65 protein-coding genes, 1 pseudogene and 1 riboswitch (1 of these 67 cut by a window edge) are annotated in these 57,671 nt (G+C 40.8%); of the genes and pseudogenes, 15 read left to right on the top strand and 51 right to left on the bottom strand.

The window, feature by feature from the left end; all coding sequences use genetic code 11:
* On the top strand, positions 1–1,793 hold the 3' portion of the coding sequence (locus tag A8F94_RS01230) for a dihydroorotate dehydrogenase (protein WP_066194320.1). Its footprint begins 34 nt before the window's first position; the window shows 1,793 of its 1,827 coding nt (coding positions 35–1,827); its start codon lies off the left edge, out of view; the stop codon is at positions 1,791–1,793.
* Positions 1,794–2,019: 226 nt separating this feature from the next.
* Here A8F94_RS01230 and A8F94_RS25540 read toward each other — a convergent pair whose 3' ends face one another.
* From A8F94_RS25540 to A8F94_RS01215, 4 genes are all read right to left on the bottom strand, one after another.
* The gene (locus tag A8F94_RS25540) at positions 2,020–2,181 is read right to left on the bottom strand and encodes a hypothetical protein (protein ID WP_175384329.1); all 162 of its coding nucleotides are present in this window, start codon (positions 2,179–2,181) and stop codon (positions 2,020–2,022) included.
* Complete coding sequence (locus A8F94_RS01225) at positions 2,165–2,884, bottom strand: NAD-dependent deacylase (protein WP_066194317.1); 720 nt, start codon at positions 2,882–2,884, stop codon at positions 2,165–2,167. The genes A8F94_RS25540 and A8F94_RS01225 overlap by 17 nt, the downstream gene beginning before the upstream one ends.
* A 117-nt stretch (positions 2,885–3,001) precedes the next feature.
* The gene (locus tag A8F94_RS01220) at positions 3,002–3,388 is read right to left on the bottom strand and encodes a YidH family protein (protein WP_066194315.1); all 387 of its coding nucleotides are present in this window, start codon (positions 3,386–3,388) and stop codon (positions 3,002–3,004) included.
* 67 nt (positions 3,389–3,455) lie between these two features.
* A complete protein-coding gene (locus tag A8F94_RS01215) occupies positions 3,456–3,950 on the bottom strand; it encodes a GNAT family N-acetyltransferase (RefSeq protein ID WP_066194310.1) in 495 nt (164 codons plus the stop codon).
* Between the two features lie 970 nt (positions 3,951–4,920).
* Between A8F94_RS01215 and A8F94_RS25295 the strand changes: the two genes are divergently transcribed.
* The 3 genes from A8F94_RS25295 to A8F94_RS01200 all read left to right on the top strand — a co-directional run bounded on the left by A8F94_RS25295 (position 4,921) and on the right by A8F94_RS01200 (position 6,335).
* A complete protein-coding gene (locus tag A8F94_RS25295; protein WP_139070000.1) occupies positions 4,921–5,049 on the top strand; it encodes a small, acid-soluble spore protein, alpha/beta type in 129 nt (42 codons plus the stop codon).
* A 158-nt stretch (positions 5,050–5,207) separates the two neighbouring features.
* On the top strand, positions 5,208–5,807 hold the full coding sequence (locus A8F94_RS01205) for a CBS domain-containing protein (protein ID WP_066194304.1): 600 nt from the start codon (positions 5,208–5,210) through the stop codon (positions 5,805–5,807).
* 177 nt (positions 5,808–5,984) lie between these two features.
* Positions 5,985–6,335, top strand: a complete 351-nt coding sequence (locus tag A8F94_RS01200) for a hypothetical protein (protein ID WP_066194301.1) — start codon at positions 5,985–5,987, stop codon at positions 6,333–6,335.
* A 30-nt stretch (positions 6,336–6,365) separates the two neighbouring features.
* Here A8F94_RS01200 and A8F94_RS01195 read toward each other — a convergent pair whose 3' ends face one another.
* The 14 genes from A8F94_RS01195 to modA all read right to left on the bottom strand — a co-directional run bounded on the left by A8F94_RS01195 (position 6,366) and on the right by modA (position 16,748).
* Positions 6,366–6,911: a hypothetical protein gene (locus tag A8F94_RS01195; RefSeq protein WP_139069999.1), complete on the bottom strand. Its 546-nt coding sequence runs from the start codon at positions 6,909–6,911 to the stop codon at positions 6,366–6,368.
* 37 nt (positions 6,912–6,948) lie between these two features.
* Positions 6,949–7,218: a hypothetical protein gene (locus tag A8F94_RS01190; RefSeq protein WP_066194297.1), complete on the bottom strand. Its 270-nt coding sequence runs from the start codon at positions 7,216–7,218 to the stop codon at positions 6,949–6,951.
* Complete coding sequence (locus A8F94_RS01185; RefSeq protein ID WP_066194294.1) at positions 7,211–8,140, bottom strand: WD40/YVTN/BNR-like repeat-containing protein; 930 nt, start codon at positions 8,138–8,140, stop codon at positions 7,211–7,213. The genes A8F94_RS01190 and A8F94_RS01185 overlap by 8 nt, the downstream gene beginning before the upstream one ends.
* Positions 8,141–8,170: 30 nt before the next feature.
* Positions 8,171–8,932 (bottom strand): alpha/beta hydrolase, encoded by a 762-nt coding sequence (locus tag A8F94_RS01180; RefSeq protein ID WP_066194291.1) that lies wholly within the window; start codon positions 8,930–8,932, stop codon positions 8,171–8,173.
* A 75-nt stretch (positions 8,933–9,007) separates the two neighbouring features.
* The gene (locus A8F94_RS01175) at positions 9,008–9,346 is read right to left on the bottom strand and encodes a YolD-like family protein (RefSeq protein ID WP_066194288.1); all 339 of its coding nucleotides are present in this window, start codon (positions 9,344–9,346) and stop codon (positions 9,008–9,010) included.
* Between the two features lie 224 nt (positions 9,347–9,570).
* Positions 9,571–10,134, bottom strand: a complete 564-nt coding sequence (locus A8F94_RS01170; RefSeq protein WP_066194285.1) for a sugar O-acetyltransferase — start codon at positions 10,132–10,134, stop codon at positions 9,571–9,573.
* Positions 10,135–10,154: 20 nt separating this feature from the next.
* The gene (locus A8F94_RS01165) at positions 10,155–11,357 is read right to left on the bottom strand and encodes an MFS transporter (RefSeq protein WP_066194282.1); all 1,203 of its coding nucleotides are present in this window, start codon (positions 11,355–11,357) and stop codon (positions 10,155–10,157) included.
* 27 nt (positions 11,358–11,384) lie between these two features.
* On the bottom strand, positions 11,385–12,368 hold the full coding sequence (locus A8F94_RS01160; RefSeq protein WP_066197144.1) for an ROK family transcriptional regulator: 984 nt from the start codon (positions 12,366–12,368) through the stop codon (positions 11,385–11,387).
* Between the two features lie 511 nt (positions 12,369–12,879).
* Complete coding sequence (locus A8F94_RS01155) at positions 12,880–13,224, bottom strand: DUF4181 domain-containing protein (protein WP_066194276.1); 345 nt, start codon at positions 13,222–13,224, stop codon at positions 12,880–12,882.
* A 355-nt stretch (positions 13,225–13,579) separates the two neighbouring features.
* A complete protein-coding gene (locus A8F94_RS01150; protein ID WP_066194273.1) occupies positions 13,580–14,557 on the bottom strand; it encodes a hypothetical protein in 978 nt (325 codons plus the stop codon).
* Complete coding sequence (locus tag A8F94_RS01145; RefSeq protein ID WP_254660785.1) at positions 14,526–14,954, bottom strand: RNA polymerase sigma factor; 429 nt, start codon at positions 14,952–14,954, stop codon at positions 14,526–14,528. Before A8F94_RS01145 ends, A8F94_RS01150 begins: the two co-directional genes overlap by 32 nt.
* Positions 14,923–15,063 carry a sigma factor gene (locus tag A8F94_RS26075; protein ID WP_254660760.1) on the bottom strand — a complete coding sequence of 47 codons (141 nt, stop codon included), beginning with the start codon at positions 15,061–15,063 and terminating at the stop codon, positions 14,923–14,925. Before A8F94_RS26075 ends, A8F94_RS01145 begins: the two co-directional genes overlap by 32 nt.
* Before the next feature lie 248 nt (positions 15,064–15,311).
* Positions 15,312–15,971: a molybdate ABC transporter permease subunit gene (modB, locus tag A8F94_RS01140; protein WP_066194270.1), complete on the bottom strand. Its 660-nt coding sequence runs from the start codon at positions 15,969–15,971 to the stop codon at positions 15,312–15,314.
* Positions 15,972–16,748 (bottom strand): molybdate ABC transporter substrate-binding protein, encoded by a 777-nt coding sequence (gene modA / locus A8F94_RS01135; protein ID WP_066194268.1) that lies wholly within the window; start codon positions 16,746–16,748, stop codon positions 15,972–15,974. It abuts the gene before it with no gap.
* A gap of 217 nt (positions 16,749–16,965) precedes the next feature.
* Between modA and A8F94_RS01130 the strand changes: the two genes are divergently transcribed.
* Entirely contained in the window at positions 16,966–17,751 is a 786-nt protein-coding gene (locus A8F94_RS01130; RefSeq protein ID WP_066194265.1) for an STAS domain-containing protein, read from the top strand.
* Between the two features lie 44 nt (positions 17,752–17,795).
* On the opposite strand, the gene A8F94_RS01125 is transcribed toward A8F94_RS01130, so the two are convergent.
* The 7 genes from A8F94_RS01125 to A8F94_RS01095 form a co-directional block, all read right to left on the bottom strand.
* Positions 17,796–18,401 carry an SCO family protein gene (locus A8F94_RS01125; protein WP_066194262.1) on the bottom strand — a complete coding sequence of 202 codons (606 nt, stop codon included), beginning with the start codon at positions 18,399–18,401 and terminating at the stop codon, positions 17,796–17,798.
* Between the two features lie 574 nt (positions 18,402–18,975).
* Complete coding sequence (locus A8F94_RS01120; protein WP_066194259.1) at positions 18,976–19,353, bottom strand: hypothetical protein; 378 nt, start codon at positions 19,351–19,353, stop codon at positions 18,976–18,978.
* A gap of 52 nt (positions 19,354–19,405) precedes the next feature.
* Positions 19,406–20,248, bottom strand: coding sequence for a hypothetical protein (locus A8F94_RS01115; protein WP_066194256.1), 843 nt, complete (start codon positions 20,246–20,248; stop codon positions 19,406–19,408).
* Positions 20,249–20,290: 42 nt separating this feature from the next.
* Positions 20,291–23,944, bottom strand: a complete 3,654-nt coding sequence (locus A8F94_RS01110; protein ID WP_066194253.1) for a multicopper oxidase domain-containing protein — start codon at positions 23,942–23,944, stop codon at positions 20,291–20,293.
* Positions 23,945–23,964: 20 nt separating this feature from the next.
* Positions 23,965–24,258 (bottom strand): hypothetical protein, encoded by a 294-nt coding sequence (locus tag A8F94_RS01105; protein WP_066194250.1) that lies wholly within the window; start codon positions 24,256–24,258, stop codon positions 23,965–23,967.
* Between the two features lie 35 nt (positions 24,259–24,293).
* Positions 24,294–24,689: a hypothetical protein gene (locus tag A8F94_RS01100; protein WP_254660759.1), complete on the bottom strand. Its 396-nt coding sequence runs from the start codon at positions 24,687–24,689 to the stop codon at positions 24,294–24,296.
* 27 nt (positions 24,690–24,716) lie between these two features.
* Entirely contained in the window at positions 24,717–25,517 is an 801-nt protein-coding gene (locus A8F94_RS01095; protein ID WP_066194248.1) for a hypothetical protein, read from the bottom strand.
* Positions 25,518–25,654: 137 nt separating this feature from the next.
* Between A8F94_RS01095 and A8F94_RS01090 the strand changes: the two genes are divergently transcribed.
* From A8F94_RS01090 to A8F94_RS01080, 3 genes are all read left to right on the top strand, one after another.
* Positions 25,655–26,071 (top strand): hypothetical protein, encoded by a 417-nt coding sequence (locus A8F94_RS01090; protein WP_066194246.1) that lies wholly within the window; start codon positions 25,655–25,657, stop codon positions 26,069–26,071.
* A gap of 24 nt (positions 26,072–26,095) precedes the next feature.
* The gene (locus A8F94_RS01085; RefSeq protein ID WP_066194243.1) at positions 26,096–26,554 is read left to right on the top strand and encodes a hypothetical protein; all 459 of its coding nucleotides are present in this window, start codon (positions 26,096–26,098) and stop codon (positions 26,552–26,554) included.
* 171 nt (positions 26,555–26,725) lie between these two features.
* Positions 26,726–26,827: riboswitch (purine riboswitch) on the top strand.
* A gap of 138 nt (positions 26,828–26,965) precedes the next feature.
* Positions 26,966–28,159: a NupC/NupG family nucleoside CNT transporter gene (locus tag A8F94_RS01080; RefSeq protein ID WP_066194241.1), complete on the top strand. Its 1,194-nt coding sequence runs from the start codon at positions 26,966–26,968 to the stop codon at positions 28,157–28,159.
* Between the two features lie 96 nt (positions 28,160–28,255).
* On the opposite strand, the gene A8F94_RS01075 is transcribed toward A8F94_RS01080, so the two are convergent.
* Both A8F94_RS01075 and A8F94_RS01070 read right to left on the bottom strand, forming a co-directional pair.
* Entirely contained in the window at positions 28,256–29,134 is an 879-nt protein-coding gene (locus A8F94_RS01075) for a hypothetical protein (protein ID WP_066194236.1), read from the bottom strand.
* 178 nt (positions 29,135–29,312) lie between these two features.
* On the bottom strand, positions 29,313–30,020 hold the full coding sequence (locus tag A8F94_RS01070) for a DNA alkylation repair protein (RefSeq protein WP_066194233.1): 708 nt from the start codon (positions 30,018–30,020) through the stop codon (positions 29,313–29,315).
* Between the two features lie 358 nt (positions 30,021–30,378).
* On the opposite strand from A8F94_RS01070, the gene A8F94_RS01065 reads away from it, so the two are divergent.
* A complete protein-coding gene (locus tag A8F94_RS01065; protein WP_066194231.1) occupies positions 30,379–31,314 on the top strand; it encodes a nucleoside hydrolase in 936 nt (311 codons plus the stop codon).
* 243 nt (positions 31,315–31,557) lie between these two features.
* On the opposite strand, the gene A8F94_RS01060 is transcribed toward A8F94_RS01065, so the two are convergent.
* The 6 genes from A8F94_RS01060 to A8F94_RS01040 form a co-directional block, all read right to left on the bottom strand.
* A complete protein-coding gene (locus A8F94_RS01060; RefSeq protein ID WP_066194228.1) occupies positions 31,558–32,052 on the bottom strand; it encodes a VOC family protein in 495 nt (164 codons plus the stop codon).
* A 284-nt stretch (positions 32,053–32,336) separates the two neighbouring features.
* Entirely contained in the window at positions 32,337–32,522 is a 186-nt protein-coding gene (locus tag A8F94_RS25285; RefSeq protein WP_139069998.1) for a hypothetical protein, read from the bottom strand.
* 161 nt (positions 32,523–32,683) lie between these two features.
* Entirely contained in the window at positions 32,684–33,064 is a 381-nt protein-coding gene (locus tag A8F94_RS01055) for a VOC family protein (RefSeq protein WP_066194225.1), read from the bottom strand.
* Positions 33,065–33,078: 14 nt separating this feature from the next.
* Positions 33,079–33,423, bottom strand: a complete 345-nt coding sequence (locus tag A8F94_RS01050; RefSeq protein WP_254660758.1) for a hypothetical protein — start codon at positions 33,421–33,423, stop codon at positions 33,079–33,081.
* A 305-nt stretch (positions 33,424–33,728) separates the two neighbouring features.
* Positions 33,729–35,378 carry a catalase gene (locus tag A8F94_RS01045; RefSeq protein ID WP_066194224.1) on the bottom strand — a complete coding sequence of 550 codons (1,650 nt, stop codon included), beginning with the start codon at positions 35,376–35,378 and terminating at the stop codon, positions 33,729–33,731.
* Positions 35,379–35,661: 283 nt separating this feature from the next.
* Positions 35,662–37,263: a glucose PTS transporter subunit IIA gene (locus tag A8F94_RS01040; RefSeq protein WP_066194221.1), complete on the bottom strand. Its 1,602-nt coding sequence runs from the start codon at positions 37,261–37,263 to the stop codon at positions 35,662–35,664.
* 292 nt (positions 37,264–37,555) lie between these two features.
* Here A8F94_RS01040 and A8F94_RS01035 point away from each other — a divergent pair, with 292 nt between their 5' ends.
* Together A8F94_RS01035 and map are read left to right on the top strand one after the other, a co-directional pair.
* The gene (locus tag A8F94_RS01035) at positions 37,556–38,314 is read left to right on the top strand and encodes a hypothetical protein (protein ID WP_066194215.1); all 759 of its coding nucleotides are present in this window, start codon (positions 37,556–37,558) and stop codon (positions 38,312–38,314) included.
* A 268-nt stretch (positions 38,315–38,582) separates the two neighbouring features.
* Positions 38,583–39,326, top strand: a complete 744-nt coding sequence (gene map, locus A8F94_RS01030; protein ID WP_066194213.1) for a type I methionyl aminopeptidase — start codon at positions 38,583–38,585, stop codon at positions 39,324–39,326.
* A 38-nt stretch (positions 39,327–39,364) separates the two neighbouring features.
* Here map and A8F94_RS01025 read toward each other — a convergent pair whose 3' ends face one another.
* Positions 39,365–39,757, bottom strand: coding sequence for a VOC family protein (locus A8F94_RS01025; RefSeq protein ID WP_066194210.1), 393 nt, complete (start codon positions 39,755–39,757; stop codon positions 39,365–39,367).
* Between the two features lie 431 nt (positions 39,758–40,188).
* Between A8F94_RS01025 and A8F94_RS01020 the strand changes: the two genes are divergently transcribed.
* Both A8F94_RS01020 and A8F94_RS01015 read left to right on the top strand, forming a co-directional pair.
* Positions 40,189–40,926 (top strand): TraX family protein, encoded by a 738-nt coding sequence (locus A8F94_RS01020; protein WP_066194207.1) that lies wholly within the window; start codon positions 40,189–40,191, stop codon positions 40,924–40,926.
* Between the two features lie 25 nt (positions 40,927–40,951).
* Positions 40,952–42,115 carry a M15 family metallopeptidase gene (locus A8F94_RS01015; protein ID WP_139069997.1) on the top strand — a complete coding sequence of 388 codons (1,164 nt, stop codon included), beginning with the start codon at positions 40,952–40,954 and terminating at the stop codon, positions 42,113–42,115.
* A 208-nt stretch (positions 42,116–42,323) separates the two neighbouring features.
* Here the strand turns inward: A8F94_RS01015 and A8F94_RS01010 are convergent, their stop codons facing one another.
* The 16 genes and pseudogenes from A8F94_RS01010 to A8F94_RS00935 all read right to left on the bottom strand — a co-directional run bounded on the left by A8F94_RS01010 (position 42,324) and on the right by A8F94_RS00935 (position 54,713).
* A complete protein-coding gene (locus A8F94_RS01010) occupies positions 42,324–42,896 on the bottom strand; it encodes a DUF4878 domain-containing protein (protein WP_175384328.1) in 573 nt (190 codons plus the stop codon).
* A gap of 31 nt (positions 42,897–42,927) precedes the next feature.
* On the bottom strand, positions 42,928–43,458 hold the full coding sequence (locus A8F94_RS01005; protein WP_254660757.1) for an RNA polymerase sigma factor: 531 nt from the start codon (positions 43,456–43,458) through the stop codon (positions 42,928–42,930).
* A gap of 232 nt (positions 43,459–43,690) precedes the next feature.
* Positions 43,691–44,065, bottom strand: coding sequence for a nuclear transport factor 2 family protein (locus A8F94_RS01000; protein ID WP_066194199.1), 375 nt, complete (start codon positions 44,063–44,065; stop codon positions 43,691–43,693).
* Positions 44,066–44,458: 393 nt separating this feature from the next.
* A complete protein-coding gene (locus tag A8F94_RS00995) occupies positions 44,459–45,589 on the bottom strand; it encodes a hypothetical protein (RefSeq protein ID WP_139069996.1) in 1,131 nt (376 codons plus the stop codon).
* Positions 45,590–45,769: 180 nt separating this feature from the next.
* Positions 45,770–46,162 carry a flavoprotein gene (locus tag A8F94_RS00990; protein ID WP_066194196.1) on the bottom strand — a complete coding sequence of 131 codons (393 nt, stop codon included), beginning with the start codon at positions 46,160–46,162 and terminating at the stop codon, positions 45,770–45,772.
* 18 nt (positions 46,163–46,180) lie between these two features.
* Positions 46,181–46,714, bottom strand: coding sequence for a dihydrofolate reductase family protein (locus A8F94_RS00985; protein ID WP_066194191.1), 534 nt, complete (start codon positions 46,712–46,714; stop codon positions 46,181–46,183).
* A gap of 91 nt (positions 46,715–46,805) precedes the next feature.
* Positions 46,806–47,750, bottom strand: a complete 945-nt coding sequence (locus tag A8F94_RS00980; RefSeq protein ID WP_066194189.1) for an ABC transporter permease — start codon at positions 47,748–47,750, stop codon at positions 46,806–46,808.
* Positions 47,734–48,687 carry an ABC transporter ATP-binding protein gene (locus A8F94_RS00975; RefSeq protein ID WP_066194182.1) on the bottom strand — a complete coding sequence of 318 codons (954 nt, stop codon included), beginning with the start codon at positions 48,685–48,687 and terminating at the stop codon, positions 47,734–47,736. The genes A8F94_RS00980 and A8F94_RS00975 overlap by 17 nt, the downstream gene beginning before the upstream one ends.
* A 319-nt stretch (positions 48,688–49,006) precedes the next feature.
* A complete protein-coding gene (locus A8F94_RS00970) occupies positions 49,007–49,756 on the bottom strand; it encodes a hypothetical protein (RefSeq protein ID WP_066194178.1) in 750 nt (249 codons plus the stop codon).
* 11 nt (positions 49,757–49,767) lie between these two features.
* Positions 49,768–50,147, bottom strand: a pseudogene (locus A8F94_RS00965) (enoyl-CoA hydratase).
* A 277-nt stretch (positions 50,148–50,424) separates the two neighbouring features.
* On the bottom strand, positions 50,425–51,144 hold the full coding sequence (locus A8F94_RS00960) for a DUF4362 domain-containing protein (protein ID WP_066194175.1): 720 nt from the start codon (positions 51,142–51,144) through the stop codon (positions 50,425–50,427).
* A gap of 164 nt (positions 51,145–51,308) precedes the next feature.
* Complete coding sequence (locus tag A8F94_RS00955; protein ID WP_066194172.1) at positions 51,309–52,796, bottom strand: GerMN domain-containing protein; 1,488 nt, start codon at positions 52,794–52,796, stop codon at positions 51,309–51,311.
* Positions 52,762–53,319: an RNA polymerase sigma factor gene (locus tag A8F94_RS00950; protein ID WP_175384327.1), complete on the bottom strand. Its 558-nt coding sequence runs from the start codon at positions 53,317–53,319 to the stop codon at positions 52,762–52,764. Before A8F94_RS00950 ends, A8F94_RS00955 begins: the two co-directional genes overlap by 35 nt.
* A gap of 155 nt (positions 53,320–53,474) precedes the next feature.
* The gene (locus tag A8F94_RS00945; protein WP_066194165.1) at positions 53,475–53,780 is read right to left on the bottom strand and encodes a hypothetical protein; all 306 of its coding nucleotides are present in this window, start codon (positions 53,778–53,780) and stop codon (positions 53,475–53,477) included.
* A 31-nt stretch (positions 53,781–53,811) separates the two neighbouring features.
* A complete protein-coding gene (locus tag A8F94_RS00940) occupies positions 53,812–54,375 on the bottom strand; it encodes a hypothetical protein (protein ID WP_066194161.1) in 564 nt (187 codons plus the stop codon).
* A 44-nt stretch (positions 54,376–54,419) separates the two neighbouring features.
* Positions 54,420–54,713 (bottom strand): hypothetical protein, encoded by a 294-nt coding sequence (locus tag A8F94_RS00935; RefSeq protein ID WP_066194158.1) that lies wholly within the window; start codon positions 54,711–54,713, stop codon positions 54,420–54,422.
* A 248-nt stretch (positions 54,714–54,961) separates the two neighbouring features.
* On the opposite strand from A8F94_RS00935, the gene A8F94_RS00930 reads away from it, so the two are divergent.
* Together A8F94_RS00930 and A8F94_RS00925 are read left to right on the top strand one after the other, a co-directional pair.
* Positions 54,962–56,086, top strand: coding sequence for a histidine kinase N-terminal domain-containing protein (locus A8F94_RS00930; RefSeq protein ID WP_066194155.1), 1,125 nt, complete (start codon positions 54,962–54,964; stop codon positions 56,084–56,086).
* A 164-nt stretch (positions 56,087–56,250) separates the two neighbouring features.
* Positions 56,251–56,769, top strand: coding sequence for an acyl-CoA thioesterase (locus A8F94_RS00925; RefSeq protein ID WP_066194152.1), 519 nt, complete (start codon positions 56,251–56,253; stop codon positions 56,767–56,769).
* Positions 56,770–57,134: 365 nt separating this feature from the next.
* Here the strand turns inward: A8F94_RS00925 and A8F94_RS00920 are convergent, their stop codons facing one another.
* On the bottom strand, positions 57,135–57,608 hold the full coding sequence (locus A8F94_RS00920) for a hypothetical protein (RefSeq protein WP_077247575.1): 474 nt from the start codon (positions 57,606–57,608) through the stop codon (positions 57,135–57,137).
* Positions 57,609–57,671 lie beyond the last annotated feature (63 nt).

Genomic DNA, 57,671 nt, shown 5'->3' with positions numbered 1-57,671 from the left:
CGATTTTAATGAGGCTCCAACCAAGGATTGGCCGGGAGTTTATTCATCGTGGAATGAGCATAATATCTTCGACCTCCGTTGGTGAAAGATTTATAGAGTTCCTAGGGCATATGGCTCCATCAAAGACATTGGAAAAACAATTATTTGCTGCTAATTTCGCAACGCCAATTGGCTTGTCTTGCCATATTGACCCAGAATTATCAGGACTAAAAGCGTTCCAAAACCTTGGCTTCGGTTTTCTCGAAATTGGCCCTGTTTCGCTTCAGGGTGCTACTTCCGAAAAACCCCTTGTTTTTGATATAAAAAGCAAACAAATTAACGGACTCAAAGAGAACGCCATCGATTTGGAGAGTGCGATCACCAAATTAAAATCGTTAAAGAGAAAGAAAGTTCCCCTTTTTATTCGAGTCCGGGGCACTTATTCCGAACTATTCAAGATTTGTAACAGCCTTCTCCCTTATAGTGATGCGTTCATCCTCGATAGCATTGAATTGGATTCGAAGGACAGTTTTTTAAAACTAAAAGAAAATATAAACAAACCATTTATTTTGTCGGCTGCATCGGAAAGGGTTAATGGTTTGGCAAACTATTTGCCAGATGGAATTCTGGTTGAAGGAGATTCTCCTGAAGAACTTTGCGAAGCGATGGGCAATAGTCATGGCATCCCTATCATCACCTCAGGCGGAATAAAAGAACCAGCTGACGCCATCACCCTGCTTGAAAACGGGGCTTCCCTTGTGCTGCTGGGCCAGGAGTACGTTTTTACCGGCCCCGGCCTGCCAAAACGGATAAATGAAGCGTACAGTTTTAGAAGCCATGCGGTACCTTCAATACTTACAGGCTGGATATGGTATTGGCTGTTTGGGCTTGCGATCCTGATTGGCGGCTTTATTGCACTGTATTTTAGCATGACAGATGTGATTCTTCCATATGACGAGTCTTTTCTAGGCATAGTAAGGCAGGATATTCTAGGCTTTAACTCTTCCATTCTTTACTTTATGGCTCATGACAGGATGACTTTGGCAGGAACGATGATATCAGGCGGGATCCTTTATATGCAGCTTGCCAGGCATGGGATCAGGTACGGACTCCATTGGGCTCGGAAAGCAGTCAATATCGCTGCCATAATCGGCTTTCTGGGAATCTTGTTATTCATTGGCTATGGCTATTTTGACTGGCTGCACGGATTGTTTTGGCTTATTTTATTGCCTTTGTTCATTACCGGTTTTTTAAAAACAAAAACCGCTACTGAAGCTCCTTCAGGCACAAATCTTTATAACACAAAAGCTTGGAAGCTTAGCCACGTTGGTCAGCTATGTTTTGTCCTATTGGGTGGCGCTTTGGCCATCGGAGGAATAGTCATTTCGTTCATCGGCGCCTCCACTGTCTTTGTTCCATCTGACATATCGTATTTATGTATTTCTCCAGAGATTTTGAATGACTTTAATGAAAAGTTAATTCCGGTGATTGCGCATGACCGTGCCGGGTTTGGGAGCGCCCTATTAAGCGTGGGCCTTCTTGTTTTGATGCTTGCCTTATGGGGAATCCGCGAGGGCGAACGCTGGGTGTGGTGGACTTTTACAATTGGCGCTATTCCAGCTTTTATTGCGGGGATTGCAACTCATTTTATTATCGGGTACACGGATTTCCTCCATCTCCTGCCCGCTTACTTTGCCATTCTTCTTTATGGTATTGGAGTTGTTTGTACTAGGCCGTTTTTAATGCAAAGCACAAGCAATAATCAAACGATGAAAACTGGGGTTCATTTTCGGGATGAGAAACTGGACAGCTAGTATTATGGCGGAAAAAGAGGGAAATCGAAATTCATCGGAAGACCCAAATTACATGTGTGAAAAGCGCTCACAAAATCTGAGCGCTTCTTCTCGGTTGATGCCGCGGTTTCTCAAGTTAATTTGGCGGGATTTACGATTTTAATAGATTGTACTTCTCCGCAGCTAACACAAAAGGTATAAATTTTCTCGGAACCAATTGATATTTTTTTATCCAAAGGCCTAACGTTTATGTAATCAGTTCCCTGGGCAAAAGAGGAACCTCCGCATTCCCTGCACGTCTTCTTTTCCAATCCTTCACTTCCTTTTTCCTAAATAAAATGGCTATCCCAGTATCTCTGCCAAGTGCAAGTGGACTGGTTTTATTAAATAGCTCACCTTTGGCGATCATGATCTAACGCCTGAAGGAGCTCGCCTATTTCCATATTTAGTACCAGGTCGGCCCTATTATCAAGCTCTGTGTTTTCCAAATTGACAATCACAAGCTTTGCGCCGGCCATTTTGGCGATTTCCGGGAACACATTGGCAGGATACACACTGAGTGATGAACCCATTACAATGAACAAATCTGCCCGCCGTGATTCCAGTTCTGCCTGCTGGACGGCCTTTTCCGGAAGCATTTCCCCAAACAGGACTACAGATGGACGAAGAAAACCGCTGCAATTTTCGCAAGAAACATTGTCCTCCATGAACATTTCAATCGGATAAATGCTGCCACAGTCATTGCAGTGGCAAGTCCTTAACGTACCATGCAGCTCCGTAACCTGTTTATTGCCGGCCCGATGGTGATAGCCATCGACATTTTGGGTAATAATCGATTGAATGCGCCCTTCACGCTCCCATTTGGCGAGGATTTTGTGGCCTCTATGAGGTTCATGCCCGTGAAGATTTTCAACCCTTTGCCTGTAAAATTGAATAAATTCTTCTGTATTCTCATTCATTGCCCGTGTACTTGCGAGCATCATCGGATCGGCGCCATGCCAAATTCCGCCGCTTCCGCGGAAATCCGGGAGACCCGCCTCAGTACTCATTCCAGCCCCTGTGAACACTACCGTATAAGACGCTTTCTCCAGATACTTCTTCAATTCCTCCATTTTATAACACCTCAAATAGTTGGTTTTTCTGCTATTCAGGATATAGGGTGAACTGCACTAATGTGCCCAGCCAGCGTTTTATGAAAGGACCTGACAATTGTCAAACTTCCATTGTGCTCAAAAGTTAACCATTGTAAAATAAACGCCAAAAAACACCGCAATCAGGATAACAAAAATCCCCAACCCTATAATTGACCATTTGGAAGTCCGGAATGTTTGATTATTGATACTATCGATTTTTCGAATATAAGCAGAAGTTGCCATCACAACAACAATAATGCCTAGCAGGACAGACGCGATTCCAATTAGATTCGCAAAAAAATCCCCGGCGGGTGTAAGGCTTGTTTTCATTGTAAAATGCAGGTTCGTAACGAGAAAGCCGACCCCAATAATCGCAATCGCCGTCCGGATCCAGGCAAGGTATGTCCGTTCATTGGCAAGGTGCTGCTGGATATATTTCGATTCAATTGTTTCTGTTTTGGCATTATGTTTAGCGTCATTCATTTTTTAAATCACTCGCAATCGGGTAGTTTATTTTATTATTGTATACCCGACATTCCTGCAAAAACCCCTATAACAGTTTGTACATATAGTACTCGTTCACATATTCTCCGTTTATTTTAAGAGAATGGACCTTTTCTCCCTCAATCACAAAACCCATTTTCCTGTACAAGTTGAATGCATGAATGTTTGTTTTGATTACAGTAAGTTCCAATCTGGTAATCTCTTTTTCATTTGCCCAATCAAAAACCCGATGGAATAATTGGGTTGCAACGCCCTGTCCGCGGAACTTCTCGTCAACGCCAAGAACAAGGTAAGCAGAATGGCTCTTCCGTCTAACAGTTCCGCCAAATGCCGCGATAAAACCGGCAAGTTCCCCTTCCCTTTCAGCAACAAAGAAAATCGTGCGTTCCTCTGCCGACACTCTTTCAATCATTTTTCTTTGCTGTTCAACTGTTGTTTGCTTCTCGCCAGGCTCATAAAGCATAAACCCGGATTCTTCCACTCTTTTGTTTAACGCAAGGAATTTTTCTGCATCTGAGATTTCTAGTGAACGGATGATCAATTTTATTCCCCCTTTTCCTTTGGAAGGACAACATCCCCGCTACGGAGAATTAGTCCTGAATACCGGCCTGACAATTTTATCGCGGTGACCCTTCTGCCTTCTTGGTTATCTATTGTCCTGGTCTCAATTAAATCTTCCCAGAATGTCAATCTTCGTGATAACCTGCTGATTGTCTGGCGAATGCAGTCGTAGCTAATCGCAAAAGACCAGGAAGAAACTCGTTCCTGTAAATCCCGGTATGTTAAGAACCCTGGTGCAGTGAATTAGGCATACATATTGCCGAATCAATCAACTGTTTATCCCTTTTCGTTCTCGCGATTGCCCATATTTTCTAACCGGTTTGATTCGGTCGACGGATGCAACTCTTTCCTTCCACAGTTTTTTTATTCACCTTACAATTACAATTCCATACTGCATTGCACTTTTCCTGCCTGGGATAGCCGTTCATCCGTATCTGTACTTCCCTCGCCAGTGCTAGAAAAGGAAATGGCACTTGCCAGGGTGAAGGGCTATAAACTTGCGTTTGATTTGTGAAGCATCAAGGATCCAAACCGCCAAGCTGAAATTATTATTTCAACGAGCAGGAGATAGATTGAAAGCAACAGTCCATCCTATTGGTTACATTTTGCCCGTTTTTAGAACCCGAAACGTCATCAATAAAGCCTATTGGATACGTTTTGCCTGTTTTAAAATCCAAAACGTTATCAATAAGCCTCGACGGGTTGCTTACTACGCCACGAATAGTGGAAAGCGTTAATGTTCCCCATTTACGACTCGGCTTACCTCTTCCATTCGGATAGAAGCAGCCTGGTTGCAGGGCGTATGCTCTTGGCTTAGGTACAAAGCCCCTTATTCAAAAATTAGGGGCTTTCCCTATTTTTTCCGATAACTGAATCAGGAATTTTGAATAGGATAGAATAAGCCTGAGCAATCCATTAGTGCTTAATCCTTCGTAAGGAGTGATAAGTGAATGGCGGATAAAAAACCAACTATTCCTGGATCCAAGGGTATTAATCGCCTTAAGGAAGAGATCGCCAGGGAACTGGGTGTCCATCTGAATATTACCACCAAACCCAGACGCAGCAATAAATCGAAGTGAATGGCTCACTGGCGCACCAGGCGAATACGTCCAAAGGAATTTTGTAAAAAGCTGTCTTATATGACGGCTTTTTACTTTTTAAAAAAGGGTAATATCCGTTCATGGCGAATATATATAAACGGGTATGCAACCTATAGGGAGATGGAGGAGATAAAGAGATGAAGATTCAACAATTTATGGTAAGCAGGGAGGAAGTCAGGTACCTGACAGAGAATGCGACCATTAAAGAAGCGCTGGCGTTTCTTGATGAGTCGGGGTTCCGCCGCGTCCCGGTGCTGGATACTGCAGGGAAACGGTTCCTCGGAAATGTGGAGAAGATTGACATTTATGAATACAGTGGGGATCATCAGGACAGTATCATGAAGATTGTAAAAGAATCGGATGGCTTAGCTCCTGCTGGCGGTTCATTCAGGCAAATTTTTAAAAGTATCAAGCGGCTCCCCTACCTTGCAATTGTTAACCAAGCTGGTGAATTTGTCGGTATCCTGACCCATGCGCAAATTATGAATCTCCTCGAGGATACATACAGTGACGGTGTCTCGCTTACGATTGGCCTTTTTGAACAAAGCCATGCCATCGAACGGATTTCTTCAATTGTTGGGCGGCATACAAGCATTTTGTCGATGTTCACTCTCGGCAGCAACAAAGCGGTTCGCCAAATTCATCTCTCTATTCCGAAAGATACAGCAAGAGAAACCGTGAATATAATTGTCAATGAACTAAATGATTCAGGTGTGCGCGTTACCAATATCGAATAACATTCCAAGGATGGGACCCAAACATGTGGTTCCATTCTTTTTTATTCGGAAATAGCGTTCCCTTCCTATAATGAAACAACACAGGTGATTCTTACCGTGAAATACTTCAGGCCTTCTGCGCAAACTAACAGAGGTACCACGTACCACATCCCACATCCATCCTAAGGGGGCATCCGAATGCATACACCACAACATGGTCTTCAGCAGGCACGCCAACTTGTACAGCAGCTAATTACTGAAACGCAGCAAAGCAATCATCAATATAGGATGATGCTGCAGCAGGAACAGCAAAATGTCAACATGCTTGAACAAATGCTTCAACGTGAAAAACAAGCTGTTCAAGTCATTCAGCAAAGCCTGCAAAAGCATGATGTTGCCATTCAGCAATGCCAGCAGCTCATGAATGCTATGAACCAGATGCAACAGGAAGTTTCATTCATGCAGCAAAACATGAATACAGTTGGACAACCGTACCAACAAAATCAATACCAGTCCCCTTATCGATTCGGTACCCAATACCAGCAATAACAGCAAAAGGGAAAGGATTCGTCCTTTCCCTTACTTTGACATTTTTTTATAGTTTAAAATGACTGAATCTTGCATATCGATACTCACTTTAGACAAAATGATTTCCCCAGGCTGGGGGACAGTGGGGTTTGACTGGACCTTAAAGTTTTCATTCAGTCCGATCGTCCAGACCGCTTCATGTCCTCTTGTTAAGACAACCGCCAATGTTCCAAACTGCTCGATGTTTTTCCAATCGAAGGTTTCGGTCTGCCCGTTATAGGTCACTGAAATTCCATCCGTATTGCTAATAACCTCAATTCCTTTGCCTTCCCAGACTCCAAATATTTCGGCACCCACATAGTAATACGAGATTCCTCCTCCCCGATCCCCGTAAGTGGCAACGAACTGCTGCAGAATTCCATCTACGTTCAGATACGTAACTGCAGCAATATCATCCGCGAGCCATTCGGCTTTGACACCTTTTGAAGGATCAAGCTGGAAGCTGTCTTTTGGCCTTGCAAAAATACCATACAACGGCCTGTAGTATATAGCTTCCCCTCTCTGTGCGTTCACTTTAAGTGAAAGAACGTTGTCCATATCAGGGGAAATGGCGGTAATATTTTTAACTTCTTTGTTATTTGATAAGCAGGACTGCGTTTACGATGGTAAAAAGGATCACAATCCCTCCACCGATCCACATCCATTTTTTTGCGGGAGAAAGGGTAAGCCACAATGACAGGGCAAGGAAAAATGCGCAAGAAACATTAATTACATAAAACAACCGGTTGTCGATAAATTCAATCCCCAAGCGCTTATTGGCATAAAAATATACCAGCTGCAAAATGAAGATGCCAAGTGAAACGAGGAACAGCATAACGCCACTAATGGTTCTCCCCTTATTCATCCGGTTCAGCCTCTTCCGCGAATTCCCATGTGAGACCGTTATCGTTTGAGATGAATTTCCCCTTTACCCGTCCGCCAAGGTAATCGCCATTTGGCCCCTGATTGACAAGCATCACTAATTCATAGCCATCTTTAACTGGAATTTCAGCTGACACAAAGATTTCTTTGTATTTCGCCGGAACATGGACATCGGCTTTTTGCCAGGAAGCACCGTCATCCTGAGTCACATGAAAATCCGGCTCGGTAGGATTGATGGTTCCATATGATAAAAATCCGGTCTTTTCATCAATAAACCCGCCATCGTACAGGAGCCTCGTCTGGCCAGAACTTTCTGTTTCGTTCCATGTCTTCCCACCGTCATCTGACAAAAAGACACTAGAGCCTTCCTGTGACATTGTCCGCCCACCGGATAGAATGATATACCCGAAATTTTCGTTCAGGAAGTTGACTTTCCGGAAACGAACCCCCTGAAACAACTCGGTTACAACTGAATGCTGCCAGGTTTCGCCCAAGTCATTCGAGTACACAAGCATGACACCTTCCGATTCCCAATTACCGCCTTCGGTATGGATGAACGCAGCCTTGTCATCCGTTAAAATAAAGCTATTCGGAATCAGCTCATGCTGATTTCCGTTGTATTCTCCTCCAAAGAGCAATTTTTTTTCAACAGGAACCGTCACCCATGTCTTGCCGCTATCAAACGTTATGTTCAGCTCGTTGTTTTGGAGCGTATAACTGATTTGCTGGTTAGCGACTACCGGACGGAGCTCTTCAACCCCTGGATCCTGTTTGCCAGTTGGGGGTTTTGGCAGCTTTTCGCCAAGCTGTGGCTGCATGTTTTTAAATGAAAGCTGATACCAAATAATTGAGGCAAACAGGCCAATCATTATAATCGCAGCCCCGCCAATCATGATTTTTTTCAAAAAACCACCTGACTTTAAAAATGAATTACATTATTCTCTTCCGGTATGTTCCGTAATGAACTTTATGCATTCCTCAGCAATCCGCTCTTTATCATTGTCCAGCGTTGCCACATGATAGCTGTTCTCGAGATAAACGATATCCTTATCTTTTGAAGAAACCTTTTCATAGATCTCTTTGGAATTTTCCGGCGGCACTACATGGTCTACAGTAGAGGAGAGAACGAGAACCGGCACATTCACTTTATGTAAATTCGATTTGACAATCTTCATCAATGCGATAATGTCTCCCATTGATTTTACTGGAGTCTGCGGATAAGCAAGTTCTTTAACCCCATCCTGCTTGATGTCTGAGCCAATGCCATCGACGAAGCGAACGTCTTTCGCTTTTAACTGTTCATAGTTGCCTGCCAACTCTGGCATGTCGATTGCTGCATTGATTGGCATAATCCCCGCAAGCTCTGGGTGGTTTTCTGCCAAGTACAACGTTAAAGTACCACCCATGGACAAACCGGCGACAAACACAGTTGAACACGTTTCTTTTACTTTTTCCAGTCCAGCCTCCACATCGCGGATCCAATCCTCAAAAGAGGCTTGCTCCATATCCTCCGGGTGAGTCCCGTGTCCAGTAAGCCTTGGCCCAAAAACGGTAAAGCCCTGCTCGGCAATTTTTTCGCCCAAAAACCGCATACTTTGAGTAGACCCTGTAAATCCGTGGCTAATGAGGACACCGACTTCGCTGCCTGGAAAAAAGAATTCTTCTGCTTCCTTCATAACAGGATACTTTTCTTGCATATTTAACCCCTCCCGAAAGATTATTCAGACAACTTTATTGTCCACCAGGAGGAAAATAATTGCAATTATGAACTCTTATTCGGCCATTGATACTTCGGTTATGTCCAAAAAACCAATCCTATTCATCCTTAAATCGTCCGTTTGCAAATACACTATTTTCCTGAGTTCATCAATTCGGTGCAGCATGCCTTGGTACTCTTTAAAAAATCCGTCTTGCCAAGTCTTGATCTTAACCTTATTTGAAAATTCCATTGCAAGCAGGATAGTCTGCTCAATTTCCTCCCACTCCTGTTCATCAAGAATAGGCTTTACTACTTTCGAATCTTCAAGCCTGGCCTCCTTCATCAGTTTTGATTGTTCAGGCATAAAGAAAGCGGATCGCCATTTCATCTTGCCGCGGTCTCGAATTCCCATTTGATCACTCCCCCTTTCAGCCTCATTTCTATTATAGAACATTTGTTCGTAAAAAATGCAAAAAAAGAAGCCTTTCATAAAAATTATTCATTCCAATCTACGGGTGATTTCTTCCGGAAAATGTCTGAAAGCTCAAATCGCCTCAAATGAGGCTCATAAGTATGGTGAAATGGCTCATAAAAACGTTAATTAAAAAAGGCTGCCACAACGGCAACCTAAAAGTTTTATAGCTCTATATGCTTAATTACTCTGGCAGGATTGCCGCCAGCCACGACGTTTGCGGGTACATCTTTCGTTACAACGGCACCTGACGCAATGACGGCATTGTCTCCAATGGTTACGCCTGGATTTATAATCGCACTGCCGCCAATCCATACATTGTTTCCAATCGTAATCGGCTTTGCATATTCTCTGCCTGAATTCCGCTCATCTGGATGAAGTGGGTGTGTTGCTGTATAGATTTGGACGCTGGGAGCAATCATACAATTATCGCCAATCCGTACCTCACAAACATCGAGGATGGTACAGTCGAAGTTTGCGTAAAAGTTTTCCCCGACGTATGTATTATAGCCGTAATCAAACCGGATATTTGGTTCCATACAAATGTTCTCGCCGGTTGAACCGAGCAGCTCTTTTAGCAATTTTGTTCTTAGTTCTCCATCTGTTTCTGTCGTTTGATTATAAACTCTTACTTTCCGTCTTGCTTCTTCACGATCCTTAAGTAATTCAGGGTCAGCAGGATTGTACATTTCTCCTGCCAGCATTTTTTCTTTTTCAGTGCTGCTCATGATAAGACCTGCTTTCCAACTTAATTAAAATATGCATTTCGAATAACTCTCTTTTTCCTAAGTACGTTATTTAAAGTCTCGGAGCTTAGGAACATCGCGCCTATGAGTGAAACAACAAAAAAAGGGAAAATTCCAATCGTCGATTGGGAGGCGGCGAAACCTACTAAAGGCGGCATAAAAGTTGTCCCGGTATAGGCGACTGCCATCTGATAGCCCATAATCGTCTGGGAATGCTTCTTCCCAAACCGTGCAGGCGTTTCGTGTAGCATACAAGGAAAGATTGGCGCCAATCCCAATCCAACCATAATAAAGCCTGCAAGGGAGAATGCGGGCGGGAATGGCAGCAAAAGAAGTGCGGCCCCTGTCAATGCGATCATCTGCCCCATCCGAATCAAAGTCCGGTTATTCATTTTAAACGTAATAAATCCTGTAATGAACCTTCCAATTGTGATTCCGAGGTAATAGAAGGAAACCCATTTTGCAGCAACATCCACTGGCAGCTCCTTACTATTCACCAAAAAGCTGCTTCCCCAAAGGCCCATTGTGGCTTCAACGCTGCAATAGAACAAGAACGATGCCAACGCTAGCTTAACTCCTTTAATTTGTAAAGGTTTTGGATGTTCGGCATCCCCTTCAATCAATTCGTCGGGTGTATCGCTTATTCCTTTTTTGTTGTTTTTTACCCGGTTCCATAACGGCAATGACAACAAGAGAACGAACGCTAACAAGAATTGAATGCCCGAAATGGTTAAATACCCATTATCCCACCCATGCCCGGTGATATACTGGGCCATAATTACGGGGCCAAGAGTCGCCCCAACTCCCCAAAAACTATGCAGCCAACTCATATGATGCGCTTTATAGTGGGTTGCGACGTAATCATTTAATCCTGAATCTATAGCTCCTGCACCTAATCCAAGGGGGATGGCACATAAAAACAGCCAAGTAACCGATGGAGAAAAAGTAAACCCAAGTAAAGCACCAGCAGTGAGCAAGGTGCTGACAACTGTTACCTTCCAAGTTCCAAATCGTTTCAGAAGTCTGCCGCTAAACAGACTGGAGACAATTGTCCCGCCGGCAATCGTCATAAATAGCAATCCGGCAGTTTCAAACGGTGCACCAAAGTCTGTTTGCATGACCGGCCACGCTACACCGAGCAATGAGTCTGGTAATCCAAGGCTTATAAATGCCAAAAAAATGATGACTAGAAGGAAAGTTGCCATAATGAAACCCCGCCTGTTTTAATTTTTTCATTTTGCCGTTTCCAGCATAAGATGAAGCCCCAGACTTTGCAATCCATATAAATAATCCTGTTTCCAATCACTAATGGTTAGGTGTGGAAGATGTTCTGCCGGAATATAGGCAGCACTTGACCTGGCGATTCTTTCTATCATTGCTTCATCAACATCCTCCTTGGAAAAAACAACCGTATGAGGATTGATAATTGCCGCAAACGAGACTAGCAAACGGCTGATGGCATCGCCCTGATCAACCGGGAAGAGCGGTCCCGCTTTCTGTCCATCTCTGTTTTCGGTTGCGTCCCGGAAGTTGCGGTCACTATAAAGCGGGACAAATGAGATCTCTCCGGCGAAGAATGTATTTCCACGTACAACATCTCCATTGACGATAAATCCTGCGCCGGGGCCATTTTGCCCGGAATACAAATAAACCAGTGATTGATGGTTTTTAAACTTATTCATTTGGTGATATCCAAGAACAGCCGCATTCATATCATTTTCAACGACAACGGGTATAGAAAAATGGGTTTCATAGTAGCTTTTCATATTAAAATTTTGATAGGCTTCATAACCTGGTATGTAAAAAACCGTGCCATTTTTAACAGAACCGGGAACTCCGACTGCGATTGAGCTGATTTTTGGATGGTTAGCAATTAATTGTTCAATGCTGGCTGTTAGAGCATCTAAACCGTCGTCAACTAATACACTGGGGACTTGCCCCTGTTTCTTTACTTCTCCAGCACAATTGAAAATGACATAATTCGTCTCTGTTTTTTCCAAAAAAATAGCGAGGCCAAGCATATATTCACGATTATATTTATACCTATTCGCTCTTCTTCCTCCGCTGGATTCGTCCAAACCGATTGAGAAAATCTCCCCTTCCTTCTCCATTTGTGCCAGGAACTTGCTGATAGTCGGAAAACTAATTTTGAGTTTCTCACTCAATTCAACTTTTGTGGCACTTTCCAGCTCTAAAAGAGTTGTCCGAATTCCCATCAGAATTTCGTTCCCGCCCGTTTTTACCTTTGCCTGCACACCTTTCACCACCTTTTATGAAAACTTATTAAAGTCATTAAATAAGTTAGGTTTAAAAAACTTATTAAATCTCTTTAATAAGTATGGTTCCACTGTAGCATATAGGATTCGGGAAGACAATCGGCAAACTTATAATGATTTTAAAAAGAAAAGAAGCAGCCATTTTGTGATTTAACGGGTTCGTTTTGAAGTACAAAATTTGAATTAGCAGTGCTTTTCGCAGTGTAATTAGCAGTTGAATTAACATACACTTTAGCAGTGAAATTAGCACAAAAAAAGCTCGGAGCCAGTATGCTTCGAGCTTTTTTTACGGTAGCACGTTGTTTAAAATAAGCACCCGTATCTTTAAGTACACTTTTTCACAAATTACAGGAATGTCGCCTCTTTGCTTAATAAGAAGTTCAACAAAAAGGACAAGGTATTCTTACTGGTTCAATACACCAGGAAGAGATAATGCCTTCTTCCTATTTCATCATAAAATAAAAACGAAGAAGTAAATTATAACAAAAAGCCATAATAAAAGTGTTATGATAAATTCTTTCGTATTCTTTAAGTATTTCCACTCGATAATAAATTGAAAGGCAGCAAATATTGTATAAAAAATAATTAAAAACCATTTAATAGTTGTTTCGTCTGATGAATCTTTGACAAAAAAGAGACTTATAAAAAATGCAATTGCTAGTACTATTCTTCCCCAAAAATCGATACGCCTTCCTTCAGTTTCAGTAATAAATCTATCATATTCAACAATCCACTTCCTTAATAATGGGGCTAAAACAACAACTAGAACAACCAATATTGAAACTGAAATACCCATATAATCCTCCCCTGTATGATAAGAATATCCTTCTAACTCGCATATTTACTATTTTGTTAGGGGTTCTTATTCAACAAACCTCCCTTATGTTGAATAAGCTCTTCTTTAATTTTACATAAATAACTAAAAAACTGCTTTCTATTTTTAACAAATCAATTCACATAGCAATTAGCATACGAATTTTTACGTTGACAATAACTTTAGTCACTCTGCCAAAAGGGGTGCGAATTCGAGTGCTAAAACGCCATAAAACGCACAGAAATCCCTGATATATCAATAAAAAGATGCAGTCCAATTCAGTTGCGAATTGGACTGCTTAAAGATTGTTGTGAATTGGTTGCGAAACCTTAAAACCTCATTCTACTTTTCCTTGATCACTTGGTATCCTTACTTCAAACTCACCCGAATTGCCAAGCGCCTCAATTGTATACGATCCACTTTTTAAAAAGGTCATGCTTCCGGAGTAGCTTGTTATTACTTTACCGTCTGTCGCCCGAATGGATTCGGCTTTATTGCCAAAACTGAACTCCTGACTAAAATTTTCCTTAATATTATGGATTTTAACGACTATCTCGGATGGCAAACCTTCACCTTCCACTTCGAGTGCCAAATCATTGTATTCACCTGCAAAAATATATGTTTGGGATAATAGGAGTGTTGCCTTTTCGAATTCAATATATGGTTCGTTCACAAGTATGGAATAGGAAGCAAAAGGTTTATCAGCGACTTCATAATTCAACTCCCATAATCCATGAGTCGGGAACTCAGGAAAGCTAGTAAGAATGTGTGCATCTGCATCAAAATGCTTGCCAGCTAATGGCATATCAGCGAGGACTAATTCTTTCCCGGACTTCTTGTGGATCGCTGTTAATTTCAGCTGTTTCCCAACCAGTTCCCTGGAATCTCCCCATGCAAAAACCATCACTTTGCCGCCTCCCCTGTAATCCTTTGCCACCCATTCCGTCGGCCCCATAATACTTGCCTTTCCAGGAAGACCGTAATTCGTATCAAGGCCATATACATCTATTTTTCCATCCCTTAGGGAAAAATAATCTGGTTCACCACTGGCTCCAACTTGTTCATTTGGTCTAGCAGCCCCATGCTGTCCTTGTTCCGGGACAACTTCATTCATATACAAGATAGGCAAAATGAGCAAAACGGCTGCGAGTGCTGCGCCAATACCTGCCTTTTGTAAAAACATCCCCCATTTTGGCTTGGCTGGCTGTGCAGTTCTCAATTTTCGAATCGTCTCCTGCCTGTTGCTTTCATTCATTTCAAATGCCGGTAATTCTCTCATTTTTTCAAGAAGATCTTTGCCCGTTAAGTGTTCCATTTGGCTTCTCCTCCTTCATCAGTTCATTGAGTTTCTTTACCGCCCTGCTGAATGTCACATTTACTTTGTTTTCATTCCAGCCAAGCACACTTGCCGCTTCCTTCGTGGAAAGCTCTGCAATCCCTTTTAAAAGCACGACTTCTTTGTAGCTTTGTTTCAGTTTGGAAATCGATTCGTATAAAAAGGCATGCTCCTCTTTGCGAAGATATAAATGATCGGTCAGATTCGTTTTAGTTTCTTCCTGGGCAGAAAGAAATGTTCCTTTGACTTTGTCCCAGAGTCTTTTTCTGCGGAATGTATCGATTGCCGTATTTCTGGCAATCGAGATGAGCCATGTTCTTGGATTTGCATCGCTTCTGAACGATTTAAATGCAGATGAAAGCCCGTAAAAAGGTATCCTGAACCAAGTCCTCTACATCCCTGGTCCCTGTATAGTAAACAAGATAATTGAAAATATCTTTTTCATATTGATAAAACCATTGTTCAATTTGCTGGCCAGCGTCCATTCTTTCCCCTCCCCCTTTCGACAATATGACGAACTGCTTTGTTTAATCTTACAGTTTTTTTAAAAAAATGGATGTAAATTTTAAAAAGAAAAGCTGTCCTAAGAATAGGACAGCAAAATGGATATAACCTTTAGCTAGGCTTGGTTTTCCCTAGTTATCATTTGATACGATTATTCTGCCTCATTGTTCCAATTGAAAAGAGGGACGGTTCCAGTTTACTGAAGTAAACTGGAACCGCCCCTTTTGCTCTATTTTGACCGGATTAGCTGGACAATTGCGAGCATCATGAATGATATTACCATCATGCTGATTACCCATAACCAGGCCAGATCCATCCGGCCTCCATCGATGGCCATATAGATGGCCGTTGGGACTGTTTGTGTTTTTCCCGGGATATTCCCGGCAAACATCAAGGTAGCGCCAAATTCCCCTAAAGCTCTTGCAAAACTCAAAATCGCCCCCGCTACAATCGCTTTGTAGGCGAGTGGAATCGTAACAAACAAAAAAAGCTTCCATTCACTTGCGCCGTCGACGCGTGCGGCATGTTCAATATCCTCATCTATCGACTCGAAACCTGTTTTTGCAGATTGATACATGAGAGGAAATGCTACAACGGTTGCAGCTATGACAGCTGCCCACCAGGTAAACATAATTGGCTGGTGAAAGATCCATTCTACAAATTTCCCAATGCCGCTATTCCTGCCAAATAAAACTATGAGCAAAAAGCCAACCACGGAAGGCGGCAAGACTAAAGGCAGTAAAAAGAACGTCTCGACTAAGGCTATCCCTTTGAATTTCCTATTTGCCATTAACCTTCCAAAAAACAACCCAAACAAAACCACCAACACACCCGAAATGGATGCAACTTGTAAGGAAAGTTTGATTGGCGACCAAAACTCCGCCGACATTTAATCACCTAAATCTAGAAATCCATATTTTTGAAAAATCTTCTTGGATGCATCCGTTTGGATAAAATCAAAGAATAACTTGGCCTCTTTCAGTTGGGGGCTATCTTTTATTATCCCCATTGGGTAAACAATTGGCTGATGGGTACTTCTATCGGCTATAGCGGCAATACTCACCTTGTCCGAGCCGAGCGCATCTGTCTTGTAAACAATTCCCGCCTCTACATTATTCGTCTCAACATACGTCAGGACTTGCCGAACATCCTTAGCCGGTACCACTTTCTCCTCAACTTTATTCCAGATTCCCATGTATTCAAGTGCTTCCTTTGCATATTGCCCTGCAGGCACTGATTCCGGTGTTCCGATAGAAATCAGGTCTGCATTGCTTAATGTCTCAAACGAATCAATTATTTTGTTTGAATTTTTGGGGACGATTAACGCAAGTTCATTCCCAACTAAATCGACCCGGTGCATTTCTGCGATCCGCCCTTCTTTCTCGAGTTTAGCGAATTTGTCTTCTGCAGCCGAGAAAAACAGGTCGACTGGTGCACCGTGCGAAATTTGCTGCTGAAGGGACCCCGAAGCCCCAAAATTGTAGTTAATCTTTATATTCGGATGTTCTTTTTCAAAGCTAGCTTTTATATCATTTAAAGCATTTTGGAGACTTGCGGCAGCTGATACTGTTAATTCTACTTCATGATCAGCATCATTTTGTTTGGTGGTTGAGCACCCTGTTAAAGCCAAAACTAAAATAAACAATAGAAAAGGTTGAATTTTCATAGATAACTTCCTCCAGCTAGTTATAACCAATTATACAAGATTATGAGTAGTTATCACTTATTTTACTATTAGTTTTTAGAGCAGAATCAGTAAACATTGTCACAAAGCGGACCCTATTTCTGCCTGGACATGACCAAATCAATTGGTTTTTCCAATAAAATTAAGGGTAAATAACTCACGATATACGCTATACGATAAGGTCAGGGGTAGATGATTAATGCGGACAAAGATTATTAACATTTTAAACGAGAATCGTAACGAGTTGTTTTCTGATTGGAAGAAAGAATTACATGATAGCATTCCAGAATCTCAGTATACAGAGGAAGTATTTGCGAGTGAGTTATTTAAGATGATTTTTGACAGCATTAAAAGAGTAGATACGGAATCATCAACTGAACTCAGCCAGTTTTATTCAAAGCTTATGAATTCGAATGGTTCACTGAATTTTATTACCTATGGCTGTCAGGCCTTCCGAAGGATTGCTTTAAAGACATTGCTCCATAATGACTTGACAAAGGATGACGTTCTTGAGGTTTACAATGAGATTGACCGATGGTTTGATCCGATATTTTTACAGGTCGTCAACGACTGCACAAACAATTGGGAAGAAGCCTTGGCGAAGCAGCGGGAAGAAATTAATGAGGTGTCTGCACCCGTTATCCAGCTTTTCGATAGAATTGTCATTATGCCTTTAGTTGGGACGATTGATGAGAAGCGAGCGATGACGATTATGGAAAACCTTTTGCAGGGCATTGAAAAACAAAAAGCTGAAATTGTTTTTTTGGACATAAGCGGTGTTCCAACAATTGATACCTTTGTGGCTCAAACGCTTATTAGTACGACAAGGGCAGCCAAACTGTTAGGAACGGAATCAATCATTGTCGGGATGAGGCCAGAAATCGCCCAAACCATCATTGGCCTTGGAATCAATTTGAATGAAATACGGACATTCGGTTCCCTTAACACCGGGCTGTCCTATGCTTTAAATAGAAAGAAAAAATAACTAAGGGACGGTACTCATCTGCTTTTGGCAGACGAGAACCGTCCCTATTGGCTTTCCTCTGTTAGTTGGGTGATGGCTGCCATGATGTCGTCTATGGCGATTGCTTTTTTGGGGTTTGCCATGCCATACAAGCCCCTGATTTGGTTTTGTCCATCGACAAGAACCATCGTTGTTGTATGGGCGATAAATCCTCCGCTCACTTTTTGAAAGGTCATATGAAACGAGTTTGCGATGGTTTGAATGTCATCGTTTGTGCCAGTAAGGAACTTCCATCCTTCTTGATTAGCATTGAATCCCTCGGCATATGCTTTTAGAACCTCTTGGGTATCCACTTCAGGATCGAGTGTAATGGCAATCAGTTCAACTTTTTCCCCAAAAAAGCCTCTTTCAGTTAATTGTCCTTGAAGCTTGGCAAAATCCATCAACGTTAGCGGGCATATATCGGGGCAATTCGTGTAGAAAAATGTGACCAGCTTTATTTTTCCATTATCGGACTGATAGGCCTCTCCACTGGCGGTTTCCAAAGTAAAGCCGGAGGTTTTTTCTAAAATGGGAAGTTCAGGATTTGATATATACTGTGCAAACAAATACATACCTGCAATCAAAAGGATTACCATCATACAAATTGCTGCGAAAAACGTTTTTGTCATATCCATCTACTCCGCTAGGGCATCCAAAGAACCCGTATTTTACTATAGTATTCTGGCGTTCCCAACCATGTGAAAAAAGAAGCAGCTTTTGGGACAGCTGTTTAATCCATTTTTCCAAAAAGACATACTCTATTAAAAAGGAAGTGGAAATGCAGACGTACGATTGCAGTACAAAGAAAGTTTTATACAAACCTTATTAATGATGACGACACCTGAGGAGAAATGCTACTCATTAAGAAAGAGGTGTGCGTTGTTGAATAAAAAACGTTGTAGCTGCGGCCAACATCGGGACCACCAGTATAATCAGTTAAACAGAGATTTCCATAGCGAGTATAAGAATCAGCACCATTACCTTCCGTTTCCGATTCTTTACGGTTTTGGCTCTCTGGGAGGTTCGTTTTCTTCGTTATACCCACCGTTCAGTTATTTCGCCCATTTTCAGGATTTTTTAACGAAATGGTATGGCGTCCATCACCATTGCAGCTGTTCCAGCCACAGCTGCGAACATTGCCATCACCATTGCCCCTGCCACCACCGGCACGAACATCATCATTGCTGCTGCGGCCAACACGACTTATGCGGCAGACATTTCCGAATTAAGCTTGGAGGGCTTCATAGGGGCATGGCATTCAGGTTTCACCAACTCCTCGATTGCCGTGTGAAAATCGGCATTTCCGGAAGCGGTGGTAAAATCAAAGGAAAAGTATTCTTTGTAGGATCCGATTTTGTAGAAATCAAAGAAAAGGATAAAGAGAATAAATTTCGAATCGTCCCGTTTAATACCATTGATTGGATTAAAGTATATGACAATGACTGTGAATGCCATAAAGGGTCCGGTCATAGCAATCATCATGGTCACAAGCATTGCGGCGGCCATAGCCATCACCATAGTCATCAGCATTGTTGCTGCGACAGAGAGTTCCATGAAAAAGAATAATGGTTTCTGGTCCATGAATCCTCCTCTTTGATAAAATCAGCCCCCTCTTTCACTGGAGGGGGTATTGCTATGTTTTAATGTAACAAATGTCGTTTATATTCAAGAACAATTCCTTCTCTTCAGTTTGTTTAAGCACAAGCATTCCATCCTCAATCCCACAAACAACTCCGCTTAATAATTCTCCGTTACTGTGAACGGTTATCATTTCTCCCTCAAATAACAACAAGTATAGTTTCAAGGGCAAGCGATAAAAGATTTGGATTAGCTCCGGTGAGGCTGAGACAACCTCACCGAAATGAAAGGTCAATTCCCTTTTGAAGCATGGGTCACTGTCGATAAACGCAGGCTCCCGGCTTACGTGGGCTGTCTGGTTAGTTGCTGTAATGGATGATATAGCTAAAAGGCGGATAATCGTTTCCTTTCCATCATGAAGAAGGGACACGAAATTGAATCCAACTAGATTAACCTTGCCTTCAAGCATTACTGTTCCCTGCTTCTCGTTGAGACGTTCCCCATTCAATTCGTTCTCAGCCTGATTCGTACTGCTTGAAGTCCCGTTCCCGTCCAACAATATATCTTCATTAATCGCTTCGGATTCTGCTTCATCGCAATTGACTGTTATTCGGACATAGTGGCCTTCAAGGCCATCCAAAGCTCTTCTCCTACCTTCCTCGTCAAGTTTTCCTGATAATCCAAGGTCCAGCAAGAGCCGATTAGCTAGACGGATTGATTCTTCAAGCTCTTCTGTCTCTTCGGATGTCAGGCACGATGTTGGCGAAGGGTACAAGGTAGTAGGAATTCTTTCTGGACAACAGCAATCCGGTATGCAAAAACCATCATCTTCTTCCAGAGTCATTACATCCGGGTCATCAAAATGGTCCGGATTTTCGATGTCTGAATTTCGGTGCATGTGTGCACGTCCTTTTCTGAAAACTGGGGCATACCTCTCTCTTTAGGAGTCATTTAATTTTGGCAAATGCGGTTGAAGACGGTCATGGACCCTCATAATTCCCCACATACCCAGCTCAATATCCCATTTAACATTGCCAGATCGATACAGATAATCACCAGGAAAGCTGAACGTACCGCCTGCCCCGCCAATCAACCGCAAGTTGTGGGTATGGCCGGCTATAATCGGGCCATCGAAGGACTGGGTCCTGGAATTTAGGTCCTTTTCGTCACTCTTCCAATAATGTCCGTGAAGATGGAACGAGTGCGCTCTCCTTCGCTCCGATGGATTCGTTAACCGGATAATAACAGGTTCCCCGGGATATGCCTCAAACACAGGCGTTGCCGGATCGCCGAACACTTCTGAATTGAATAATTTCTCGAGCTTCGGGTGCTCCCGATATCGGTTGATGAGCCGTTCACTTCGATAATTAAATCCTCTTGACCCATAATCATACGTATCAACCTCATCCTCATCCTCAGGGTTCCGGAGCAGGATTCCATCGACCGGATCAATAATTAAGCGTCCATGTTGATCTTCAAGGCGGACTCCATCGTGCATAATCAAGACAAACTCCCTGATATCAGGCAATAAAGGATTTCTTACAACTACACTGGTACCGGTTTTCACCGGTTCAAGAGTATGAGGGTCGTGGTAGGTTGAGAAGCGTGGTTCTGCGATAAAAGCACCAAATGCTCCAAATGACCGGTGGTTTCTTAAATCCGCCATATCCCACAATGCGCATGTACCATGCTGGGCATCTATATACCAGCGATACGTTATGGTGTCTCCCGGTCCAACAGTCTGATCAAGGTTGTAGCCTACGGTATCGCCGCTCGAGGTTTTTACATCATACGAAAGGATGCTTGGATGAAGTGATATCCTAAGTGATGGCGGATAAAATGCCGGTTCTTTCACCGGAGGATATGGATGGATTCCGTCATTGTACGGAAATAATTCCCGTTTCAGCAAACTTGTCAAGGAGACTTCAATCAATTCACCCATATTGCCCCTAAGGACAAGCGGTTCCGGGTTCTTTTTTCCACAAACGATATCGTCCATATCTTCTGCCAGCGCGAAAATGATACCATAAGGATCGTTGTCACCATATTTGTTATAAACTATAGGTGTTTGAAAACAGACCACATCATATCTGCGGACCGGTAAAGTTTCATCGGCTTCCGGCGGAAAACTTGTAAGCGGATCGGCAAGAGGCGGCGGCTCACCTGTTGGGCATGGCAAGGGCCCGATGAGCGGAAGCAGGGGCTCACGGTCATTAAGCGGAATCAAATCCGGCACCAATCCGGGGTATGCCCTGATTAACCCCCATGTTCCAAGCCAGATATCTTCTTCATCCTCAAAGGCCCACAAATAATCCCCCGAGACCGGGATTTCCATTTCCAGTGTAAATGATTCAGATATCCCAATATGCTGCTGGGATCTGAAGGCAGAATCGAGGTCAGGCCGTTCCTGTTTCCATTTCAATCCGTGGATATTGAAGCTGTGCGATTCTTCATGCGCCCCCTGAATTATACGAATGCGGATTGGATCTCCTTCATACGTACGGAGGATTGGCGTTACTGGGTCACCATGGACAAAGGAACTAAAGCTGTAAGCAGGGTCGCAGTCTTTTCTAAGCCTGAATTGCAAAGGTTCATTCTTATAGTTGACCCCGAAAACACCTGGGTCATCTTCTGAGCCTGGAAAACTTGGCGGTTCAATCGGACAGCCGTCTTTATCAAAAAGCATCGTAAAATCATGGACGAATAAGGATTGATCTCTGTAATTAGGTATTAAAGGATGGGCAACTGTAATTTGGGTTCCATGATCGACTTCCTCTCCTGTCTTTGAATCATGGAAAGTGGAGAATCTTGGCTGAATGACACCGCAGCCAAACACTCCGTGCTGCTGATGCGAATTCGCAAAAAGGTGGTCGTGCAGGAAGAAGGCTTTCAACTCTGTATCAGCGAACCATTCATACCGGATCGTCTCACCTGGCAAAATCGAACTGTCATAATTCCAGCCAACATTCGATCCGTCCGTAACAAGGACATCGAATTTGACAAAGTGGATATGGAAACCATTTTCATAGGTCCTCGTGACAAGCTGGAAGGCATCCCCATCAAGAATATGAGGCAATCGATTTGTATAATTGATTCGGATTGCTGTACCCGCCGGAACATGGAAGACAAGCGGCTCAGGCTCCTTTTTTCCTGATAAAATATCATCAAGGTCTTCATCAAACACATAAAACCTGCCCTTTGGGTCATGCCAGCCCTGCCTGTTATAGACGAGGTTCCGTTCAATAAGTGAGATATTAAATTCGACGACATGAGGATTATGAAGAGTTGGATCGACAAAAACTGCACCCGGGCGGGCATTTGGTATGGCTGCGTTTCTCTCCAGCTCGGTCATATCCCGGCCCCCGACAATGCCAAGCGGCGGCCTTGGTGCTTTATGTCCGACTTTACCTGGTATAAAGTTTGGAAAGCCTGGCCTCTCAGTAGTCGGTGCAGGCGGGCGAGGACGGTCTGGAAGCGGCTGCAGCGCGGCAATGGGCACCCCGTTCGGATAGCATTGGCTGCCATCCTGAAGTGTATCGAATATCCTGTTAATCCCCCACATTCCTGCTCCAAAATGCGGATAAAGATGACAGTGAATGATTGCATCCCCGATTGCCCCGTGAAGACTGCCCAATCCATATAAAGGCTGGATATCATAATGAGTTTGCGGGCTGATTGACTGTGTGTCAACGATTTCGGACAATGTATTGGTCGGATCATTTAGCCACTGGTGTACATGGTAATGGAATACATGTGTTTCTTTTACACCGGCATGGATAAGTCTGATTATTGCGGGATCTCCGACGTATCCTCGAAGGATTGGGGTTGCAGGGTCACCAAAAACCCACGAATCGTGATGGACTTCTTCCCCATCCGCATCAGGGGCGACGACTCCCTCTTCAATTAATCTCTTTCGGTTTGTCATAGGTTCATAGCGGAGATTCACACCATGAAATGATTCTGCTTCCTGATTTGTCATAGGATTTAAAGGGCGATTCCCTGTCAGGTCATTGATTTCCATTTGATCACTGAAATACCAGGCATATTCACGGAACGATGGCAGAAATGGATGATGAATGTCTGCATATCCCCCACACTTTAAGGGTTCCCCGGTAACAGGGTCCGTCCAGCTTGACCCCCTTCTTTCAACAATCAATGCCCCAAACAATCCCTGTACACTTGATCCTTCCTCCGTGCTCGAAACATTTCCGAGATCTGTAAAAAAATACGTTCCTTCCCTGGTCGCAAAAATTCGGTACATAATCTTTCCGCCAGGTGCAACTGTTGTATCCCGGTTATATCCGGCTTCGGCGCCATCAGAGTCATAGACATTGTAATCTGCTTCTTGAAAATGCATTCCTGCGTCAAAGTTCAGCTTGTTTTCAAACAGAATCTCAATCGTGTCCTCCGCGTTGGCACGGATTGTCAGCGGCTGAACAAGCTCCACTGGTGTGAAAGGCTTTTTCCTGACTAACTCCTTAACACGCTCCTCGTTTTCTTTTAACACATAGATTTTTCCGTCTGGATTATGGTCACCAAAGTTATTCACTACAATTCGGATCGGAATGGCAACTATATGGTATTTCCGCAGCATTTGTTTCCCACCTTCTCCATTCAGCTCATATCATTTAGTTTCGGTATCTCAATTTCTCCGGGATACTCGATATAGAATACTTCGATATTATGGATATGAATAAACCAGGACCGGTTTTCCAGCTGCGCAAAATGGGTCGTCTCGACAAAGACTTCGACTGTATCCTCCACTACATCTTTAATTTCTCCGATGAACATAAAAGGATAAGAAGGAGTAAGTATAAATACCCTTCTGTCGATAGACCGTTCAAATACAGCAGTAAGCGCTGCATCATGAGTTACATTGTGGTCAATTCTGCCTACCATTCGTTTCATAGTCCAGCCTCCCCTTTACTCAATTGGATTTTGTATTAAACAAGCGGAAAACGCATATTACAATCGAATTCGGGTGTGAAGTGAGCTATTTTTTCAAAGGGAATCATCAAAGGAAGAGGACATCTGTGAAAAGGTGCATTTAGTAATTTAATAGTCGCCGGGTATAAAGTGAGATAACCCTGATCAACCTCTACTACTTTTCCGCAAAAAATCGGCCGGAAGGTTTGCCCGAGCAGGTTAAGCTGTTGGGATTCGGTAACAATCAAAATTTGTTCTCCAATCAACCCCCTGAATCGATCATATTCTGTTTCTTCATCCTCAAAGCTTTCGTCCATCCCGTTTTCGAATGGGCCAATTAGATCTTCCAAATGTTTTTTTAATTGATTTAACAAGTGCTTTTTCTGGGCCTTCTTTCTTCTCCTTCTAGACATACCGATCACCCTTTCTTTTCACCAGTATTACAAATTATTCCTTTTTTGATTTTTTGGTCCCCATAAATAACAGCTGTTTAGGAATTTTTTGAATTGTAATAACAATCCACGGAATAACCGGATTGAAGAAATATAAAGAATTTGATCCTGAGTCACGTGAAGTTGCTTGAAAAAAACCTTTAATACCACAAGATGAGTTGTTGCCGACTCTAGTCTTCCAACCGAATTCCCGCCTTCTTTCAAGTGTACATTCACCATTGATCCCTTCCAGGACAAAAGGTTCGTACGTAATGTTTCTTCAAAGAATTGCTGTTTGAGCGCTTCCCTAGAGGAAATTGTCTCACCGAAGTTTTCAAGTAACTTTTTCCGCAAATTGTTGTCGTATATAAAATATTGATGCGAGTCGGAATAGTTTGGGACGCCTTCCGGAATTTTTGCGGCTTCGATGGAGTGATACGGAATCCATAGCCTGTTTGTCAAAGTGCTCAGAACAACAAAATCCCGCCCTATAGCGATCACCTTTCCCGCCTTTTTTGACGCAGCCTCCCCATCAAGCACGTAAACATCAACCTGCTGGTTCCGTTTCATTTTAAAAAATTTCTTTAAAAATAATGGTTTTTTCTGTTCAGGCCGTGCTTCTGCCAATTTACGCAGGTTTACCTGTTCAATATAGTCCATAAGAATCCTGTTTTCCTCAAGAGATGTAGCACTCGGAGGCGATGTAAACTGGTCGCCTGCCTCATGGATTGGATGGCGTTTCTTTACTTCGTTTTTGGTTTTTTCAAGAAGTGACTGAACGTATTCAGTATGACGCTTGCCAGTTTTCACGTGTATCCATCTCCCTAAAAGAACTCCAATCCCTTCATCTTATGCTGCAGCTCACAAATGAGCGAATCAAAGTTTGTACGATAAGGGGAATCACCCATTCCTCAAGAAAGCATAGGCTGTCATGGGGAGTGATTTTAATGGCACTATGGATACCCTGGCTGCTGCCAGTCCAAATTGTGGCGGCGGTTGCATGTTTTATCTTTATCTATCCAAAAAGGAAATTAATTGGTTTTCATTTGGGGATGAATATTTCGATGGTTACGGGTGGAGGAATGGCACTTGGGGCTGGAATAATTATGATTAATTTATTCCCTCTTCACTATAAAGAAGTAACAATCATGGCGATTCTTGTGGGGATGGCTGCTGGGACATTGTTCGGTGCGCTTTTTGATTATCAGACTGTCCTCTCTGGTTTTTTTAATGGACTAATGATGGGAGTAATGGCTCCCATGGTAGGAACAGCTGCAGCTGAAGGACCGTTATTCATCCTGTTCATACAAATTTTTCTAATAGGCAGCTTTGTCCTGCTAATCCTATCTGTCAACAGTTCATAAAAAACAATTATTCGGAGGTCTCCTGTGCAACCTGTTCTGATTTCCGCAACAATACTTAATTTTTTTATTGGTTCCGCCATCTTTCGGATTTTTTTCAAAAGAAGATATTTGTTCAGTGACCGCTTTGGATACACACTCACCTCTATAGCGAGTGCCATAACCTCTCTCTCACTTGGTGTGAGTATTTATCTATTAAACCCGGAAAATATCGTGATTCAAGGAATTGTTCTTATTTGCTCTGTAGGAATCGGAATCCTTTTCGGTTTGATGGTAAACACACAAACTGTTATTGCGGGTGTTTTTAATGGAGGAGTTGGCGGAATCATGGGAGTCATGCTTGGTGCGGTAGGACTTAATCCTGCCCTATGCGGTTTGCCAATGACTATTTTTACAGAGCAAGCCATGGTCCTTTTTTTTACTTTTATAGGGCTGGTTCTTCATTTAGTTACAGCCGGCCTTCTATTCCTGGCCTTAAAATCTTAACAATACAATAGAAGGCCTCAAAGGGAGATTTGAGATTCAATGAAGCAGCAGTGTGCCTCCTTGCCCTTGTAAAGGGTCTGCCATTTAACAATAGTGACGATTAGAAAATTCACTATTTTATTACTTTTTATAAAGCTATTGTTTATTGGCAAAACGTCTGGTAGAATTCAAAAATCAACTTCATACAATCCTTATATATATATGGAAATATGGTCCATAAGTCTCTACCCGGCAGCCGTAAAGTGCCGGACTATAAGGAAAGCTTGAGCATTTGTTACAGGTGATACCCTGGTGCATTCTCTTCTTTCTTTATAGATTGAAGAGTATGCACCTTTTTTATTTTCCATATAAGAAGTCAGACATCTTACTTCAATAAGGGCTGCCTATGAAGCTAGTACAAGGAGGTTCATCATGAAGTTTTTATTTGGTTTTCTTTCCCTAGTCGGGTTATTGTTTTTAGCTTGGCTTTTAAGTAAACATAAAAAGGCTATCAAATGGCGTACGATTCTAATTGCAGTGGCGTTAGAAGGAGTTTTTGTTTACTTTATGCTCAATGTTCCCCTTGGCCGATGGATTCTTACAAGTGCTGCTCAGGGCGTACAACATGTTCTGAATTATAGCCAGGCAGGCATCGATTTCTTATTTGGCGGTTTTTTTGCGGAAGGTACGAATGTAGGATTTGTTTTCGCAATTCAAGTTCTATCTGTCATCATCTTTATCTCTGCCTTGGTCTCAGCGCTGTATTATCTTCGGATCATCCCACTGGTTGTCAGAGGACTCGGCTGGTTCGTTGGAAAAGTGTTTAGTACCACCCGTGTTGAATCGTTTAACACAGTTGCCAATACGATGCTCGGCGTAGTAGAATCCCCATTGCTGATCAAGCCTTATCTGGCAAAACTAACACGTTCTGAACTGTTTACTGTTATGGTTGGGGGCACCGCTTCCGCAAGTGGTGCAATCCTTTTGTCATATGCACAAATGGGGATTGATATTAAGTATTTGCTGATTTCTGTTTTCTCCGTCCCATTTGTCGCAATTGTAATGTCCAAAATTATGGAGCCTGAAACAGAAGTGTCCATAACGAATGAAGATATCCAAATGGAAAAGGCAGGACACTCTAATATTTTTGAAGCCATTTCTGAAGGAGCTGTAAGCGGAGTGAAGCTTGCCGCTAATATTGGTGGCTTGCTTATAGCATTTATTAGTATTTTGGCACTTACAGACGGCATATTGGGCATAATCGGAACAGATTTAGCTACCATATTCGGTTATATTTTCTTCCCTTTCGCTTTACTTGTCGGGGTGCCTTTAGAAGATGCTTTCCGTGCAGCATCCATTATCGGAACGAAGCTTGCAGCCAATGAGCTGATTGCATTCCAGGAAGTACTAAAATTACAAGAGGAACTAAAGCCGCAGACCGTTGCGATTTTGTCTGTTGCACTTTGTAACTTTGCAAATCTGTCTTCAATTGGCCAATTAATTGTAGGCCTTGGTTCCTTGGCACCATCAAAGAAGAAAATTATTGCATCCATGAGTTTTAAAGCGATTATCGCTGGTACGATGGCAAGCTTTATTACTGCGATTTTTGTCAATATGTTTATTTAAACGTAAAAAACTATCCTCAATTTTTATTGAAGGATAGTTTTTTGCTTTTAAGTAGTAAAGTCGCTATTTTTGAGAACTCACGAAAATCTTTCCCATTTATTCTAGATAGCACAAAATGGACTTTTCAATCCAATAGCTGAATTTGGAGTTTCGACAGGCAGCCTCGTACTTTTTCATCTTGATGTACATGTCGAGTCCGTCTGAAACATCGTGCCATAAATCCGTAAACACAAAGTCATAATTAACAGCAGGCATTTGTTTCTCGGCATAGTCAAATGCTTCGGATTTAATAATCTTCACTTTGTTAGCATGTTTAAATTGCGGCAGAATATAGGTCGTAAACAGTTGAATAACATCTTCGTTCATTTCAACTACTGTTACACTTTCTACCTGTTCTTTTTCTGAAACCATGTAGGTAAAATAGCCAAGGCCGAGACCATAGGTTAGCACATGCCCGGAAGCCTCATCGATTGGCTCTTTCATCGTCTCGATTTCATTTGGGGTCACCGTCATCCAAATCCGGCCATTTTCCAAAACGGCTGGAAACTCGAAATCCGTATCAAAAAACCCTATTTGCGGAATCTGTCTTCCTTCTTTTGTTAAGACTATATCATCGCATACAAATCCTTCAAAGGCTTTAAATTTGTCATATTTAAGCTCACTCGTACCGAGTTTAATTGTTGGGATTTGAATATTTTTATAATACGGATTCGTGTAAAAATCATGAGTGTCCAGTCTATGAAACATTTCCCTGAAATAAGCGTTAAATAAATCCTTATCGTCATTGTTATCGATAATATCAAGGCCAAATCCAGCTGCGAGTATGACAGCAAACGCGTATTCATAGGTCAGCCCGCCTTGAACAATCTCTTCGACCTCTACCTTTCTCACAAAGTCAGGTACATGATTCAAATAGTTGCTCAGCAAAGCAAACACCTTATAATTATCGTCTTTTACTTTTTCATTCCATTTCATTTTCATCACCTAATCTAAAGAAATCCCCGAATAGTACATTTTAACTTATTCAGGCTAATCAGGTAAGTAAAAAGCAAAAGACCTTTCTTGTGAACCTAGCAATATGGATACTATAAGTTGCCTGACCATTGTCATCCAACCCATTGGTTTTATGATTTTTGTTAACAAAAAACTAATTTTAACATCTTACATACTTTCGTTTAAAACCTACCCTGCCTTTATCGACTTCTTTTTGAATACTTTCATAGGCATTTAGGAAACTGCTTTTTTTCTTGCCGCGTTTGACTTCTACTATACCTATCGCTAACGCTGTCTCGACCGCCTTTTCATGTAGCGGCAAATAGGATATCCCTACAGTGTAAATAAAGTTATTCATCGCTGATTTTGTTCGTTCCGGCGATTCGTGTATCGTCTCTTTGACCTGATCAAGCATAGAGGAAATCCTCTCTTCCGAAAATTCAACGTCCGGCCGATTCCCAAGGAGCCAGCAGTAGCAGCTCCAGCCTGCTGACATTCTTAGCTCCTCACCACTTCCGATCCATTTATCGGCTACTTTCTGAGCAATATCTGACTCTGATAATGTTACAGCCACAACATAATCGGACAGCATATAAAAGTACGCCCCATCCATCCAACGGTCATAATCCTGCTCAGTCATGGCGTTTGGATCCGCAATGATGCCAGCAAAGTACATTGCATCATAGTTCCCTGTGGCATAAAGCTCCTCAGCTAAAGGTTGATTTATTTTTATCTTCTTTGCGATTGGTTTCATAGCACCTGTTGCTACGCCAAAAAGCGGCTCTTGTGCACCATTGGATATGTATATTTTTTTCGTTCGTTCCTTGCCAAGGGCTTCAAGTTCCTGCATAACCATTTCAAGATTCATCTTATAGCACGTCCTTCTTTATGAGTTTTACCTTTATTGTTTTCGCAACAAATACATACCCATTATCCTAAAGAACCTGAAATTTGTCACTGCTACTCCAACGTGTGCACCTGTGAGATTCTGATTTCATTGTTTTCTTCCCTCGCTGTGTGCTCAGATCCGGATCATTAAGGCCGGTGTATTTATGGTCGGGATACAAGGACAAGTATCTCTTCAGGACTTTCGGGATTTGGCCCTCTTTTTGGAAAAAACCAGGAAGTTCATTCTTATATTGAGCCTCTGCTTTTAAGCAAAGTGCATACCAAGCCTAAGGTTAAAATAAAGATTAATAGATGGGTGGTTAAACTTGGAGGTTCCGATGAAGAAAAAAATATTATTATTTTGTGACCCTGGAATTGATGATTCAATTGCCATCATTTATATCCTTCTGAATCCAAATCTGGAACTGGTCGGAATTGTAACAAGCTATGGAAATGTGACGAAACAAAAAGCAACGGCGAATGCCTATTATTTGCTTCAGATTGCCAATCAAACACATATCCCTGTTATCTCAGGGGCTGCTACTTCAGTTGAACCGGATCAAGACGTATATTATCCAGAGATTCATGGAAGTGAAGGACTCGGCCCAATCTTGCCGCCATTCGGACTGGCCTTTCAAACTCATCACTTCGATACTGTAAGGCAAATCATCAATCGATATCAAGGGGACTTGAACATCGTCGACACGGGGAGATCCACCGCTTTGGCCACTGCTTTTACATTGTTTGATGAAGATATTAAGAAGGTAGGGGCTTTTTATGTAATGGGTGGAGCTTTCTTTGTGCCAGGCAATGTTACCCCGCTGGTAAAAGCAAACTTTTTTGGTGACCCAACATCGAGCAATTATGTAGTGAGGAGTGCTCATAATCTGACCATAACTCCCCTCAATGTGACGCAGACTGCTTTCATTACAAGGGAGATGGTGCAATACATTTTACAAAACTCAAAATCTCCATTTACATTTTTAGTTCAACCAATCTACGAATATTATCGGGAAGCATATAAAAAGAATATTCCAAGTGGCCGCGGCGCTCCTGTACATGACCTGCTGACTGTTATGATTGTTAATGACCCTTCATTATGTGAATATATTAGTTCCGATGTAAAGGTAATTGATGACGCAGGAGAAGCACATGGCTTATCCTATATTGATATAAGGCCGACAAGCCAAGGCGGTAAAACAAAAATAGCCATAAAGCTCGATTACACGAGGTTTGTACAAGATTTTTTAAAAATAATGGTACGTCCATTATGATAGCAAAACATGATCTTATAGCAATTGGGACTGCAGCGGCGTGACTAAGGACAAATTCACATATTTGCCATGAGGTTTTGTCCTTGAAATTCTGGCTCAAGGACAAGTTCACATTTTCGCACTGCCCTTTTGTCTTTGAACTGTGTGATCTAGTCAAGGACATTTTCCCCTTCCTGTTCCAGCACCTCACTATTTCCATACTTGCATTAAAAAAGGTGTGCATCTCTCAAGCACACCTTCTCTTTAATCCTCAAATACTTCCTTCAAAACGTTCATATCAATCTTTTTCATTTGAAGCAATGCCTTCATCACTTTTTCTGACTTAACCGGATCTGTTAACATTTCGTTCAGGCTAGAAGGAACGATTTGCCAAGAAACTCCATATTTATCCTTAAGCCAGCCACACACCTGAGCCTTCTCATCTCCGCCTTCTGAGAGCTTTTCCCAGTAAAAATCAATCTCATCTTGAGAATCACAATTCACGATAAAAGAAATGGCTTCAGTAAACTTGAATTGGGGTCCTCCATTTAACGCAACAAATTCATGTCCATCTAGGATAAAGTGAACAGTCATAATATCACCTTCGGTAAGCGGTTCTATTTCGTGCCGTTCTTTTCCATATCGTATAACTTTGCCTATGCTGGAATTAGGGAATATAGAGGTATAATGCCTTGCCGCCTCTTCAGCTTCAGTGTTAAACCAGAGGTTTGTGGTAATTTTGTTTAACTTTTTCTCCACTTTTTCTGCCCCTTTAGTATTTTATATAAAAGGCTGTTTTCTAAAAGAAAGTTGTTTTTTGGAATGGTTGATTTCCGCTACAGGATGCTCGCTTTCCGCGGGGCGTGCGGTGAGCCTCCTCGTCGCTAAAGCGACTGTGGGGTCTCACCTGTCCCGCTTGTCCCGCAGGAGTCTCGCACCTTCCGCTCCAATCAACTGGATACCAGTCCTATGTCTTTTCTAATAGCAACAAAGTTTGTGAAAACAGCCATATAGGAAACTGCTATTAAATGACTTTAGGTTGATTATAGACGCTTTTGATATTCTTCCAATTCTTTTTCAATCTCTTCATTGCTGACTTTTTCAGCTTTAGATTCTTTTACATTTAGATGTTTCATAATCAAGTTTAATTGATATTGTATTGTTGCTAGGCTGTAAAGAACAAAAACAATAAATAAGATCCAGACGATTGTCCAGAACATCCGCCTCAATCCCCCCGAAATCAAAATAGAAGTGTCAACAGTTTTAGATCAATTCATAGGTAAGAGCTGCTACCATTTTAAGTAACAGCTCTTAAAATGCGGAAGTATATTTTCCAAGGGGGTGCCCCCACTTGCCTGGGAAAGGCAAGGATATGGTTTAATACACTCTCCTAGAGATTCTTTTCCATAACCGCGAAATAATTTTCTTCGCGATCTGCAAAGTTAAACAATCTTCCAGACGGCATTGTAACTACTTGCCCAACAGTAACATGATGGTCTACTAATCTTTTACGCAGCTCGTCGAGGTCCTTCGTAAAGAACATTAATGACGGTGTCCCAAGATTCATGTCGGGTTCCATTTTTGCAATGAATTCTTTGTCATGGAGAACGATGGTTGTTTGCGCATCCTCTGCTGGAGCGATTTCAATCCATCGCATCCCGCCGTTATTCTCTTCAGCAATGACAAAAAAGCCCACGACATCTGTCCAAAATTGGACCGATTCATCTTGATTATTAACATACAACATGATTTGCCCTACTCTGCTAATCATACTTACACTCCTTTTTAAGTAGTTTTTTTTGTCATCCTTGTCTCAAGGGCTAGAACAATCGGGAATAAAACCATTAAAAATAATGTCAGGTAAGCAGAACCCTCAAAATAGTGTTTAAACATTGATTGAGACCATTGATTTTCGCCAATAATTGCATAAGCAAATGAATTTGAAATTGAGATTCCATCATTGGCTTCAGGGATTAGCGATTGTGTATAGTTCTGGGCAAGACATACAAGGGCCAGAATGGATAGAGCAATAGCCAGACAAAGTGATTTCGAAAAAGGATTTTTAATATCAAACTTTTTAAAAATGAAAATAGTGAAAATAATTGCTGCAATGCTTCCAACTACGAACAACCACTCACGTCCTTTACTTACTTCATCATTACTTCCTATTCGGAAAAAGGAATACCAAATCGAGATCAAACTACTTAACAATTTTGTTCGACTTATTTTCGATTTCGTGGATAGCAGCTTGTTTTTTCTCTCCGCTAATAATTAGTTTTAGTCGTGTCCACATCCTTTCCTCTGTTAATAAACGCTGTACCTTGTTAAATTCAACTTTGTGGAAACAAATTCCTTTATCTACCTCAGGTTTTCATAAAAAAAAGCTGCCAGTCGGTCAGGTTACACTGACTTTCTTGGCAGCTCATCATTACATATTAATAAGGATCAGCCTCATGGCTTTTCTTCACAGCATCTTCAACCGCTTTATTTGCAGCAGCTGAACCTTGGCCATACTTTGTTTTTCCTGACTCACGGCCCGGAACAGAAGATTCGTTGTTCATTTCCGCAAATTCCTTCATTTTCTTCTCAATGCCTTCCTGGACGCGGCGGCCATAGTCTTCATCCGCCTGGGTGAAGTGGTAAACCATTGCTTCCTGGATCCGCTTGTCACAAACAGCAAGTGCATTGGAAAGGTTCTTAATCAATTCATCGCGCTCCCAATCCTCGAAGGAACGGTAGGTTTCGCCAGCCTGTCCGTAGTCATTAGGACGATCAATTGGCTCGCTCATAACTGCCGCATTGTAGGAAGGACGGTGCTGCGGACGCTCTTCAAAACCAGTTTCCTCATATCCGCCAAGCATCGATGGCTCGTAGTTGATATGCGGATTTTCACCAGATTCTTTCGGATCGCGGAAATCCATCTGTCCTCTTTGCTGGTTCGTGCGCACAGGTGCTTTTGGTGCATTGACAGGCAGCTTCAGATAGTTCGCGCCAACACGATAACGCTGAGTATCAGAGTAGGAGAACGTACGGCCTTGAAGCATTTTGTCGTCGGAGAAGTCCATTCCATCGACAAGAACGCCAGTACCAAAGGCAGCCTGTTCAATTTCAGCATGGAAGTCAACCGGATTGCGGTCAAGTACCATACGGCCAACTGGGAGCCACGGGAACTTGTCTTCCGGCCAAAGCTTAGTATCATCTAGCGGATCAAAATCAAGTTCAGGATGGTAATCATCAGACATGATTTGGACAAAGAGTTCCCACTCTGGATAATCTCCCCGCTCGATTGCTTCGTAAAGATCCTGTGTGGCATGGCCTACGTTTTTACCCTGAATTTCATCCGCCTCTTCCTGAGTCAGGTTGCGGATCCCCTGCTTCGGCTCCCAATGGTATTTTACCAGGACAGCCTCGCCTTTGTCGTTTACCCATTTATATGTGTTGACACCAGAACCTTGCATATGTCGATATGTAGCTGGAATTCCCCAAGGTGAGAACAAGAAGGTGATCATATGAGTAGCTTCAGGTGAACGTGAAACGAAATCGAACATGCGCTGTGGATGAGGTACATTGGAGGCAGGATCATTTTTAAACGCATGAATCATATCAGGAAATTTCATTGCATCACGGATGAAGAAGATTTTCAGGTTGTTACCTACCAAATCCCAGTTTCCTTCTTCTGTATACATTTTAACAGCGAAGCCGCGTGGATCGCGTGCAGTTTCTGGTGAATCTTTGGCACCTGCAACAGTAGAGAAACGGACCATAAGCGGAGTTCTCTTACCAGCTCCCTGGAAAACTTTCGCACGGGTATACTTTTCTACCGGCTCATCGCCAACCTTGCCATATGTTTCGAAATAACCGAATGCTCCTGTACCACGGGCGTGAACAACCCTCTCTGGCACCTCTTCCCTATCAAAATGGGAAATTTTCTCGATGAAATGATAGTTCTCAAGTGTTGCTGGCCCACGATTGCCAACGGTTCGGATGTTTTGGTTATCCGGAACTGGATGGCCCTGGCGAGTTGTCAATTTCTCGCGCTTTACATCGTTTTCGTGCGGAATATTCCTGTCTTTGTTCCTTGCCAAAATGAAAACCTCCTTCAATAATAATGGTAACCCCTACCATCATACCTAAAATTAGTAAAAACATACAACGAAAAGGGTCAGACTGTTTAGAAAATACCGTTATCTAGAATGATTCTAAACAACCTATTTTTAGTTTAATTTTTAAGCCAGTAGAAATCAAATAATATGATTTAGAAAGATTTTATTTTAATACTTTTGGAGAAACAATCAGGCAAACTCAATCCGAACCCATTTTTGAACAATATGAAAAACAGCCCATTTCATCAGAATTGGGCTGCAGTTCTTACACGCTTAGTTTTAATAGTTCATCTTTCGTTTCTACTTTACCTGATTTTACAGGAACGACATCAAGATACTGATTTGTATTGGTGATGACTACAGGGGTTTTAACATCATAGCCATGGCCTTTAATGTTTTCAATGTCAAACTCTATCAGCAAATCTCCCTTTTTCACTCGATCCCATTGCTTTACATGTGGAGTGAAGAATTTGCCTGTTAGCTTGATTGTATCTATACCAACGTAAATTAGGATTTCCGCTCCATCATCTGAAGTAACCCCAATTGCATGTCCGGATGCGAATAAAGTGGTTACTGTACCATCGACTGGAGAAATGACTCTTCCTTCAGAAGGTTCGATCGCGATCCCCTTCCCTACAGTTTCTGTTGAAAATAGAGGATCATTAATTGTACTCAACGGGAGAATTTCCCCATTCAACGGACTCGAAATGGTTTCATTTCTAACAGTATGAAGGCCAAATTCTTTGACTGCTTTTTTGGCAACTGCATCATTTTTCCCTTCATATCCGAACACAATAGTGAGAATAGCTGCGATTGCTAATGCGCCCAATACACCAATTAAAAAGGATCCAATTGGAGTAAAGACCGGAATGGATAGAAAGCTTGGAAGTGCAAATCCGGTACCCTCAACCCCGAGAGCCCCAATAATGGCACCGCCAATCGCCCCGGCGATGGCAACAATCGCCATTGTTCGTTTATAGCGGATTAGCAGGCCGTACGTGATAATTTCTGTTGTACCGGCCATAGCGCTTGGCAGAAGACCCGAACCAGCGAGTGTTTTCAAATCCTTATCCTTTGTTTTAAAAAATACGCCTATTGCCATCCCCATTTGCGCAAATGGAGCTGCCGCAATCATCGCTATAAGTGGGTCTCCCCCCCACTTGGCAAGGTTCGCAATAAAAATTGGGATAACTGCCCAATGAAGGCCGACGATAGTTAAAAATGACCAAGCGGCTCCCATGACAGCTCCAGTTAATATAGAACTGGTCGAAATCAAGAATTTAATAGCAACTGCTAGTCCCTCACCCACATATGTGCCAAAAGGACCGAAGATCAGGACTGTTAAAGGCACAATAACGATAAGTGAAATGAGTGGGTTAATAAACATTTGAAGCTCTTTATGAATGACCTTTTTCAAAAATTTGTCCAAAACCGCATATATGGATACGGCAATCAGGATTGGAAATACAGTTGAAGAATAACTTGCCAGAAATACTGGGATTCCCAGGAAAGAAACGTCCTGTGCGCCGGATTCGACTAATTTCGTATAATTCGGCTCAAGCAATGCACCGCCAATTGCTCCGCCAACAAATCCGTTCGCTCCCAGTTTGTTTGCCATTGTAATACCCAAGAATACTGGGAAAAAATAAAATACTGCATGGCCGGCTGCTGCCAAGATTGCGTATGTACCGCTTTCAGTAGAGATCCATCCTAACGTTTTAAAAATCGATAACATCGCCGTAATCAAACCGGAACCAGCAAGCAATCCTAAAATTGGAGCGAATGCCCCGCTAATCGTATCAAGAACTTTATTCATGACATTGTTCTTATTCTCTTTTTCTGTTTTAGCCTGTTGAATTGCTTCCATCACTGTACTCCTCATTATATAGATTCTTTGAAGAATGACTTTTTACTAAAAAGAACTTTTTTCCCTACTTTTCCCTTTTATGCTCTAAATCATACTTCGCACAGTATACTAGTATACCAGTGAAATCTATTGTGTGCCTACTTTAAATAAAATTTCCTGATTTTCCAGTGGGAGGATTCACTACTTTCACTTTGACCTGGCTTTCTAGCCCAGAATTCTAACAAAAAGTTACCTGTTCAGTAGTGCGGGCATAGGATAGTAAACCACGCTTAAAAAGGAGGAGGTGCCAAGCATGGGGCTATTCGTCAACAAACATATTCGTAACCTCTTTAAAACTAATCGCGATTTGCCCGCGAATAATCAGGAAGAAGCCCGGTCAAGCCGATTAAGCGAGCTGATTGAAGAGCAGCAAAAAACAAACAAACAGTTGCTTGAATCGATTTCCGAGATAAAACCGCGTTATGATCAGCTTCAGGAAAGCCAGACAGCGCAATGGAATGATGTTAAAGAGAAAATTGGCAATCTGGAAATACAAGGACAAAAACGTGAGAAATTCGAACATACAATCCTGGCACGTGTTAACCAGCTGGATCACACATCTCTTCAGAACCAAAATTCCTTATTGGCGAATGAACGGCTGATAAAATCTGTCGTGGAACAAGTCCATACAATTAAAGAAGCAAAACACGACTTTGCCAATCGCTTGGAGCGGACAGAAGCATCACAGAATCAATTAATTGTTCAGATGGATGAACAAATGCAGATTCAAAAGGATATGGCTGGGAGATTGGCAAACAATGAGGGTTTCCAGGCAGAGGTGTTGGAACGGATTGATAAACAAGAGGCCCTGACCGACAAAATCTTTCACCAGCTTAATCATATTCGTTCGATTGTTTTCGAGAGGACCAATTATTTGGCGACAAAAATTGAAGAAGGTTACTCTTTAACCTCGAGCTATGTTTATAAGCTGATGACTGGCTCAGATCAGCCGCTTACCTTTTCCGCGTTTAACAATAAACAGAAAAAAGAATCTACGAACAACGATCACTAAACACCGCCACTCTCAAAAAGCCGCGCTATGTCCTCTTCTCTTCCCCTTCTCAATTTAACTTTCCAAAAAGCAAACTCACCACTTTGGCAAGTTTGCTTTTGTTTTGACAATTCATATTTCGTAAAACGGTACCAGAGAATTTTCAAGTCAAAATCAAATCTAGCAGTCGATGTAATTTGTTCAATTGAATAAATCACGATAATGGATTTTAAGAGTAAATAAGGATATTCTAATACAATGAGAACTTAAAGCATTGGTGGGAATACAAATGATAGCAAAGACAGAAGAAGATTTTAGCGGATTGAAGGAGATTGGCAAGATCGTTTCACTCATTCGCAATGAACTAGTTGAAAAAACGGTACCAGGAATAACAACGAAAGAACTGGATGAGCTTGCTGGCCGTCGGTTTGAAGAGCATGGTGCATTGTCTGCTCCGAAGGGAGAATACAATTTTCCCGGATATACGTGCATAAGCGTCAATGAAGAGGTCGCTCATGGGATACCTGGCAGCCGTGTGATTAAGGAAGGCGACCTTGTGAACATAGACGTTTCTGCTTCAAAAAATGGATACTTTGCCGACACAGGGATTTCGTTTGTGGTTGGAAATGGTGATCCTCTTTTGACCAAGTTATGTGAAACAGCTGTTGAAGCATTTGAAGCCGGCCTTAAACGAGCCAAACCAGGCTCCAAGAAAAGCGGCCTGGGTAAAGCGGTTATGAATACTGCCAAAAAGAATGGATTTACGGTTATTATGAATTTGACCGGCCATGGAATTGGGCGTCGCATTCATGAAGCTCCAAACCATATTTATAATTTCTATGAACCATATGATGATGAACTCCTAAAAGAAGGAATGGTTATCGCGTTCGAGCCGTTCATCTCCACTCGTGAAGAGGAAGTGTTTCAGTACGAACATGATGAATGGACGTATGTTACAGAAAACAGCTTCGTCGCACAATGCGAGCATACATTAATTCTGACCAAAGACGGTCCGATTATTATTACATTATAAAGAGAAAAACAGCGGCAGATTGATTGCCGCTGTTTTCATTATGGTAAATTCAATTGCCAAGAGACCCCGAATTGATCATTCACCCAGCCGAATTTTTTGCTAAAACCGTAGTTCCCAATTGGCATGAGCACGCCTCCCCCTTCACTTAATTTCGCATAAAGTTCGTCTATCTCGCTTTCTGAATCGCAAGTTAAGAAGATTGAAAAGGAAGGTGTAAAGTCGAAAGCATGTTTGATATTACTGTCGATACACATAAATTCCTGTCCCTTTAAAGAAAAAACAGCTTGCATAACACTCCCCTCTTCTCCACCCCCATTCTTACCATATCGAGTTATCCTTTTTATTTCTGAATCCTCTATTAAAGAAGTATAGAGTGTGATTGCTTCTTCCGCTTTTCCTTGAAACATTAAAAACGGTGTTACCTTTTCCATTTGCCTCAACTCCTGTAGTGTATTTTTCACTGAAAGGGCCTTTGCTTAACTTGCGCCGATAATATCCCTCCTTTTTCATTTTAACAAAAACCAAGATTCCATAACCCGTTCAGTTAAGAGTTTGAAGCTAGATCTTATTCACATTGGTAATGTTAATAAACGGGGAAAGTGTCCGAATTGGGAATACTGTCGATATATGGTTCGTTAAGGGTGAAATAAATTGGGTTAAGGGATAAAAAAAGATTATTCAAGGAGATACAGTTGTAAAAACGGACAATATAATTTCGCGAAGGTTCAGCTCTATCTTACAAAAATTCCAAATATAAATAGGTGTTTACGACTAAACTAAAAAAACATGTTTTAAAGCACTCTTAAAAAGGAATAGAGTCTGTTAGGGTCCAAAATTATTATTTTAGAAAAAGGAGTACGGTATGGAATTGAATAACACAAGAGCACTAAGTTCAAATGCTATAAACACAAAGGTGTTGAACGCGAATGCCATTAAAGTCATCGCTATAATCGCCATGATTGTGGACCATGCAGCGATATGGCTAGTGCCAGCCGGTACAACAATGGATACGATTATACATACGTTTGGAAGACTCGCTGCCCCTATCATGTGCTACTTGATTGCTGAAGGATTTAATTACACATCAAATTTACAGAACTACATAAAGCGATTATTTATTTTTGCATTAATTTCGCACTTTCCTTTTGTATTGTATCTCGGGCTTGAATGGTGGCAGGCGACAAGTGTCATCTGGTCGCTGCTAATGGGGCTGGTTGCTTTGGCTATTAGCCAAAAAACGGACCTGCATCTGGCCTTAAAGGCAGCTCTCATCGGACTTTGCTGCGTGCTAGCCTGGACAGCGGACTGGAATTATATTGGGGTACTTTGGGTTCTGTTCTTTGGAATATTTAGAGGTAACTTCAAGATGCAAATGCTAAGCTATGTTACCATTGGTACGGTGTTTTATATCATTCCAGGAATTGTTTCAATGGGATTCGATTCCATTTTCAGGTTTGGGATTTTCCTTGTCATTCCTTTGCTGGCATTATACAATGGTGAGCGCGGCAAAAAATCCAATTTAATCAAATGGACTTTTTACGTCTTCTACCCAGCCCATCTATTCATATTGTATATTTTTAGGTATGTCATTTTTGGCTAGGAATATTTTGAGGAGTAGATTCATAATGAGAAGGCTGATTTTGGCTTTTTTATTACTGTTTACCTTGCTTGTTAGTGGATGTGTAAATGGTGATGAGAAACAAACGGTAAAGAAGGAAACACCCGCTGCAACAACTGAAGAAGAAAACAAACCTGACCCTCCACAAGAGGAAGCTGTACAAATACAAGCCCACCCATACAAGGGTGAATTGGAACTGCCTGTTGCTGGTGCTACTGGTTATACCTCTGTAGATTTATATGTAAAGGCATCAGCCAATCACAATTCAGAAAACATTGAGCAAATGAAGGCCGGGACTGGTTTTGTCATTTTAAGGGAAGAAGGAGATTGGTGGTTTATCCAGCGTGGCGAAGTAACTGGCTGGCTGCCACATACATTTTGCTTTATAAACCTTCCCGATGTGATTCCGTCCATTATCTACGACAATACCAATACTTATTCATCTAGATTCGCATCTTCAGGCAAGGATATTCCTAATATATCAAAACGTCCCTTGTATTCCGGAAAAGCATTTAACGAACGGCTTGGGAAAGAAGAATATATCATGCCGGTCCTTTATACAATGTCCAAAAAAATCTTTTTGGCACAGCAAAAGGCTTTGTCAGATGGCGACTCTCTAAAAATCTATGAAGCTTTCAGGCCCTATTCTGTCCAGATAGGAGTCGTTAAGGGTTTGAGCGATTTGGCAACTAAAGACGCAGAAGTCATGGCAGGTATTAATACGCCGCCATGGGGAATAAGCTGGTTCATAACAAACGGCGTTTCCAATCACCAAATGGGGTACGCCATTGATGTTAGTTTAGTTAAGGTAAATGCAAAAAATGAAGTTTCGGTTGGAGACTATACCGTCACGCAGATTACGGAGTATACAGAATATGAAATGCCAACCCCCATACATGAACTAAGTGGCGCATCTGCAATTTATACAGCTCCGGTAACATCAAGATCGCCCACTGCCTGGAAGAACATGACGTATACCAAATCGATGAATGATGCGGCGAAAAAGCTGCAGATTTATTGTACTTCGGCAGGCCTCATCCCACTTGCTTCGGAATGGTGGCATTTCAACGACCTTGAGGCGATGAATGAAATCGCAAATAACAAAGGTGAAGGAAAATTTGTTTTAACTGAGGTCTATAGTGTAGCACCTAAATTGGAGGTTGCCAGCTAGTTGAGCAACCTGCTGACCCTTCCTTCAAATAAAAGTGCGTTAATCCTAAAATGGGTCAACGCACTTTTTCTGTTAAACGCTTTATACTAAAAATTTTCTAATAAAGTCACTTAGAGCCTCTATTAATGACTTTATCCTTCAAAATCTTTGCACAAAGTCACTTAGAACCTTTCTCAATTACTTTATCCTTCAAATTTTCTACACATACTTACTTAGGATCCCATTCCACTACCTCCATACTAACGGTTTCATCGATTTTCCATTGTCCATCTTCTTTTATCACCAAATACTTTGTAACGGCTGTCGTTGCTGGGCCTCGGGTTGAGAGAGGAGTATAAATTGTAGCCGCGACCAAGGTTCGCCCGTCGCTTTCAATTCCAAGTTTTTCAACCTTTTTTACTTCAACTGATTGAACATTCACATTTTTCTGGGCCTGTATAAACTCTTCCCTAGTCAGTCCTGTTTCTTTCAACATAAATTTTTTTAAGCTTTCACTTTGCAAATCATAGAAGGTTTCAAAATCTCTACTATTCAAAGCTTCATAAACTTTTTCAACCGCTTGCTCAGGTGTCCGGGCTCCTCCGGTATTCTTTTCGATGATGCCGTTTAAGAGCGTAGGAATAAAAAGCAAAATGAAAAGTAAAGCAGCACCTGGCAAAGCTAAACGGTATTTCCAGTTTGACCGTTTTAAACTCTTTGGTTTGTGAGCATCAATTCTATGATTTATAGACTCAAGAAGTTGAGTTTCTTCCCTTTCAGTGAGAATCATTTTCTTTTTCATTGAGGCGAAGCTCCTATTAAACTCACTTGCTTCAGCGTAATTCTGCTTCATTGGCAAAACCCTCCTTTTCCAGTTCTTTTTTAAGCTCCTTCATTGCTCTGAACAATGTTACCTTCACTTTGTTTTCGGACCAACCTAAAACCTGTGAAGTCTCAAGAACGGACAATTCTTTTATTTTTCGTAAAACAATGACCTCCCTGTATGAATGTTTTAACCGGTGCATTGCCTTATACAAATGCCTTTCTGTTTCATTAAACATTACAATTTGTTCAGGACCTCTTTCATTGGATGGTATTACAGGAATAAAATCGAAATAATAACGGAATGGTTTTTTTCTCCGAATGTGATCAATGGCCAGGTTCCGAGCAATTCGATAAAGCCAGCTTTTAGGATTATCCCCATTAAACGATTCATATTTCTCAAAGGCGCGGGCAAACGCATCATGTACTATATCCTTCGCCTGCTCCCGGTTCCCTATCATAAAAAACAGATAGTTAAAAAGGTCTTGATTGTATTCATGGTACAAATTATGTATTTTTATCCTGATGTGCTCTTTCTCCAAATGCTCATCACCTTTCGGGAGATTTGATACTATAACAACGAATAATAACGATGAAAAGTTACACAATTCGCAAAATTTTAAGCAAAGGCGACGGTTCTGGTTTGCTGCGGAAGTAATAGCGCTCCCTGTAATCAGAAAGAATTAATACGGCCAATTTCAATTATAAAAAATAAAACGACAGGAAACCCTGCCGTCTCAAAAATTCTATTGAATTTTACTAACAAACTTAGAATCATATCACTCCATTTTCATTAGGAGAATCCTCGGGTATAGCCTGGCCTACATCCCAGAGTTCGACAATTAGATTGTTTTCGAACCGGAAGATATGAACTACAGTCCCTCCACGGTCTTCTTGATTTTGTTTTACCAGGGAATGAACGGCAACAAGGTTACCCTCTGCAATGACACGTTTTACCTCAAAAACTTTATTTGGATTCGTGTTGGCACTCTCTTCCATACCCAGTATAAGTGACTCAGCATCTCCGCGAAAATATGGATTATGATGACGGAAGTCTGGCCCAACGTACCTTTTGTAGGCTTCGCGCACTTCACCTGACGAGACCATTTCTAAAAACGACACCGCATACTCTTTTAGAGAATTGTTCAATACTAACATCCTTTCTTAATGGGGTGATATGTATTATCAACTATCGAAAATTTAACCATTTTCCCTAACTACGTGACAAATATAATGATAACTAACTTAACCATTTCATTCACTTTAGCAGCTGTTAGCGCCTAGGAAAAGTCAAAAAAAAACCCTTATTTATAAAAGGGTATCAGAAATAACCGTACGTAAAAAAGTTATGTCTTCACGTATTTGTTCTTTGCATATGGGGTCACTGCATTTACTCAAGTCCATTAGAAGCCTTCCGAGTTCTCTTTTTATAAGAAATTGTTCGTGTTCTTCCATAGGATCTCCTTAACAATAGCACGCTGGGATTCATTGCCTTTTACCCTATTAGAATTCCCATAAACCTCTGAACAAACCCTTGTTGATTTATTTAACAGTTATACTCAAATAATTGCCCTTTTTTAGATACTTGCCTTCTATTACTCCAATCTCTTCAATTGTTATGTAGTAATTGCTTTCAATAGGGGGCTCCTTTAGAATAAGATGTATTTTTTCTACACTTTTATTTTCTTTATTAAAGTAAGCAACGACAGGCTGCTTGATTAGATAATCCTTCTCGTTGATCCTAACCCTTAAAAAAGTTTTGTATAACCGCTTTTCATCCAGTGAGATGGTGTTCATTGGGTCGAAACTTTTGATGGTGATTGTTCCTTCGATGTGAAGATGTATACCTGGTTCCATATTGAACTGTTCAAAGGGCTTTCTCGTGCTTTCCATGACAACATCGAATATTTCTTCTGATTTTTTAGTTATTGGGACGTCACCAATTAAAGCCTTTTGAAAATCTCCAACCTGTTGTTTTAAAAAATCAAATAAACTGTTTTTCGAATCAAAAAATGATCTTTTCCAATCAGGCACAATTTTATCAAGCAATAAACACATAAATAATCCGGAACCATAGCAACTTTTTCTTAAATGGAGTGAAGACTCTAGATTGTCAGTTAAGATTGGAGCAAATTTATTTAGTACCGAATTGTAAGGGAGAGAACTTTTTTGATTATATGCTTTATATTCTATGTACCAAGCGGGGCCTTCCACTGTTTCTATTAGGGATTCATAAATAAGATATTCGCTGATGATTGATTCTCTTTTTTCCCTAATAGCAATAAAAGCCTGAATATATTGGTCTCTTACATCGCTGTTATTTGCGTTAAAGGCACTAAACAGGTTTGTTCTTTCCAAATTCCTAAGTTGAATGTTTTCCACTAAGAGCGGGTACGTTATGCCCATAACTTCATTCGGAAATCGGCTTTCCCCCTTTAAGTACTGATAGCCGTGAAATAGCTCGTGAACGAGAGTAGCATAAAGACTTTCGTAATCTTTAACCAAATTCATATCAACGATGGCAGTTGGATAATTTTCATATAGAATTAACGTACAAGCTGCAAATTGATTATCCCTTTTTACTGTTGCATATGGTTGTTCCAAGTCACTTTTGAATTTTGGATGGTTAAATAAATAAACAGTAGAATCATCATAAATTGCATAGGCAACCAATTCAAAACCCGGCCAATACAATCCCATTTGGTCTGTGGTTAAATCGGTAGAAATTTTTTGAAGGTATTGATGCACACTTCATCATCTCCAGTTTTTTTATAATTTATTTTAAAGGTGAAGATGCTTCTCCCGTGCATTAAACCGAAAGTTTGCTTGGTGCTTTCTAAGTGAATTACATAGTTATAATAATGAAACCCCTGCTTCTATATAACTTCTTACCAGCTTCCACTCATCCAATCCCACTCTTTTAAAGGTTTGAAAAAATAGATTGGCTGTATTTAGGTCCTTACCTTCTATAGTTAGGGTAGCAGAAAGGATAACAATTGTTTCATCAGCTCTTAATGGAATGACAGACAGTTCATTTACTTTCCATTGAGCAGCGTTTTCTTTAGCAAACTTAAATCCTTCCTCCCAGCCGAATATTGATTCTTCATACCCAAAATCAATAATCTTACCTTCAGAGATCTCTCTTGCCTGGTAGTCCCTGCAGATTATTTCTTTTAGTTCATTTATTGAGGAATTTCGCCAAATATCTAAATACGTATCAAGAAATGTTCGAAATGATTTATCCATGTTCGCCTCCAATTTTAATTATTTTCTAACCAAATAATGCAATTCAGCAAATTGGTTAAAGGTTCTGATTCCCTTTAAATGCAGGTCTAGCTGATATTTACCTTCTTTAAATAACGGTATCCCTTCCCCAATGACAACCGGCGCAATCGTTACAATCATTTCATCAATTAAATGTTTTGTGAAAAACGTATGTAAAATGTCGCTGCCGCCGACTACCCATATATTTCTGCCTTCTTTATTCTTCAACTGATCGATTAGAGCCTTTATATCCCCATTAAAAAATGTAACATTGTCGGTGTCTTCTATCTTCGATCTGGTAAAAACATAGCACTCTTTTGGATGATAAGGAAAATTCCCCTTTTCTTGTTCCATGATCCAATCGTACGTTCTTTTACCCATTAAAACTGTATCGACAGTCTCATAAAACTCGGAATAGCCGTTATCCCCCTCACCTTCGACCAGAAACAGCCATTCCAGTGAGTCATCCTTTGTCGCAATATAACCATCCAGGCTTTGGGCAATAAATACAACAACTTTCCGTTCGCTCGCCATAGTTAACCTCCTCGTATTTTACACAAAGAATACCTTCTATAAAAAAAGCGTCAATCCTGCCTGGATTAACGCTTTTCGTTAACTATACAATTTAAATACTGACATCTCTTTTTTGGAAAAAGCTAAAAGTCAATGCGATGAAAATAACATAGTAAACTGCCAATATCATGAGTGATTGTGATAGTGTGACATCTTGTAAAATATTATCCTGCAATGCATATACAGATAAATCCATATGCGGGAAAATCAAAAATTTCGCCCATGTGTACTTCTCAGCGAGTAATATAATGAGTCCGCCAAGGGTAGCAGAAATAAACAATACAAATATCCCAACTCCTACTGCCAATGACTGGCTTCTAAACAATGTGGACAGCATGAACGAAATCGTAATGACAATTAAAAGGCTTGGCAGAGTATACAATACTTTCAAGAAAAATTGAGGTCCAATCTCGGCAATCTTTTGTCCTTCCATTGCCATTTCAACAAACCTGGCATTGAAATCACCATTTCCGAACAGGATAGTCCCGGTCAGATAGCCAGAAACAATCAAAACCAATAATAACAAAATTGAGTAGAGAATGACTGAAATATACTTGGATAAAAGAATGACCCATCTTTCATAAGGTCTTATTAGTAGTTGCTTGATTGTACCGTCGGAGAATTCCGAGGATACACTTGCACTGGCGACAATGACTGCAAACAATGTGACGAGAATTGAGGTACCCACTACGACCTCATTCATAAAATGCCAATTGCTCGTTGCATTTGGATTAATGTTCTCATCAAGAAAGCTTTGCTCACGTTGGATTACGTCAGCCATCCATTCTTTCTCTTCTGCCGGAGCTGTTTCTAAATCCTTCTGTAGCTGGTCTACCCTAGCCTGTGTTTCCTCACGCCAATTTTCGTTCGGTTCGCCGCTCATTTTTTGCTGGAGAATTCCCCCCAGGATCACTGCAGCTACGATAATCAAAATATAAATCCAACTGGCCTTTTTACCAAAGATTTTACCCATTTCATTTTTAATTAGCAAGGACACGTGTTTTTACCTCCTGCTTCTCTTTGCTTGTGAGTTCCAGGAACCGGTCTTCAAGCGAAGCGGATACTGGGGTGATTGAATATACACGAATATCATTCTTTACCAATACTTGATTGGCCGCAGCGATACCTTCCCTATCGAGAATGATAGAAAACTGATCTTTTTCCAACCTCTCCGGACCTTCACCAATATTGTTTTCGCTTAACAACCGGATTGCCTCTTCATGGTCACTCACTTCAAATATAACTGTCTGAACATCTTGGTTTTCATCATGCAGCTGTTTAATATGCGAAATATGTATCAATTTTCCCTTTTCAATAATCGCAAAGCGGTCGCACATGAGCTCCATCTCAGATAATAAATGGGACGATACAAGAACCGAAATCCCTTCCTTCGTTACAGACCTTAAATAATCCCTGAATTCCCGGATTCCTTGTGGATCGAGTCCGTTTGTTGGCTCATCAAGAATTAATAACGACGGTGAATGGAGAAGTGCCTGGGCTACCCCAAGCCGCTGCCTCATGCCAAGAGAATACGTTTTTACCTTTTGGTGGATGGCTTGTTCAATCCCGGCCAGCCGGACCACTTCCTGAATTCGCTCCTCGCTGATTTTCGTTTTCGCCATATTGGCATAGTGCTTTAAATTCTTATAACCGCTCAAGTACTTGTAAAATTCCGGATTCTCAACGATTGCACCAATTTCACTCATCGATTCCTTAAACTGAGAATCCAAATTATAGCCATTTACACTAACAGTTCCTTTTGTCCGGCCGATCAGACTGACGATCATCCGGATAATCGTAGTCTTCCCGGCACCATTTGGGCCAAGCAGTCCGAAAATTTCTCCTTTTTCAACCGAGAAGCTAACATCATCAACAATCACTTTATCCCTGATTGTTTTTGTTAAGGATTGGACTTCAAGTGCTTTTTCTACCATGTATTCTCCCTCTTTCCATATATAGAAAACTCCTATATAAACATAGTAAACTAGTTATAACCAAGATTTGGTGTGCTGGATGTAAAAGTATTGTAAATATTAATCCCAATAGTCTGTATCTTTTAAATGCTTTATTTAAAGGAAATATGGAACACCGATTCTTTTAAAGGATTTCCATTCTACCAATTTTCTGGTAACAATCAAGGTCATTAGTGTAAATATACACTATAAAAGAGGAGCTGTCACCATGATTTTCCAAAAAAACATCACTCAAGATTTTTGAGTGATGTAAAATTAATATCTCCCTAACCTTCTCTATCTAAAGCCTACTCAGTATTTCATATAAATCCTTAAAACCATTCCCTGTTATTTTTGTGTATTGATTTTGTGCAGGAAAGATAATCTGGATATTGTTTGTATTAACCCAAATTAAATACTTATCAACAATCTTAAAATCTGGGAGGTCCGCCATTTGTACCTTTGCATTTTCCCATGCAGCGTCACCAAGAATGTTTCGAATTTTATCCCGATCCAATAGTGAAGTTAGTTCCACTTCTTCATATGTGTCCGCAGTACCTATTCGTCGTTGAATTAACATCCGATCTTCTTCCAATGTGCTTCTTATTCCTTTAATATGGTTTTGAATGTTTACTATAGAATTATTGGAAACCCTGAATGTGTAGTACTCTCCTGAGACTTCTAAAACCCCTGTTGATTCCCCTTCGTTCACCGGAACCCAAACAAGTGAGTTAGGATAATCAATTCGAACATAGTTCCTGAGTTCTTTATTTTCCGTTTTTTCAAGTATTTCAATTGCGCTTAACAAGTCATCCGACAACTCTTTAATTCTATCGAAGGAACCCCATTCTATAATAGAGGTGCTTGGTTGATAATCTAAAGGAACCTTTCCGATGTTCAGTGTTAGCTCACTTACAATATCAGCATAAGGGGCAGCCGTTATAATTTTTTGCAAACTGGATGTTTTAGTTGCCTTTACATCCTCTGTAACTCCAAACGAGTTGCATGCTGAGAGCAGGGCAATTGAGAAACATATGAGAAGCCTTTTCACACTTTTCCTCCTTATAAAAGGATTACTCCTGAAAATCCTCCTAGTACGACTTCCTTGTCATCTTGATTTTTACACAAAAAGGATGAAGCAATAGCAATTCTGCCTTTTTCAATCCGTTCATATTGTTTAATTGTAACTTCACAGGTAATGGTATCCCCCGTGAAGACAGGCCTTAAAAATTCGAAATCCATTTTCCTTGCGAGTACGTTATGGTCACCGCCAATCTTGGTTGGCAAAGTGGCTGTTAACAAGCCCTGTATGACAGATCGTCCCTGTCATCAGGAGTTATATGGTGTGAGCCCTCATCACCCGAAACTTTAATAAACAAGTCAACATCTTCTTTTGTGAAGGTCCGTTCAAACATCAAAACATCGCCTGCTTTTAAAGCCATTTCAGTCCCCTTTCTTTATGAAAAAAACAACTCGAAACAAATCGGATCCTTCCCTCCAAAATTAAGCGATTAGCTATTAATAGAGAATGGTTTGTACCAATCCTTTTGAATAGCTGTGTGATCAAGGCTTTCAGGTGTACTACTGGATTTCCTTTTAAACGAAATTAAATCAATGCCGATACCGAGTAAAACGATCGCTCCCAATAAAATCATAGGTAAATAGAACACTTTCTCATCCCTTCCCACTTACTATTTTTTTTAGGATGAATCTTTAATTCTAATTTCCGAGTCTTATAATTTCTTTCCCGATATTCGTCATGTTTTTCGCATCTTTTCCCTTATCACAGTCTCCCCATTTATACTCTCTTTTGGCTCCATTTATCCATACAGTCAGTTCATAGCCCGATCCATCTGAACATGTTTCCAACTTTTTTTCATTCAAATACGAGTGCAATACCATTGTTTTATAAATTTCCTTTAGAGCGTCTGGTGAATACATGTCACTCTTTGCGATTTTTTCAAGGTCCTCACCATGCTTAAGCTCAAACTCGAATTTATCTTGTTTTTGGACATCATAGTCTATGTCGAGGATGACATAACTCGCCTCTGAGAGTCCTTCGCATTGATTAAGGAGATATTTCATAGAAGTGTCTGTTTCTGCCTTTGAGATTGTTTTACATGTATTTGTATCAACAATACCGCTTCCATACTGGTCGTGTGTCGTATCGAACACAAAGGTTATCTCATTTCTTTCATAGGTAAGATCGTGTATGATAGGATCGCCTTCGATAGTATAGCGAATAACCGTTACCTTACTGTTTACATCTTTATTAACGTCGTCAATGAATTGATCAAGACTTTCCCTGTTTTCAACCTGGCCATGCATATCCACTACATCTGTTTTTGCGGGCTTAAAATTGTCTGTCTCTCCATTTGCAGTATTGTTGCAGCCAGCAAGAATTACTATCAGGAACACGGCCAGAATTTTTGTATACATACCTTACCCCCTGCGGATCCGTTCTGTTTGCTTCTATCTTCCATTTTATAGTAAAAGCGAAAGCGATGATAGCAATTTTTCTGAAAATGAATGGTTTCATTCTTGTATTAAAGCATCAAAAAAATGCGTTGATCCTTTTGGACCAACGCATTTTCCTAATTTCTTTAATTCCGCTTCCACGGTTCCTCTGTTATCTGCATCCAGGAACACCATGCACTAAAGCTTCCATCGAATTGAATATAAACTTGCTTTACCTCAGGGAATGTTTGGAAAATTGCCTTATCCAGCGCCTGTGAGATTTCCCCGATTTGGTAGCTCGAAGGACTTCCGGCATGAAATTCCCTTAAATCAATGACTGCTGTCCCGGATTCATCAATCGCTACGCCATTGACGCTTCCTTCATCCCCATACTCTGAGAAAATGGCTCCACTGGCGAATAACTTTTTGATTTCTGCTTCCAGCGCCGGGAACGGTTTGCCAAATGTTTTAATGTCGTAACCAATTTTCACTTGTTCAACTTGTTCCTGAAGATGGCTTTCAAAGTTTTTACCCAGGGTTAATTCATAAATAACGATATGTTCCTTCTCGGGGGACAAGAGATATAAGCCATTTTTATCAGATTTGATGTAAGTCTGAATGGTTTGAGGAACTTCTATGAATTTTTCAGTTGGAATTCGGATTCCGCCCAATGTTTCTCCCTGTTTGTCATATGCATACACATGCGTTTCAGACACTGAAGCAAATACTGCAGGCGCTTCGGTTTTGGTAAACAAGATTTGTTCGCCACGAAGAGATACAAGAGAACTTGGCCCTCTTCCTTCCTCATACCGTAAATCTATTTTTGTATTCACCCCATTTTCATTTAAGGATAAAACAGCTTCCTTTCGATTGACCGGATTCATCTGATATGGAAGGGAATCTGCTTTGATTATTTCCCCTGAGTCAAGACTTAAAAACTGTTCCTGGTTTTGGCTGGCCACAACTCCTATGTCCTCTATAAGCCGTAATTCATTTGGGAAAAACAAATGATGATCGCTTAGTTGAAAAGTATTAACTAGCTTTCCTTTCTCAGTATATTGGTAGACAACAAAAGGATTAGCTGTATTCAAAATATAAATCTGTTTATCAGGTGTCACTAGAATATCCTTGAGGGTTCCGGTTGTATTGCTTTCCGCCTTGAGCGGGAATGACTTTGTGTTTCCATCGCCATTCACAACCAGCACCTGTCTCTTTGCTTCATCCAAAAGATAATAGGTGCCGTCCTCTATATCAAAAGCTGTTACAGTGACTGGCAATGTTTCATCCTGGCCCAAGAAATATAAGCCAGCCTTACCCTTTTCTTCTCCATACTCAATTGCATGTACTTGTTTTAGATTTGAAACCGATTCAATTGGCAATGGCTTTTCTGGTACCGCAGCCAACTGTTGATCTCTATCAAGTGTCGATAACAATAAAATAGTAATCAGTACTGCAATCATCCCGAATGAAAAAATCGGTCTAAGTTGAAATTTTCTATTTCTCCTTGGCTCGGTTTTAACAATTTTACGGTGTAACTCGTTTACAAATTCCTGCCGAGGTTCAAGCGAAGAACGATATGATAGTGGTTTTAGCAGTTGTTTAGCTTCGAGAGCCAGTTCTTCGTTCTTTTCCATCTGTTAACACCATCCTTTCCGATACATTCATGTGTTTCTTAAGTTCCTTTACGGCCCTGTGAAAATCAACGCGGACTTTTAATTCTGTTTGTTGCAGGACTTCTGATGTTTCTTTAATTGTCAGCTCTTGTAATCCACGCAAAATAAGAATCGTGCGGTAATCAGGTTTTAATTTTAAAAGAGCTGCTTGTACTTCTCCCCATTCCTCCATCTTCAGAACATGTTCATCCAGTGATTTCTCCATTGAATTAGACATTTTCAGTTTTTCAATTAATAAGGGTACTATCGTTTTTAATTTTCTTTTTCGAATATGGTCAATCGCGCTATGCCGGGCAATTGATAAAAGCCAATATTTGGCCCGGTCCTGTTTCTCCAGGGACTTTAAATTTTTGATTGCCTTTATAAAGGTCTCTTGAGTTAAATCCTCCGCATCTTGTACGGAATTCGTGAAATATAAGCAAAATTGGTAAATATCCCGATGATATTCCCTGTATAAGCTTTCAATATCCAACTGACCCTCCACCCTCATCCCTCCTTACTAACAAGTCGATTCCAAAGTCCATTTGTTTCAATTATAATGAAAAAATTTTTTTAAGGAGAAGAAAAATATTATTCTTTGTCGAATTCTGTAACAAAAAAAGCAAACCACCAGGATAAGAGGTTTGCTTCCCATATGTACTAAACAGTTTTATCAGACCAACATTTTCTGACCGAGTCCATAATCTTATCTACTGCATCCTCAATCCTTATCATCTCCTCCTCGGAATAAAGACCAAGTGTAGAATATGCAGCCGCATATAAGTCTACGAACAGATTCGCTGCTTTCTTTGGAATAGACTCGGATTCCGCCCATTCCTCGGAGAGATGATCTATAACTTCAATAATTTGAGACACCTTAACCTGTTGCACACCATCTCCCATCCTAAGGGATATGAGTAGGCCAGTGTTTCCTAAAAGTAATTCTTCCAATGTTTCTATATCCATTGGACCTCCCCCTAATGATTAGCGCAATCCATTATTTAAAAATCCCTTCCACTTGTTCATTCAATTCATTTAGGATATCTAGTAAATCTTGAACCCCTTCCTCCGAGTTAAGCCCGTCTACCCCAACTTCACCGTAAACAAAATTGGAGATTTGTTTATTTTGGGTACCAATAATTTGACTGGCTGAATGAATGCTATTTTGATTTGTTATGGAACCATTTTTAATATTTGCAAGGTATTCCTCCAATGGATAAATATAATCTTCATAAAGAAGAATATCCTTCAAATCACTTGCTTGAACTAAAAAGGTGAAATCCGTTCCTATTGAATTTAAGCTTCTAATATGCTGGTCAATTGAATTAAAATACAAGTCTCTTTCTCTTTGGGAATAGGTACTGTCATACCCTTCAAGTGTTTTTGAGATAGCATCATATTCATCACTTAAACGGGCAAAATTAGAAAATAGTAATGATTCCACTATACTCTCTGAAGACTCTAACTGATCTTTTTCTTTATCCCATTGGTAATATACGAAGAAAAAAAGAGCAAGCAAAATACCAATTCTCACATAACTGGCCCGCTGAAACATATCCAACCATCCCTTCTCCAAAAAAAGGCGCCAATTCCCCTATAAAAATCTTATTTGCATATTAATTCGAGCAGCTGCCTGATAATCTGCTCTCCTTTATACTGTTTCGTGTTAAACATGTACTGAAGGTTCCCAGCTGCAGTGTTAATATGCAACTCAGTACCATTACTTAATAATGAGACTTTTTGAATTTTGTTTAAGGGAATAGAAGCAATATTATCTCTTCTATGAGGGACAACTTCGATTTTAAATACTCTTCGATTGCTTATAAAGATACCCTGCCGCTTATCAAATTCAAATTCTAAAACCTCTTCACCTGATAAAAGATGCTTTTGATATTCCATTTCCCCACTCCTCATTTACGGCTCAGGCAATCCGGAGCTAAGCTGTATTTTTTGAAAAATTACCAGAATTGTACATATTAATGTATTCGCTTTCGCATTTCTCTTTCCTTCCTGTGGCAAAAAATAACTCCCACCTAATTTGTATATTAATTCTAAATAATGTGGTATATTTCCATTATGCCAATAATGAAAAGAACTGCTATTTCTTGGTCTAACGGTACCAACTTTCAACAGAAAGCAGGCTTACTATGAAAACAATTGTTACATCTGAAAGGTACAAAAAGCTGGCTCGATTTCTTCAGGAAAATCAGCAACTATTTTTGGATGATTGGGAAGAACAAATTGTCGTAAATGAAATCGAGGACGACCGGGACCTTATACGGAAAAATGGGAATTTAATGTACGAATTAACAATAAAGACAATTTCAGCCCCATTTCCGGATAGCGATTTAAAATTTCTGGCCTGTAAGGTCGCTCAGGAACGCCTAAATGCAAATATTAATATTGGCGAGTTCGTATACAATGTCAATCTTGGCCGTAGTCTAATCGTCAAACATGTTTATTGTTCCGGAATTGACCCTATCGATCTTCAGCCCATCATCGACATTATAAATAGACAGTTTGATTTGTTCTGTTATTATGCGGTTAGCCGCTACACTGAATTAAAGGACCAAAAACTTCAGGAAATAAACTATTATATTTCTCAAACCCATAAGGATCGGCTGGCCATCCTTGGTCAAATGTCATCAAGCTTTGTTCATGAATTCCGAAACCCGTTAACATCTGTGATGGGTTTCATTCGCCTTTTAAAAAGTGATTACCCTGACCTGCCTTATTTGGATGTAGTTAGTACCGAACTGGACCAGCTTAAATTCAGAATCACCCAGTTCCTCCATACATCCAAACTGAATATTGTTTACGATAACAAATGCGAGAACATTCCAATTAAAGACCTATTAACCGAAGTAATTGATTTTCTTTACCCGAGTATTGCAGATGGAAATATTCAAGTTGTCTCCCATATAGACGCTCGTACGACTGTTTATGGTGACCGTAATGAATTAAAGCAGGTTTTTCTAAATGTGTTAATGAACGCGATTGACGCTGTCATTGAGAATGAAAGAAAAAGATGTATTGCGATTGATACACTTTTAGGGAAAGAAGATATTAAAATTAGGATTTCTAACAATGGAATGCCAATTAATGAAGAAGCCGTAAAGATTATCTTTGAACCTTTTTATACTACAAAAAAACTGGGTACCGGTATTGGTTTATATGTTTGCAAAAACATTATTGAAAAACACAATGGAAGCATTCGGTGCATGTCGGACGAAGATGTAACAACGTTTGAAATAACCTTGCCTGCAAACTAGCCTGTTTTTAGCCTTTATTAACGGTAACTTGAATGAACAAGCTTTGAATACAGAGTCCTAAAGGGGCTCTTTTTTCGTTTAAAACTATTCTCGCTGTTAATGATTGGATATACTTCGGGTTAGCACTATAATAGTATAGAAAAAACTAGGAAAGAGGAATATACATGGACGAACATACAAAGTCGTGCTCGGCATCAAAAGTCATCAAGACAAGCCGGGTATTGCCTCCTGATACGAATAACCATGGTACTTTATTTGGCGGGAAGTTGATGAGCATGATAGACGATGTTGCCTCGATTTCCGCATCTCGGCATGCGCGAACAGATATTGTAACGGCTTCAATGGACTCTGTTGACTTTCTAACTCCCATTCAGAAGGATGATTCAGTTTGCCTGGAGTCATTTGTCACCTGGGTAGGTACATCATCGATGGAGGTCTTTGTAAAAATCATTTCTGAGAATTTAAAAACAGGAGAACGTAAATTGGCAGCTACCTCCTTCCTCACCTTCGTGGCATTATCACAGGACGGAAAGCCTGTTACAGTACCGAAAGTCATCCCGCATACACAAGAAGAAATCATGCTTCATGAAAGCGGGGCTGAACGCGCCAAAGCCCGGAAAAAGCGCCGTGAAAACAGCAAACAGCTCGCCAAGAAATTGGACACCGGCATGCCATGGGGGTAAACAAAAAATACGTCAACACCGTCAATATTTTGTGTTTACTATGAAAAAGGCAGCCTAGTCGCTTAACGGGTTCCGTTTTCTATCGTAAAAGATGAAATTACAGCTAAATATGTAAAGTAAAATGTAGTTCTATTTGCACCGTATTTTGCGGTGCTTTTTGTTTTATAAATAGCCTAGCTCCGCAAGGGACTAAGCTATCTTTGAATTAATTTAGTGTTGTTTAACTAAAGCACCCGATAGTTTAAGTGCATTTATTCACATACTTTTCTTTGTTACAAGAATACTCCCCTTTTGTTCAATAACGACCACCGTAAAAAGATGCCTCAATCCTTCTTGGATTAAAGCACCCTTTGAACAAGAACATCTTATCTTTCTTTCACATTTACAACAACATTCCCAAACAACTTGTCGCCGAAATAGGCTTCTAATCGCCATAAGCCTGGGCTTGGCAACATTATTGACGAAGGAATGTGGTGGTCAGCTCCAGTATTAGGAGCAAGACTATTACTACCTGGTAATTGGAAAACAGTTATTTCCTCACCTGTTTCTTTGTTCACTCCGATTACTTTAAATGGTTTTTTTAGGACTTTTTCATCTCCCCAAAAATGCCACATATATTTTTGGGATTGACCTGCAATGAAAGGACCGTACTCTCCAAATCCAAGTTTTCCGTTATTTCCGATACGAAAAACAAAGTCTCCTTTTTGTCCATCGTCAGTAACAACAACTTCTCTAACCAATGTTGCACTTTCTACCCAGTTTTCTTCCTTGATGGTTTGTTTTGTATTTGAACAACCAATTAGTGACAAACAAAGAATTAAAACCATTAATTTTCTCAAATGTTCCTCCTCCAAGTATTTTCTCCTCAATAAAATTACACATATAATTCCATATTCCTTATT

Source organism: Bacillus sp. FJAT-27225, from assembly GCF_001685025.1.
Taxonomy (GTDB): Bacteria; Bacillota; Bacilli; order Bacillales; family Cytobacillaceae; genus Bacillus_D.
Note: the sequence above shows the minus strand (reverse complement) of the source record. Positions and strands in the feature narration are given on the sequence as shown.

Bases quoted from the DNA above. Each gene is read 5' to 3' on its own strand.
- A8F94_RS00955 (WP_066194172.1), bottom strand. From the start codon at position 52,796: ATGGAAAAGAACGAAGAACTGGCTCTCGAAGCTAAACAACTGCTAAAA.
- A8F94_RS01115 (WP_066194256.1), bottom strand. From the start codon at position 20,248: ATGCACCGAAATTCAGACATCGAAAATCCGGACCATTTTGATGACCCG.
- A8F94_RS01100 (WP_254660759.1), bottom strand. From the start codon at position 24,689: ATGTCTAGAAGGAGAAGAAAGAAGGCCCAGAAAAAGCACTTGTTAAAT.
- A8F94_RS01205 (WP_066194304.1), top strand. From the start codon at position 5,208: ATGAAGATTCAACAATTTATGGTAAGCAGGGAGGAAGTCAGGTACCTG.
- A8F94_RS01010 (WP_175384328.1), bottom strand. From the start codon at position 42,896: ATGAAAAAGAAAATGATTCTCACTGAAAGGGAAGAAACTCAACTTCTT.
- A8F94_RS00945 (WP_066194165.1), bottom strand. From the start codon at position 53,780: ATGGATATAGAAACATTGGAAGAATTACTTTTAGGAAACACTGGCCTA.
- A8F94_RS01025 (WP_066194210.1), bottom strand. From the start codon at position 39,757: ATGGAAAAGGTAACACCGTTTTTAATGTTTCAAGGAAAAGCGGAAGAA.
- A8F94_RS01020 (WP_066194207.1), top strand. From the start codon at position 40,189: ATGGAATTGAATAACACAAGAGCACTAAGTTCAAATGCTATAAACACA.
- map (WP_066194213.1), top strand. From the start codon at position 38,583: ATGATAGCAAAGACAGAAGAAGATTTTAGCGGATTGAAGGAGATTGGC.
- A8F94_RS01055 (WP_066194225.1), bottom strand. From the start codon at position 33,064: ATGATTAGCAGAGTAGGGCAAATCATGTTGTATGTTAATAATCAAGAT.
- A8F94_RS01200 (WP_066194301.1), top strand. From the start codon at position 5,985: ATGCATACACCACAACATGGTCTTCAGCAGGCACGCCAACTTGTACAG.
- A8F94_RS01195 (WP_139069999.1), bottom strand. From the start codon at position 6,911: ATGGACAACGTTCTTTCACTTAAAGTGAACGCACAGAGAGGGGAAGCT.
- A8F94_RS01080 (WP_066194241.1), top strand. From the start codon at position 26,966: ATGAAGTTTTTATTTGGTTTTCTTTCCCTAGTCGGGTTATTGTTTTTA.
- A8F94_RS01040 (WP_066194221.1), bottom strand. From the start codon at position 37,263: ATGGAAGCAATTCAACAGGCTAAAACAGAAAAAGAGAATAAGAACAAT.
- A8F94_RS01105 (WP_066194250.1), bottom strand. From the start codon at position 24,258: ATGAAACGAATGGTAGGCAGAATTGACCACAATGTAACTCATGATGCA.
- modB (WP_066194270.1), bottom strand. From the start codon at position 15,971: ATGTCGGCGGAGTTTTGGTCGCCAATCAAACTTTCCTTACAAGTTGCA.
- A8F94_RS01225 (WP_066194317.1), bottom strand. From the start codon at position 2,884: ATGGAGGAATTGAAGAAGTATCTGGAGAAAGCGTCTTATACGGTAGTG.
- A8F94_RS01160 (WP_066197144.1), bottom strand. From the start codon at position 12,368: ATGGGAATTCGGACAACTCTTTTAGAGCTGGAAAGTGCCACAAAAGTT.
- modA (WP_066194268.1), bottom strand. From the start codon at position 16,748: ATGAAAATTCAACCTTTTCTATTGTTTATTTTAGTTTTGGCTTTAACA.
- A8F94_RS01150 (WP_066194273.1), bottom strand. From the start codon at position 14,557: ATGGAACACTTAACGGGCAAAGATCTTCTTGAAAAAATGAGAGAATTA.
- A8F94_RS01175 (WP_066194288.1), bottom strand. From the start codon at position 9,346: ATGGGAATTCGAGACCGCGGCAAGATGAAATGGCGATCCGCTTTCTTT.
- A8F94_RS01190 (WP_066194297.1), bottom strand. From the start codon at position 7,218: ATGAATAAGGGGAGAACCATTAGTGGCGTTATGCTGTTCCTCGTTTCA.
- A8F94_RS01220 (WP_066194315.1), bottom strand. From the start codon at position 3,388: ATGAATGACGCTAAACATAATGCCAAAACAGAAACAATTGAATCGAAA.
- A8F94_RS01070 (WP_066194233.1), bottom strand. From the start codon at position 30,020: ATGAATCTTGAAATGGTTATGCAGGAACTTGAAGCCCTTGGCAAGGAA.
- A8F94_RS26075 (WP_254660760.1), bottom strand. From the start codon at position 15,063: ATGGACGCTGGCCAGCAAATTGAACAATGGTTTTATCAATATGAAAAA.
- A8F94_RS01065 (WP_066194231.1), top strand. From the start codon at position 30,379: ATGAAGAAAAAAATATTATTATTTTGTGACCCTGGAATTGATGATTCA.
- A8F94_RS01155 (WP_066194276.1), bottom strand. From the start codon at position 13,224: ATGGGTATTTCAGTTTCAATATTGGTTGTTCTAGTTGTTGTTTTAGCC.
- A8F94_RS01110 (WP_066194253.1), bottom strand. From the start codon at position 23,944: ATGCTGCGGAAATACCATATAGTTGCCATTCCGATCCGAATTGTAGTG.
- A8F94_RS01015 (WP_139069997.1), top strand. From the start codon at position 40,952: ATGAGAAGGCTGATTTTGGCTTTTTTATTACTGTTTACCTTGCTTGTT.
- A8F94_RS00985 (WP_066194191.1), bottom strand. From the start codon at position 46,714: ATGGCGAGCGAACGGAAAGTTGTTGTATTTATTGCCCAAAGCCTGGAT.
- A8F94_RS00930 (WP_066194155.1), top strand. From the start codon at position 54,962: ATGAAAACAATTGTTACATCTGAAAGGTACAAAAAGCTGGCTCGATTT.
- A8F94_RS01165 (WP_066194282.1), bottom strand. From the start codon at position 11,357: ATGGCAACTTTCCTTCTAGTCATCATTTTTTTGGCATTTATAAGCCTT.
- A8F94_RS01075 (WP_066194236.1), bottom strand. From the start codon at position 29,134: ATGAAATGGAATGAAAAAGTAAAAGACGATAATTATAAGGTGTTTGCT.
- A8F94_RS00975 (WP_066194182.1), bottom strand. From the start codon at position 48,687: ATGGTAGAAAAAGCACTTGAAGTCCAATCCTTAACAAAAACAATCAGG.
- A8F94_RS01130 (WP_066194265.1), top strand. From the start codon at position 16,966: ATGCGGACAAAGATTATTAACATTTTAAACGAGAATCGTAACGAGTTG.
- A8F94_RS00960 (WP_066194175.1), bottom strand. From the start codon at position 51,144: ATGTATACAAAAATTCTGGCCGTGTTCCTGATAGTAATTCTTGCTGGC.
- A8F94_RS25295 (WP_139070000.1), top strand. From the start codon at position 4,921: ATGGCGGATAAAAAACCAACTATTCCTGGATCCAAGGGTATTAATCGC.
- A8F94_RS01180 (WP_066194291.1), bottom strand. From the start codon at position 8,932: ATGCAAGAAAAGTATCCTGTTATGAAGGAAGCAGAAGAATTCTTTTTT.
- A8F94_RS00990 (WP_066194196.1), bottom strand. From the start codon at position 46,162: ATGGATAAATCATTTCGAACATTTCTTGATACGTATTTAGATATTTGG.
- A8F94_RS00925 (WP_066194152.1), top strand. From the start codon at position 56,251: ATGGACGAACATACAAAGTCGTGCTCGGCATCAAAAGTCATCAAGACA.
- A8F94_RS01125 (WP_066194262.1), bottom strand. From the start codon at position 18,401: ATGACAAAAACGTTTTTCGCAGCAATTTGTATGATGGTAATCCTTTTG.
- A8F94_RS01090 (WP_066194246.1), top strand. From the start codon at position 25,655: ATGGCACTATGGATACCCTGGCTGCTGCCAGTCCAAATTGTGGCGGCG.
- A8F94_RS01035 (WP_066194215.1), top strand. From the start codon at position 37,556: ATGGGGCTATTCGTCAACAAACATATTCGTAACCTCTTTAAAACTAAT.
- A8F94_RS00935 (WP_066194158.1), bottom strand. From the start codon at position 54,713: ATGGAATATCAAAAGCATCTTTTATCAGGTGAAGAGGTTTTAGAATTT.
- A8F94_RS25540 (WP_175384329.1), bottom strand. From the start codon at position 2,181: ATGATCGCCAAAGGTGAGCTATTTAATAAAACCAGTCCACTTGCACTT.
- A8F94_RS01170 (WP_066194285.1), bottom strand. From the start codon at position 10,134: ATGAGCAGCACTGAAAAAGAAAAAATGCTGGCAGGAGAAATGTACAAT.
- A8F94_RS01120 (WP_066194259.1), bottom strand. From the start codon at position 19,353: ATGGACCAGAAACCATTATTCTTTTTCATGGAACTCTCTGTCGCAGCA.